43 protein-coding genes and 1 tRNA gene (1 of these 44 running past the window's edge) are annotated in these 57671 nt (G+C 37.2%); 26 read left to right on the top strand and 18 right to left on the bottom strand.

Annotation, left to right across the window (positions count from 1 at the left end; all coding sequences use genetic code 11):
- On the top strand, positions 1-3216 hold the 3' portion of the coding sequence (locus QM491_RS17850; protein WP_283328983.1) for an efflux RND transporter permease subunit. The gene continues 141 nt to the left of window position 1, outside the view; only the last 3216 of its 3357 coding nucleotides appear in the window; the start codon falls outside the window, past its left edge; it ends in the stop codon at positions 3214-3216.
- Between the two features lie 54 nt (positions 3217-3270).
- On the opposite strand, the gene QM491_RS17845 is transcribed toward QM491_RS17850, so the two are convergent.
- The gene (locus QM491_RS17845) at positions 3271-4374 is read right to left on the bottom strand and encodes a Fic family protein (protein ID WP_283328923.1); all 1104 of its coding nucleotides are present in this window, start codon (positions 4372-4374) and stop codon (positions 3271-3273) included.
- A 215-nt stretch (positions 4375-4589) separates the two neighbouring features.
- Complete coding sequence (locus QM491_RS17840) at positions 4590-6413, bottom strand: MutS-related protein (RefSeq protein ID WP_283328922.1); 1824 nt, start codon at positions 6411-6413, stop codon at positions 4590-4592.
- A gap of 406 nt (positions 6414-6819) precedes the next feature.
- Between QM491_RS17840 and QM491_RS17835 the strand changes: the two genes are divergently transcribed.
- Positions 6820-8880 carry a glycosyltransferase family protein gene (locus QM491_RS17835; RefSeq protein ID WP_283328921.1) on the top strand — a complete coding sequence of 687 codons (2061 nt, stop codon included), beginning with the start codon at positions 6820-6822 and terminating at the stop codon, positions 8878-8880.
- A 207-nt stretch (positions 8881-9087) separates the two neighbouring features.
- On the opposite strand, the gene QM491_RS17830 is transcribed toward QM491_RS17835, so the two are convergent.
- The 6 genes from QM491_RS17830 to QM491_RS17805 all read right to left on the bottom strand — a co-directional run bounded on the left by QM491_RS17830 (position 9088) and on the right by QM491_RS17805 (position 20295).
- On the bottom strand, positions 9088-12291 hold the full coding sequence (locus QM491_RS17830) for a S41 family peptidase (RefSeq protein WP_283328920.1): 3204 nt from the start codon (positions 12289-12291) through the stop codon (positions 9088-9090).
- Between the two features lie 231 nt (positions 12292-12522).
- Positions 12523-16131, bottom strand: a complete 3609-nt coding sequence (locus QM491_RS17825) for a M4 family metallopeptidase (protein ID WP_283328919.1) — start codon at positions 16129-16131, stop codon at positions 12523-12525.
- A gap of 157 nt (positions 16132-16288) precedes the next feature.
- Entirely contained in the window at positions 16289-17041 is a 753-nt protein-coding gene (locus QM491_RS17820; RefSeq protein ID WP_283328918.1) for a class I SAM-dependent methyltransferase, read from the bottom strand.
- Positions 17042-17084: 43 nt separating this feature from the next.
- Positions 17085-17486, bottom strand: coding sequence for a hypothetical protein (locus QM491_RS17815; protein ID WP_283328917.1), 402 nt, complete (start codon positions 17484-17486; stop codon positions 17085-17087).
- A 97-nt stretch (positions 17487-17583) separates the two neighbouring features.
- The gene (locus QM491_RS17810) at positions 17584-18768 is read right to left on the bottom strand and encodes a M20 metallopeptidase family protein (protein ID WP_166552613.1); all 1185 of its coding nucleotides are present in this window, start codon (positions 18766-18768) and stop codon (positions 17584-17586) included.
- A 75-nt stretch (positions 18769-18843) separates the two neighbouring features.
- On the bottom strand, positions 18844-20295 hold the full coding sequence (locus QM491_RS17805; protein WP_283328916.1) for a M61 family metallopeptidase: 1452 nt from the start codon (positions 20293-20295) through the stop codon (positions 18844-18846).
- Between the two features lie 272 nt (positions 20296-20567).
- On the opposite strand from QM491_RS17805, the gene rpmH reads away from it, so the two are divergent.
- From rpmH to QM491_RS17770, 7 genes are all read left to right on the top strand, one after another.
- Complete coding sequence (gene rpmH / locus QM491_RS17800; protein WP_095161102.1) at positions 20568-20723, top strand: 50S ribosomal protein L34; 156 nt, start codon at positions 20568-20570, stop codon at positions 20721-20723.
- 84 nt (positions 20724-20807) lie between these two features.
- Complete coding sequence (gene rnpA, locus QM491_RS17795) at positions 20808-21194, top strand: ribonuclease P protein component (RefSeq protein ID WP_283328915.1); 387 nt, start codon at positions 20808-20810, stop codon at positions 21192-21194.
- A gap of 134 nt (positions 21195-21328) precedes the next feature.
- Positions 21329-21919, top strand: a complete 591-nt coding sequence (gene darT / locus QM491_RS17790) for a type II toxin-antitoxin system toxin DNA ADP-ribosyl transferase DarT (protein ID WP_283328914.1) — start codon at positions 21329-21331, stop codon at positions 21917-21919.
- 2 nt (positions 21920-21921) lie between these two features.
- Complete coding sequence (gene darG, locus QM491_RS17785; RefSeq protein ID WP_283328913.1) at positions 21922-22956, top strand: type II toxin-antitoxin system antitoxin DNA ADP-ribosyl glycohydrolase DarG; 1035 nt, start codon at positions 21922-21924, stop codon at positions 22954-22956.
- Between the two features lie 143 nt (positions 22957-23099).
- On the top strand, positions 23100-24764 hold the full coding sequence (locus QM491_RS17780; protein ID WP_283328912.1) for a S41 family peptidase: 1665 nt from the start codon (positions 23100-23102) through the stop codon (positions 24762-24764).
- A gap of 149 nt (positions 24765-24913) precedes the next feature.
- Positions 24914-25609, top strand: a complete 696-nt coding sequence (tsaB, locus tag QM491_RS17775; RefSeq protein ID WP_283328911.1) for a tRNA (adenosine(37)-N6)-threonylcarbamoyltransferase complex dimerization subunit type 1 TsaB — start codon at positions 24914-24916, stop codon at positions 25607-25609.
- A gap of 33 nt (positions 25610-25642) precedes the next feature.
- Entirely contained in the window at positions 25643-26155 is a 513-nt protein-coding gene (locus tag QM491_RS17770; protein WP_283328910.1) for a DUF2480 family protein, read from the top strand.
- 162 nt (positions 26156-26317) lie between these two features.
- Here QM491_RS17770 and QM491_RS17765 read toward each other — a convergent pair whose 3' ends face one another.
- The gene (locus QM491_RS17765; RefSeq protein WP_283328909.1) at positions 26318-26833 is read right to left on the bottom strand and encodes an HNH endonuclease; all 516 of its coding nucleotides are present in this window, start codon (positions 26831-26833) and stop codon (positions 26318-26320) included.
- Between the two features lie 947 nt (positions 26834-27780).
- Between QM491_RS17765 and QM491_RS17755 the strand changes: the two genes are divergently transcribed.
- From QM491_RS17755 to QM491_RS17735, 5 genes are all read left to right on the top strand, one after another.
- Positions 27781-29142: a BatD family protein gene (locus QM491_RS17755; RefSeq protein ID WP_283328908.1), complete on the top strand. Its 1362-nt coding sequence runs from the start codon at positions 27781-27783 to the stop codon at positions 29140-29142.
- A gap of 56 nt (positions 29143-29198) precedes the next feature.
- On the top strand, positions 29199-30308 hold the full coding sequence (aroC, locus tag QM491_RS17750) for a chorismate synthase (RefSeq protein WP_283328907.1): 1110 nt from the start codon (positions 29199-29201) through the stop codon (positions 30306-30308).
- Positions 30308-30760: a nucleoside deaminase gene (locus QM491_RS17745; protein ID WP_283328906.1), complete on the top strand. Its 453-nt coding sequence runs from the start codon at positions 30308-30310 to the stop codon at positions 30758-30760. Before aroC ends, QM491_RS17745 begins: the two co-directional genes overlap by 1 nt.
- Before the next feature lie 231 nt (positions 30761-30991).
- On the top strand, positions 30992-31603 hold the full coding sequence (locus QM491_RS17740; protein ID WP_166552624.1) for a superoxide dismutase: 612 nt from the start codon (positions 30992-30994) through the stop codon (positions 31601-31603).
- 104 nt (positions 31604-31707) lie between these two features.
- Positions 31708-31784 (top strand) — tRNA-His (locus tag QM491_RS17735).
- Positions 31785-31825: 41 nt separating this feature from the next.
- Here QM491_RS17735 and QM491_RS17730 read toward each other — a convergent pair.
- Positions 31826-32752 (bottom strand): serine hydrolase, encoded by a 927-nt coding sequence (locus QM491_RS17730; protein WP_283328905.1) that lies wholly within the window; start codon positions 32750-32752, stop codon positions 31826-31828.
- Between the two features lie 97 nt (positions 32753-32849).
- On the opposite strand from QM491_RS17730, the gene QM491_RS17725 reads away from it, so the two are divergent.
- From QM491_RS17725 to QM491_RS17700, 6 genes are all read left to right on the top strand, one after another.
- The gene (locus QM491_RS17725) at positions 32850-33296 is read left to right on the top strand and encodes a DMT family transporter (protein ID WP_283328904.1); all 447 of its coding nucleotides are present in this window, start codon (positions 32850-32852) and stop codon (positions 33294-33296) included.
- Positions 33297-33304: 8 nt separating this feature from the next.
- Positions 33305-33835, top strand: coding sequence for an NUDIX hydrolase (locus QM491_RS17720; protein ID WP_283328903.1), 531 nt, complete (start codon positions 33305-33307; stop codon positions 33833-33835).
- 119 nt (positions 33836-33954) lie between these two features.
- On the top strand, positions 33955-34887 hold the full coding sequence (locus tag QM491_RS17715; RefSeq protein WP_283328902.1) for an SGNH/GDSL hydrolase family protein: 933 nt from the start codon (positions 33955-33957) through the stop codon (positions 34885-34887).
- A gap of 140 nt (positions 34888-35027) precedes the next feature.
- A complete protein-coding gene (locus QM491_RS17710; RefSeq protein WP_283328901.1) occupies positions 35028-35978 on the top strand; it encodes a sensor histidine kinase in 951 nt (316 codons plus the stop codon).
- Positions 35979-35980: 2 nt separating this feature from the next.
- Positions 35981-36766 (top strand): LytR/AlgR family response regulator transcription factor, encoded by a 786-nt coding sequence (locus QM491_RS17705; RefSeq protein WP_283328900.1) that lies wholly within the window; start codon positions 35981-35983, stop codon positions 36764-36766.
- A 167-nt stretch (positions 36767-36933) separates the two neighbouring features.
- Entirely contained in the window at positions 36934-38505 is a 1572-nt protein-coding gene (locus QM491_RS17700; RefSeq protein ID WP_283328899.1) for a Na+/H+ antiporter, read from the top strand.
- 58 nt (positions 38506-38563) lie between these two features.
- Here QM491_RS17700 and QM491_RS17695 read toward each other — a convergent pair whose 3' ends face one another.
- The 6 genes from QM491_RS17695 to QM491_RS17670 form a co-directional block, all read right to left on the bottom strand.
- Positions 38564-39742 (bottom strand): HupE/UreJ family protein, encoded by a 1179-nt coding sequence (locus QM491_RS17695; RefSeq protein ID WP_283328898.1) that lies wholly within the window; start codon positions 39740-39742, stop codon positions 38564-38566.
- 249 nt (positions 39743-39991) lie between these two features.
- Positions 39992-41398 (bottom strand): DUF3500 domain-containing protein, encoded by a 1407-nt coding sequence (locus QM491_RS17690; protein WP_283328897.1) that lies wholly within the window; start codon positions 41396-41398, stop codon positions 39992-39994.
- 240 nt (positions 41399-41638) lie between these two features.
- Positions 41639-42706 (bottom strand): fatty acid desaturase family protein, encoded by a 1068-nt coding sequence (locus QM491_RS17685; protein WP_283328896.1) that lies wholly within the window; start codon positions 42704-42706, stop codon positions 41639-41641.
- A 146-nt stretch (positions 42707-42852) separates the two neighbouring features.
- Positions 42853-43914 (bottom strand): dual-specificity RNA methyltransferase RlmN, encoded by a 1062-nt coding sequence (gene rlmN / locus QM491_RS17680; protein WP_283328982.1) that lies wholly within the window; start codon positions 43912-43914, stop codon positions 42853-42855.
- A gap of 331 nt (positions 43915-44245) precedes the next feature.
- Positions 44246-44770 (bottom strand): CvpA family protein, encoded by a 525-nt coding sequence (locus tag QM491_RS17675; RefSeq protein WP_166550875.1) that lies wholly within the window; start codon positions 44768-44770, stop codon positions 44246-44248.
- Positions 44771-44842: 72 nt separating this feature from the next.
- A complete protein-coding gene (locus QM491_RS17670; protein WP_166550876.1) occupies positions 44843-45292 on the bottom strand; it encodes a GatB/YqeY domain-containing protein in 450 nt (149 codons plus the stop codon).
- A 378-nt stretch (positions 45293-45670) separates the two neighbouring features.
- On the opposite strand from QM491_RS17670, the gene QM491_RS17665 reads away from it, so the two are divergent.
- Positions 45671-46396 (top strand): pyridoxine 5'-phosphate synthase, encoded by a 726-nt coding sequence (locus QM491_RS17665; RefSeq protein WP_283328895.1) that lies wholly within the window; start codon positions 45671-45673, stop codon positions 46394-46396.
- 284 nt (positions 46397-46680) lie between these two features.
- Here QM491_RS17665 and QM491_RS17660 read toward each other — a convergent pair whose 3' ends face one another.
- Positions 46681-47043: a hypothetical protein gene (locus QM491_RS17660; RefSeq protein WP_166550878.1), complete on the bottom strand. Its 363-nt coding sequence runs from the start codon at positions 47041-47043 to the stop codon at positions 46681-46683.
- 344 nt (positions 47044-47387) lie between these two features.
- On the opposite strand from QM491_RS17660, the gene QM491_RS17655 reads away from it, so the two are divergent.
- The 4 genes from QM491_RS17655 (at position 47388) to QM491_RS17640 (ending at position 52809) form a co-directional block, all read left to right on the top strand.
- A complete protein-coding gene (locus tag QM491_RS17655) occupies positions 47388-48593 on the top strand; it encodes an acetyl-CoA C-acetyltransferase (RefSeq protein WP_283328894.1) in 1206 nt (401 codons plus the stop codon).
- A 43-nt stretch (positions 48594-48636) separates the two neighbouring features.
- Positions 48637-50808: a 3-hydroxyacyl-CoA dehydrogenase NAD-binding domain-containing protein gene (locus tag QM491_RS17650; RefSeq protein ID WP_374761266.1), complete on the top strand. Its 2172-nt coding sequence runs from the start codon at positions 48637-48639 to the stop codon at positions 50806-50808.
- Between the two features lie 293 nt (positions 50809-51101).
- Positions 51102-51791 carry a carotenoid biosynthesis protein gene (locus tag QM491_RS17645; RefSeq protein WP_283328893.1) on the top strand — a complete coding sequence of 230 codons (690 nt, stop codon included), beginning with the start codon at positions 51102-51104 and terminating at the stop codon, positions 51789-51791.
- Positions 51792-51930: 139 nt separating this feature from the next.
- Complete coding sequence (locus tag QM491_RS17640) at positions 51931-52809, top strand: MerR family transcriptional regulator (protein ID WP_283328892.1); 879 nt, start codon at positions 51931-51933, stop codon at positions 52807-52809.
- Between the two features lie 371 nt (positions 52810-53180).
- Here the strand turns inward: QM491_RS17640 and QM491_RS17635 are convergent, their stop codons facing one another.
- Positions 53181-54206 carry a DUF3089 domain-containing protein gene (locus QM491_RS17635; RefSeq protein ID WP_283328891.1) on the bottom strand — a complete coding sequence of 342 codons (1026 nt, stop codon included), beginning with the start codon at positions 54204-54206 and terminating at the stop codon, positions 53181-53183.
- Between the two features lie 223 nt (positions 54207-54429).
- Between QM491_RS17635 and QM491_RS17630 the strand changes: the two genes are divergently transcribed.
- Entirely contained in the window at positions 54430-57525 is a 3096-nt protein-coding gene (locus tag QM491_RS17630) for a TonB-dependent receptor domain-containing protein (RefSeq protein WP_283328890.1), read from the top strand.
- The last annotated feature ends 146 nt before the right edge of the window (positions 57526-57671 follow it).

Here is a 57671-nt window from a genome sequence, read left to right as displayed (position 1 = left end):
GTCTACTTTGGTACAACTCCTGCGGATATTGAAAACGTAATCAACAAACCCATTGAAAAGCAATTAAAAACGATTCAAGGGGTAAAACGTATCAAATCTAACGCCTTGCAAGATGTCTCGGTTATTTTGATTGAATTTAACCCCAATGTAAAGGTTGAGGATGCGTTACAACGTGTGCGTGATGCGGTAGATAAATCGAAGAAAGATTTACCACAAAAGCTAGATTCGGGACCAACGGCACAAGATGTGAACTTCTCGGAATTCCCGATTATGAACATCAACTTGGCGGGTAATTACCCTTTAGGAAAGCTAAAAGATTATGCCGAAGAATTACAAGATTTGATTGAAGGTTTACCTGAAATTACCCGTGTCGATATCGTCGGTGCATTGAATCGTGAAATTCAAATCAACCTAGACTTATACAAAGCGCAGGCTTCAGGATTATCTTTTACAGATATTCAAATGGCTGTTCAAGGTGAAAACATCAACATTTCGGGTGGTGATCTTAATGTCGATGGCGTACGCCGTACACTTCGTGTAAAAGGAGAATTCAAAACGGTTGACCAAATCGCTAACATCATGTTGCGTTCGTCATCAGGTGCAATGATTCGCTTAGGTGACGTTGCAGAGGTAATAGACAGTCATGAGGAGCGTCAGGATTTTGCTCGCTTAGATAACCGTTCGGTTATTACCCTTAACGTTATTAAACGTAGTGGAGCCAACTTGATTTCGGCTTCAGAGCAAATTGAAAAGATTTTGGACAAATACGAGGAGACTCGTTTACCACAAGGTGTAAAAGTACAAATCACTGCCGATTCATCAGAACGTACAAAATCCGATATTGATGACTTAGTGAATACCGTAATTCTAGGCTTTCTATTTGTAGTATTCGTCCTAATGTTCTTTATGGGTGTTCGCGATGCCATCTTTGTAGGTCTGTCGGTACCATTATCAGCGTTGATTGCCTTTATTCCTTTGTATTTCTCAGGGTTCACGCTCAATACGATTGTATTGTTTGCTTTCTTACTAGGTTTGGGTATTGTGGTAGATGATGCCATTGTGGTAATCGAAAACTCACACCGTATTTTCAACCAATTCCGTAAGTTGAGCATTGTTGAAGCCGTAAAATTAGCTGCTTCAGAGGTATTCTTACCAGTATTGTCAGGTACGCTTACTACGATTGCGCCATTTGTACCATTGTTATTTTGGCCAGGTATTGTAGGTGAGTTTATGAAATTCTTACCTATTACCTTGATTTATACGTTGTTTGCCTCATTGTTGGTTGCTTACGTAATGAACCCTGTATTTGCAGTATCATTTATGAAGCGCCACGACGAAGAAACACACCATGTAGAAGGTATTAAGTCTTTGCAAAAGCCTTTGATTGTTATGGGATTGTTGGCGGTAGTGGGTTATTTCATCAACTTTGGACTTGGTAACTTGTTTGTATTTATTCTTGCATTATACCTTTTCAACCACTTTATCTTATCGCCCAAAATCATCGTGCCTTTCCAAGAAACAGCACTTCCTGCATTCAAAAATCGCTATCGTGCTGTTGTTGCGTGGGTAATTCATGGCAAACGTCCTATTGGTGTTGTAATTGCTACTTTTGGTTTGCTGATATTTACATTCATCATGATGGGAATTGTACAACCAAAAGTAATTTTCTTCCCTAGTGGCGACCCTGACTATGTCTATATCTACAACGTAATGCCTGTAGGTACCGATGCACGCAAAACTGACTCTGTCACGAAGATTATTGAGAAAAGAGTATTCAATATTATCAAGAAAAACAAAGCCGAAATAGCGGTTAACTCGGTAATCTCGAACGTAGGTAAAAACGCAGGTGATCCAACAAACCCAGATCGTTCGGCTACTCCACAAAAATCAAAAGTGACGGTAGCATTTGTAAAAAAGACAGAACGTGGAGAAATTTCGTCTGAAAGTATTTTACAAGAAATTCGTGATGAGCTCAAAAAATCACCTATTCCTGGCAGTGAGATTTCTGTAGAAAGAGAGCGTAATGGTCCTCCAACTGGTAAGCCAATTGCTATTGAAATCGCTGGAGATGACTTTACTGTTTTACAAAAACTTGAAAAAGACGTTAAGGAAAGAATCGAGAAGTCAGGTATCAAAGGTATTGATGAACTAAAAAGTGATTTGATTACCAACAAACCCGAAATTATCGTTGATGTTGATAAACAAAAAGCACAACGAGAGGGGATTTCGTCCTCACAAGTAGCCTTGGCGATTCGTACTGCTTTATTTGGTTCGGAGATTTCAAAATTCCGTGACGATAAAGACGAATATCCAATCCAGTTGCGCATCAAACAAAGTGATCGTAATCAAATCGAAAAACTATTGAGCATGAATATCACTTATCGTGATATGACCATGGGCGGTGTATTGCGCCAAGTGCCTTTGAACTCAATTGCAACGATTAGCTACTCGACCACATTTAGTCAAATCAACCGTAAGAATCAGCAACGTGTTGTAACGCTTGGTTCGGATGTAGTAGCGGGTTATAACGCAAACCAAATTGTAGCTCAAATCAATGATTTGATTAAAGATATAGAGATTCCGAGTGGTTATACTGTGAAAATGGGCGGAGAGCAAGAAGAACAAGCCGAAACTGCCAACTTCCTAGGAACGGCTTTTGGTGGTGCTATCTTATTGATTTTCTTGATATTGACTATTCAGTTTAACTCTATTTCAAAACCAATCATCATTTTTGGCACCATCTTGTTATCATTGATTGGTGTATTGTTAGGTTTTATGGTATTCGGAATGACATTCTCTGTAATCATGTCGGGCGTAGGTATTATTGCCTTAGCGGGTATTGTAGTGAAAAACGGTATCCTCCTCATAGAATTTACCGACGAGCTGCGAGGTCGTGGATATGAATTGAAAGAAGCCATTATCGAAGCTGGTAGCGTGCGTTTGACACCAGTATTGTTGACAGCCTCTGCTGCTATATTGGGTCTTGTACCGTTAGCTGTAGGTTTGAGTATCGACTTCGTAACAATGTTTACCGAATTCAATCCACATATTGCTTTTGGTGGTGACAGTGCGGTATTCTGGGGTATTTTGGCTTGGACTATTATCTTCGGTTTGAGCTTCTCGACAGTACTTACACTCGTAATCGTTCCTTGTATGTATTACATCAACGAACGAGTTCGTACTAAGTACTTCCGTAAGAAACCAGCAGTAGAGTAATAGAAAAAGGGTCTCAGAAACACATCTGAGACCCTTTTTATTTGTTATACTTTTCTAAATATCCAATTGCTTATTCAACCAATAACGAGTACTTTTCAATTCTCCAGTCTTTATTAGAATGCCAAGATTTACCAACTCTTGTAAATCACGAGTAACAGTTGCAGCCGATGTTTGAGAAATACTTTGATAGTTTTTAGCGCTCAAACCTCCTTTAAAGCCTTCCATTCCTGCTTCAAATACTCTCAATAATACTTTTATTTGCCGATCGTTTAGCTGAGTTTGAAATTGATTAAACAGTTTTACTTTCAATAATATAAAATGGATTAATTGAATCGTATATTCTTGTGATTCTAGAACAGTCTGTGCAAAATAGGCAAGATACTTATCTATCTGTAGTTGATGATTACAATTCTGGATAACCTCATAATAGGCTTTTTTCCTATTTTCAATAGCCTTTGCCATCGACATAAATATAGGTTTTCCCAAGCGTTGGGCTATTGCTTTTTCGATTAAAGCTCGCCCTATACGTCCGTTTCCATCTTCGAATGGATGTATCATTTCAAAATATAAGTGTGTAATACCAGCAAAAGCTAAAGTTGGAATATTCGTCATCAGCTGAGTTTTATACCAATTGATAAATTTATCCATTTCTGATAAAACTAAATGTGAAGGTGGAGCTTCATAAAAAACTCTGGGATTGGAAAGGTTACCAGAAACAATTTGCATAGGTTCATTATGTGAACGATAGCCTCCAATATTGTCAACATCACGTCTCCCATTCATGAGCATTTTATGCCATTCAAAAAGCATTTCGTGAGTGAGCTCTGTGTCATAGTTTTGAAATAAATCAACCATCATTTCGGCTATGCCAGCAACGTTTGGTTCGACACGACGGAAGTCGGTTTGAAGTCCTAAATATTTTCTTATAGAACTTTGAACAGAATCTCTATCCAAGATTTCCCCTTCAATACTTGAAGTAGAAAGGGCTTCCTGTGAAAGAATTTCTACTTTTAAAGTATTAAGCCCCTCTTGTTCCACTACTTGTATCAACCCTAAAATTCTACCTGCATTCAGTAAAAAATCAGATTCATATTGATGCAATTTTGTGCTATCATATTCAAAATTTGCCCAATCTTTATGTTGCCAAACCCATGCCATGATGAATATCTTTAAGATTTATCAATCAAAAATACGCAATATTATGATTGATAAAAGTTATTTTATTCCTCATTTCTCTAAAAAGGTACACTTTAGGCTGTAAGGTATTAGGAAAAAATGCTTAAATTCTTTCATAAAAAACTATTTAACTTTTAGCTTACAGCGTATAGCGTAATGCCTATTGCGAGTAAAATCAATTTAATTTTACCCTTTCCTTACATCTTTATCCCAATCTGAGCCATCAGCTGACTTGCGTTGAAACTTCTACAAATTCCTTGTTTTAGTGTATAATCAAAAACTAATTTACCATCTCTTACTTCTGACGAAAAACTATAGTTTTTGACAAAACCTTTTTCACTAAACTCATCTCCCAAATCAACATCGTGGGTCGAAATAAAACCTGAGGCTTGAGCTTGATGCAATTGGAGCATCAGGGCCTTTGCACCATCGTGACGGTCTTTGGAATTGGTTCCTTTTAAGATTTCGTCGAGGAAATAGAATGTTGGTAAGGATTGCTTTTCGTTTACCCAATCAATTAATTGCTTCAAGCGCTTGAGTTCTGCATAGAATGACGATGTATCTTCTTCCAAAGAATCTTGAGTACGCATACTAGTAAATACTTGCATCACTGAGCACTCAAACTGTTGGGCACATACCACACTTCCAGCCAATGCCAAAATCGTATTGAGAGCCACTGTTCGTTGGAAGGTACTCTTTCCAGACATATTTGAGCCTGTAATAATCACGCATTGTCCTAGCCCATTAATCTGAATATCGTTACAGATACGCTTCTCTGCCTTGATTAAAGGATGACCTAATTGTGTGGCATGAATGATAAAATCTTTATCTGAAATTTGGGGTAAAATATGGGACGGATTTGCAAAGCTATGTCCCGCCAAGCTACTGAGAGCTTCTACTTCGCTCACAATAGAAATCCAATAAGCTAGTTGATTCTGATGTTTAGCACGCCAATTTTCCAAGTGGATAAAATAACGTAAATCCCAAAGTGTCAGCATTCCGACAGATAGCGCAAAAATAGGATTTTGACGATTACCAATCCTTTCTAATAATACACTCAATTCTTGAATATGTGTGGTAGCTTGTTGTACTTCGGATTGAAGTTTCTGCAAATGTTGATTTTTAAAGTTGGGTTCAGCAATGCTTTTACACAGATTGGCATAGGCCTTGAGAACATTCGCAACAGACGAAGTTTTGTCAAGATACTGTCCCAATAACCCACTGACTTTTCGTAAGATAAATCCATGAATAATAAACACCGCCAAAATCCATTGTAGGGGCAAAACATCGATGATACATGCCAATACTACAGGAATACTGAGATATGGCAAGTAGAGTAAATATCGTAAATATTTTTGTTTCAAAATCTCAAATGAAGGTAATTGAAGCCATTCCAAGATAGGGGTAATAGGCTGATGGACATCTTCGATTTGCCAAGCATCTACTTCTAAACCCTGTCGCCAATCTATCAACTCTTTCAACTCAGCAGAAGCATCTTGGCGAGTCAAAATAGTATTTTTATCAGCTGAACATTGTAACCATTCTGCCAAAACCTCCGCTCCAGTATAGGTACGTGTACGATTAAGTAATTTAAAAATGGAGTGCTTTCCGAAGATATCTAAATCTGAAGCATAAAAATGTTGCGTTTGGGCATATATCTCACCTGTTTCTTGCCTAACAAATTGTCCTTGCAAACGTAAAGCTTCGTCTTCATTAAGATTGGCTAATAGCTGATAGCGCAGCTTTTGTGCCTTGATGGCCAAATGCTTATTAATCATCCAAAGAAATATCCCAAAACCAAGGAACAAAATCCCTAAAAACACCCAAGGAGATAATGCTTCGAATGCCCAATAAGAAAGCCCACACCATAATAAAAAATAAACAGCTCGGATAATTGCCCACTGATTATACTGCGCTTGAGTTTGCGCTTGAAGAGTTTCAAAATGCTTTTGTCTTTCTTGAAAAAAGTCAATTTGTGTAGTTGATTGATTTGATGACATACGATACGAATCTGTTATCATGCAAAATTAGATAAAATAAGTTTAGATAAAGGTTCTTGGCGACTGATTAGTATCAAAAGCTATTTCTAAATTTAGCATAAGCACCTTTAATAGGTGCTTCACCAACATTACAGAAAATTTATTAAAAAAAGCAAAATCAATGATACCTTATTTTACTTGATTACTTACTTATAATATTGATTCAATATAGATAGCTAACTTTATTAATTATATTTGTACAAAAGCATATTCCCTTATCATTAATTCCTTATAGCCCTTATTTATACACCAAGAGTATGTAAAATATAAGGCTTGCCCAAAATCTCTATTGTAAATGTATTACTTGTTTTTTCTAGTTAGCAGTATTATACTTCTGACATTTATTATTGTACCTAATAGGTCTGCACAAAAAACAATAACGTCTCTAATGCTAAGAGAGGCATGGCTAAAATCTATACTTATATCTACCGTAGGCGTGTTCATAAGTACTGAAGTATTTTCGGCATTTGATATACTCTCAGAAACAAACATTTGCCTTTTCTGGACAGGTACCTTTATCATTCTTGTAGGTTACTGTATTTGGAAAAGAGTACCAATTAGAATAAGTCCTCTGATAAACGTTCTCAAGAATATTCCTTTTTCATATAAGATATTACTGGGATTTGTGGGAGTTATATATATATTACCCCTCTTTTATCTTGCGATTACAGCATCTCCAAACAATATTGATTCTATCAATTATCATTTAACTAGAGTAATTAGTTGGCTACAGTTTCATAATCTTTATCATTATCCAACACTTCATATTCAGCAATTATATCATAACATTTTGGGTGAATATTGGCAGCTTCATTTACTTTCAGTAAGCCCGTCAGATTCGTTTATTAATCTTATCCAATTTACGGCTGTCATTAGTAGTACAATCATTGTAGGGCTTATTGTGCGATTTTTGGGCTATGATACTCTTACTCAAATTTTGAGTAGTGTATTATTGATTTCGTTGCCAATCGGTATTTTTGAAAGTACCAGTACTCAAATTGACTACTTAGCATGCTTTTATTTCTTAGCTTTTGTCTATTTTGGTTTACTGTATTCTCAAAAACTACAAACGAGTAACGCCATTTTTATGGCTCTTGCATTAGTATTTGGTTGTTTTACAAAATATACTATCTTTTTCTTCGCATTACCTTTCTGTATCTGGTTTGGCATTAAAATTCTCTTGAATCAACCTCTCGTAAAATCAGGTCTTATCTTGGCAATGATTGTTGTTTTTTATGGGATAGTCTTCACTCCATTTTTTAGCAGAAACTATCAGCTATTTGAGCACCCTATTCATCCTCCAAGTACTCATATTCTTAATGCAGAAAATCTAGCAACCGAAAAACATGGCGTAAAATTTACGTTAGGGAATACCCTCAAAAATCTTTCATTACATCTAGGTTTTCCAAATGAAAACTACAATAAACAGGTTGCTAATCTTGTACAAGATATCCATAGTTCTCTTGGTATAGATGTTAATGATATGCAATTATCGGCAGATAAATACCAAGTCCGATTTGTCGTAACTGAAGATACTGTAAGTAATCTTTATTTATTTCTTTTAATTATTGTTTCATTAATAAGCTTTTTTTGGGTCAAGCCTCAAATCAACGAAACACTATTACTTATCTGCATGATAAGTGGCTTTATTCTATTTTGTTCTTTTCTAAAATTTCAACTATGGAGTACGCGAACACACATTCCTTTCTTTGCGCTAGGTTGTGTAATTATTTCGGTCACTCTCTCCAAAATCTCATCTAAGTTTTTATATAATCTAACTTGGATTGGATTGATTACTTCTTTGCCTTTTATATTATTAAACCCTAACAAGCCTCTTGTCTCAATTAGAGGTATTGTCAAATATGCACTGGCATATCCTCCAAATTTTCTATGTATTGATAAAAGTCAAGTAGCTACTTATGAACGAGATCTATCTGGTTTGTATGATTTCAAAAATCCATTACCATGCTATAAACTCCAAAAACAACTAGGCTATTGGGACAGAATGAAACTTGTTTCGAAGCTGGACGATATGGGATATTATAATGAAGACAAACAAAGTATTTATAATATTTCAAAGGAGCAACAATACTTCAGAGTAACAGGAAATCAGACTTATAAAGATTTTATGGATATTTATCCACATATAAATAAACAGGACAAATCTATAGCCTACATGTCTCGTTTGGGGTATTTCCATTATTGGGCCGCTTACAAAACTCTAACCCAAAAGCCAATTGATTTTTATTATATTGGCTATGAAAAAGCGTTTCAAGTATTAAAAAATGAGCAGAGACCCTTTGTATATTCTTGTATATTAACAAATGATATGAATTGGGTGAAAAAGAATGTTCCCGCAGACTCGATTGAATCAATTATAGAAAGACCAACTATTTGCCTCATAAAACTGAAAAAGCCATCAACGAATAGATACATAAAGATGTATTAAGCGATTGTTTGATTTGTAGGAAAATAAACATGAGTCATCCCGAATTTTAAGATTGGGGTTATTCTCTAAGTTTTCATCAAAAAAGCGGTCGGAAAACTAATTTCGACCGCCTTTTTGGATACTACGTTTCAACATGACATCTCTTTGAGACGCTAAGCATTGATGTATTTTGGAAATTGTATCTAAGCATTCCAAAATACATGTCCACTATTTCAATGATTTCAAAATCTCTTCAATGGCTTTATCTAATTGAGGATCTTTGTTTTCAAGACGGTCAGTAAACGTTTGAGGAATCGAAATATCTGGGCTTACGCCTTCTTTTTCCAAATCTTTGCCATCTAAAGTATAGCATCCCCATGATGGTAAACGATAAAATGAACCATCTACCAAACCTTTACCTGAAGTAAAAATAATCCAACGATAGGTTTCTGTACCAATGATTTTGCCAAGCTTCAACTGCTTAAAGCCTTGTGCTGTCATTTCGGCATCACTCAGAGATTGTTCGTTGATTAACAAAACGATCGGTTTATCGGCAGGATTGAAATTTGGTTGGATAGTAAACTGCCCTTCGCGATATTTCCACTTCAAATAGGCACGTTGCGATAAGAAATTCAAGACCAAATCGTGTACATTTCCTCCTCTATTGTTACGAATATCAAAAATCAAACCTTCACGGTTATAGGCTTCTGAAGTAACATCTATCATAAACTTTTCAAACTCACCACGTCCCATGTCGCTCATGTGAACATAAGCAATGCGCTTATTCGATTTGCTGTCGACATACTCTTGATTTTGATCAATCCACTCGTCATACAAACCACGAATCTGGGCATAACTACGTTGTGGATGTACTTTGGTCGTAAATGTTTTTCCACTACGCTCAAATGTCAAACTAATTTCGTCATCCAAAGATGGTTTTGAGAAATAGAAATCACGATTAACACTGGCGTCAATGCTATCCGTATTTACTTTAACTAATTTATCGCCTGGACGAATATCTTTATCTGCTTTGTCCGAAATAGAGTTTTTGATTACGTATTTTACCACATAAGGGTTTTCGTTTTCGAAAACAATACCTACATTCTGAGAAACTGCTTTGTAGAAAGTGGCATCTTCGTCACCATCAGTCGAAAATCCTAGGTGTGAAGCATTTAGCTCACCTAACATATCCATCAACAAAGTACGCAAATCTGCTCTATTGTTGATAGTAGGTAAAAACTTTGCATATTTCTCTCTTGTTTTTACCCAATCTAAACCATTGAATTTTTCATCATAAAAATTCTCTTGTACACCCGCCCAAGCTTCATAGAACATTTGTTGAAACTCATTGGCTAAGTTTTTACGGAAAGTAAAATTCAAGTCAATTTTGTCAAGCTTGTTTCCATCGAGATTGAGTTTATAGATATTTCCACCAACCAATGCGAAGTATTTACCATCAGCCACAGCAACTTCATAATCGTAAACGGTAGCACCTTCTACTTTTTCAGTTTTGTTTTTGGCGAAAGGAGCTATAGTTGTTTTGTATAATGCGCCATTTCCTCCTTCATGATTTGAAACAAAAAGTACCGAAGTTTTATCATCTTTCTGGAAAACAACAGGGCTTTCGGCAGAACCAAAATCAGGACTAATTTGCTCGAATCGCTGCATTAATCCTTCCATATTAATCACAATAGGCACGATTTTAGGCGCTGGAGCTGGTTCTGTTTTTTTCTCTGGTTCTTTTTTGCCTTTAGCCTTTGCGTCTTTAGGTTCTTCTTTTTTCTCGTCCTTTTTCTCTTCTTTCTTTTCTTCCTTAAATAAGTCATTAAACTTATCAGATTTGAAAGGAGTATCTATTTTGCTCAAGGCAATACGATAAATACGCCCGTTGGTCAAGCCAAAAGGATAACTAGCTTTGGTACGGTCAGACTCGAAATAGATATATTTGCTATCGGGTGACCAATATGGATTGGTTTCGGTAATACCCGTGTTGGTGAGATTAATCAGCTTTTTATCGGCCAAATGATACAAGAAAATATCTTGTTCAAAATTGCGATAGGCCGAAAACATAACATATTCACCATTAGGCGAAAAATAGGGTTTAGGATTGTATAGCGCCCAAAGTTCTTCTTTAACGACCGTATTCGAGGCAAGTGTTTTGAGGTCTAGTACACGAATTTCATTTTTACCACTAATATATACAGCCTGAGTTTTCTCCTTATTGAAGGTGATATTACGGTTATTTTGCTCGTCAGAAGTTAGTTGTTTGGCCTTGCCTTTACCATCTGCTGCAATAGTGAAAAGGTTGTAGTAACCTTTTTCGGTAGTTTGTGAAAAAAGCAGGGTTTTATTGTCTGAAAGCCATTTTACTTCCACAACACGATTGCGAGTATCGGTTGGAATTTGGGCAATATATTTGCCTTCAACATCCGAAACAAATAAGGCTCCTCTTGATGAATAAGCTAACTTTTTGCCATCTGTCGACACATCAAACCCAGCGATATTACCACTTACCTTAAAGTCTTGTTCGTGTGGCAAAACATAGTTGCGTAGTGGATTAGGGTTAATTTTTTGAGAAGTCTTACTTGCAACGTCATACACATATAATTGGTATTCTTTTTCAAAAACGACCTTCTGTCCATTAGCACTCACTTGTGGGCGTTTTATCGCCTCTGGAAATTGCGTCAAAGCAACTTTTTGTCCATTCTGGAAAGTGTACAAATTGTATTGACCATTGGCTTCGTCCGAAGCGAAATAGACATTGCCACTACGGTCGATGCTTGCCCAAAGGTCTTTACCAATATAATTGGTATAGCGCTTATAGGCCTTAGTTTTGGGATTATATGATTGAATATCTGGGTTAAACGCCCCTTTATAGCTTTTACGAGAACTTTGGTTATCACTTTCCCAAGTATCATTGAAGAATATTTCACCCGTAGTTGGGTGTTCGGCTACGTTGTGGATACGATTGAAAAAGTGAGAAAATAAGCGTACAGGAGTACCTCCACTAAGATCGAGCTTATAGGCTGTTCCATCATTTTGTGCCCCCGAACTCAGATAAATACTTTTTGAATCCCACGACCAAGATTCCACGTAGTCTTGAGTATCATGAAAAGTTAACTGGCGAATAGCACCACCTTCGAGAGGCATTACATAAACATCTGGATTACCATACTGTGAGCCTGTAAAAGCCAACCATTTACCATCAGGAGAGATTTTTGGACGACTTTCTGTACCTCGCATAGCTGTGAGCCGAGTTGAGACTTTGGTATTGAGGTCAGCTTTCCAAATATCTCCTTCAAAACAATACACAAGAGTTTGAGCATCGGGGCTGATTGAAGGGAAAGATGCAAAATAGGTTTCACTATTTTGTGCTACAATCGCCTGAGATACTAATCCCGCTGCAAGCGAGAATAAAGTAGTTTTTAACATAATTTCAGGTTTGAAATAAGATGATGAAATGAGTTTTTGAGGGGTCAGGCATCAGGCAAGGAGGCAATAGTATGAATTACTACGAAAAACACTCTTGCCTTTTTGCCTGATGCCTGTTCCCTTTTTTGTAAAACTAACCTAGTACTTCTAAAAAACAAAAGGCGTTAGGATGAATGTATCCTAACGCCTTTGTACGGCAACGCTATTTAACAAAATAGAAGTGTTCTGTGACTACAATTTGATTACTTTTTGTCTTCCATTACCTTCTTTAGTTTTTATATCCAAGATATAATTACCTGCTGGAAGCGATTGAAGATTAATCAATTGTTCACTTTGTTTGTTGCCTTCTATCGTCTGTAAAATATTTCCCTCAACATTTATGACATGGATGGACTCAATTCTGTTTTGAGTGCCAACTTGCACTTTGGTCATATCTTGTATTGGATTCGGCGAAACAATAACGCCTTTGCTATCCAGTGGTTCAAAACCTAAAACTTTACCGATTGGAGCATCCTGACGAGCATCCGACATCACGCTTTTACAACCATCAGTTGTTACGACCTGTACCGTAAAACTAGAACCCGAAGTCACTGCAATTGAGCGAAGTCCTATTTGATCGCTCAAAACTGTGCCATTTCTGTACCATACGTTTCCAGTGGTAGCACTTGAGGTATATTCCCAATAATCACCGTTAGCATCAGTCTTTTTCACAACTGAAATGGTAGGTTTTGCAGGATTGACACAGAATGAGTCTATCTGGGAAACGGCATAATACTGCGTATTACCATCCTGATAAGCTCCATAGCGTACACGTCCTGCTGTTCCGTTTAACGTAATTCTATTACTAGAAATAGAAGCAGGTCCTCCTAGTACAGACGTTATCACACTTAATCCTGAATTTGAGCTTGCTGTAATAGTAAAGGCTGCGTCGCCAACCGTTTTATCTGGAACTTTGGTAATAGTTAAAGCCTGAGATTTCTTTTGAGGTAAAGTACGAGCCACATTTGTGTACCAAACGGCAAAAGAGGATTCTTGAGTTAAAGTCTTTTGCGTAGAAGCAATACCTACACGTTTATCGTTTTTGTCTAATTGAATAATATCCGTATTCTCTTGTCCCGTTTTAGCATCTAGGGCATTAAAAATCACATAATCATCGCTTCTTGAGAATTCTGGATAACCAATGGTATTATTGATGGCTGTAATTTGTAAATCAGAAGGACGAGATAAGTTGACTCCTAAAACGGCATAATCATCACTTTGACTATCTGAATAGAAATAATCAAAAGCTAACATATTGGTAGAGTTTTTAGAGAAAGCAGGACTACCAACGTTTTCTCCCTCGACCAAATCATTAATGAGTTTATTGACAATACCTGTCCCAAAAGTATTTTTTTGATTACTCCAAACATTGATAAAACCTACATCCCAATATTCAATTTTAGAATTAGTAGCAGTTTTGTACTGGTTAAAGGCGTCGTAAACTAAATTTTCGCCATCATAATCCCACTCAAATGAGTCTGCATAAAGTACTTGACCTGTTTTTACACCCGAATAGGTTGGATTATATAATCTGAACTTACGCCCAGGAATAGAGCTTCCTGAGGCACTTAGGTCATAAACATAAATACTGGTATCGACTTTGGTCGTGATAGCGGCTAAGCGCTTACCATCTTTCGAAACCGCCACATTATCCCAACCCGCAGCAGAAATAAGTTCTTGCTTGATAGTTGAGCTTTGGTCGTTAGGAGAAAATGTTTTTACCGTACTTAAATCAATGCGATAGATACCATTGTCTTGTTTTACGAAATAGGCATATTTGCCATCATCGGTAACACTTGGTTTGTTTTTTAGCTCAATATTTTTGGCAATCAAAACATACGTACTAGTATTTACAACCGTGTCCAAAACATACAATGATTTGTCTTTAGGGTCGTAACTCAAGATAAAGGACGAGCCCTTTTTAGTTGGAACATCATTGGATGGTGCTGGTACTGGTGTGGTAGTTCCTGTATTTGGCGTTGTATTTGGTGGATTCGAGTCGGTAATACCAACTGCATCGAAAGCACTTTTGGCAGCATTTGCTTCAGCACTATTTGTTCCATACAAATCTGTAGCCGACTGAATCACAGCACGACGCAAATCAAGGAACTTTGAGCTACTGGTCAAGTATTTCGTTAAGGTACGATAATACACTGCTTCAGCTTTTTCCTTAGAATTAATAGAAGTCGCAAAACGATAATACGCATAATTTACGATACCAGAGTTGATATGCACTCCATAATTATCTTCCGAACCTGTATAATATTGATTCATGCTAGCAGGCTGAAAACCATCATCTCGCAAGCTTGAACCTCCTTGATTAGGATTTGATAAATCTCTTAATGGCTTTGAGCCTTTTACTACATCTTCGCCCATAAACCAATCATCACGGTCAATCATGGCTCCAAAGATATCTGCCATCGATTCATTAATCGCACCTGATTGTCCACGATATACTAAGTTGGCTGTATTTTCAACTACCCCGTGAGTCATTTCATGTCCAGCTACGTCAAGTCCTCCTGCTAATGGTTTAAACATGGTGGCTCCTCTACCATAGCCCATAAATTCGCCATTCCAAAAAGCATTGTCCATGGCTTTTCCATCTTCATCAGTCAAGTTGATTAGGGAAATAATACTACCTCCTTTGCCATTTAAAGATTTTCTACCAAAGGTTTTTTCATAATAATCATACGCCAAGCTAGCATTATAATGTGCCGAAACGGACTCTGTATTTGTCCAAGTATTGTTGGTAGAAGATACCTGACGTACGGTTACATCATTTACAGATGAACCTGCGGCATTGAGCGTCCATAAAACACCTTGCGGATTTTCGACATTGATTGTTCCGCCTTTGTACATACTTTTTGAGGCATCGATCATATAGTAATTTGAACCAACCAAATAGGTATTGATGGAACGAGATTTACCATTCAAATCAACAGCATTGGCTTTTTGAGGGCCATCAAGTGTACAGGTATAGCTATACTTATCTAAAATTTCGCCCGAATTGGCATCTATCATATAAATCCATCTTTCCAAAAAGTTAGGACGAACCACTACTTCGTAAGTCAAGTGTTGGTCGTTTACTGATTCGTTTTTATGATAAACAAAAAGTTTTGACTGAGGCTTTTCATATTTCAGCAGAGCTTTTTCGGCAAAACTCAAAGTACGAAATTTGGTTTGTTGCTGAACATCCTGAATAGCCACCGACGCAATCTGCTCAGTTCCCATACTAGGTTCGGTCGAAGCCAAGCTCGGTGTAGGGAAAAGCTTACCATTCATCACCTCCACGGCATCGTCTTTGGTATGCAACATAATTTGAGCCCCATACACAGGAATGCCCTTGTACATCTGTTGCACATGGATATGAGTTTGATTAAGGTTATCATTCTCAATCTGATTAACATCAAACTCCTCTTCTACATTTTTGAAATGTAAATACTTCTGGACAGCCGACAAATAGCTGTAAGCCGCCGAAGCTTCAGAAGAACGTCCAGCTTTTGTAGTAGTATTAGAAGAAAGATTTTTGGGCTTACCCACGATAAACGATGGCATACCATTTTCATCTCTCGAAATACTCAAGCCATCTTTTTTAGCCATCAAATTTTCTCGAAAAACACTATTCGAATACTGAAAATTATAACGAGAAAAAGAAGAAGGTTCTACACTTTTCGAAAAATCTACCATGGGTAAACTTGGACTTGTACCTTGCCCTGATTTAGATTTTTGCTTGAAAGTTTTTTGCGCCTGTGCTGTAGATATACATCCTAGCAAGGCCATAAAAAGTAAAGTTTTTTTCATAATACCAAAGAATTAACGGACTTAATTTATAGTGCAGAATTATGAGTTATGAATTGTGAATACAAAAATTATTAATACGCAATAGGCTTACTATTTGGCGTCTAAGGCTGTATTTATAGATACACAGACAAACATATAAAAGCAAGCACTTTTTATGTTATCGCTCAATTTTCCCTGCTATCAAGAATATCGGAAAGCTTACTTGAAACGTCAAATTCTCCGTGTATTTCTCTCTGCATTGCTGTATAAACTCCGTAACAGGATTACTGCCATTTTGCTGTATGTATCTTTGGACGCTCGACCATGTGTTTAGATACCCTTCCAACTGGTCAAAATCCCAAAGATATTGCATCGAAAACTCAGGCGTAGGAATGGACTCAAAAGGAAAAGGAATTGTGCTGTACTTTTGATCAATATGACCACGTTCGCCATCCCAGTACGAACCTATTTGTTCTTGATAAAAATGTTGAAAATCTTGATTCAAAGTTGGGTTTTCTTCTATCAATAAAGTGCCATATCCCCAAAAAGCTAATAGCGCATTGGGCTTTGCAATTCGTTTGATTTCTTGGTAAAAAGCTTCAAAATTAAACCAGTGAATGGCTTGTCCGACTGTGATTAAATCAAAAGTTGCTTCTGTAAAAGGCGTTTTTTCAGCTTGTGAAATTTGATAATGAATATTGTCAGCCTGAAAAGCATTATCTAACTGCTTTTGACTAATATCTGTAGCCTCGACTTTCTGAAATTTTTGGGCTAGAACTCTTGCTACTTGACCATTACCTGTGGCACAATCCCAAGCATTTTCAAACTTATCCACATATTGAAAGATAAAATCATAAAGTTCCTGTGGATAAGTCGGGCGAAACTGGGCATATAAATTGGCTTGTGTTGAAAATCTGTCTTTGGGAAGCATAAATACGTTGAGATTGCTTAAATGTTTTTATCTATTTTCAATCCTAATTTTTGATTTTGTCCATCAGTGACTGATAAAATGTTTTGATAGAATCATTCACATTCTTGGGATTGGTCCATTGGGTTTTGTAAGAAAACTTTTTACCCTCCGAAAAAACGAGATAATGGTTCATATTACCCGTTTCATTCTGTGACAAGCTATCAAGACGAAGCCCTTTGATGGTACTAAATATTTTTTTAGTTTGGGCTTTTGTAAGCTTTTGAATAACCTTTACCGAGTCGCTTTTATTAGTTCGATAAAGAATTTCTCCAGAAGGTTTAATGGTATAAGACTGCCATAAATTAGCAAATCCACCTCCTGAACCAACGGTAATTTCTTGTTCTTTGGGAATACTTTTGCAGGCAAACACGCCAAAAATGAAGCTAAAGAGTATGAGTTTTTTCATAGAATCCATGTTTAGGTATCGGGTATCTAAAAAAATATCGGGTAAAGTTATGCACTCTACCCGATATTCATATAGTTCTGTTTCAGAAAATTAAAGCTTACAAAGTCTGTAACTCTTGAACAGTCAACCAGCTCATTAAACCAGCGCCAATTTCTAGCGCATTTTCATCGATATCAAATGTTGGCGTATGTACTCCCGAAATAATGCCTCTTTCTTCATTGCGAGTTCCTAAACGGTAGAAACATGCATCTACATGATGTGTATAGAAGGCAAAATCTTCAGCAGCCAACCAAATATCCAAATCAATCACATTTTCCTGTCCCATATAATCAATAGCAGCGCCTTTCATACGGCGTGTTAATTCTGGTTCGTTTTGCAAGAAAGGGTACCCTTTTTGGATAAATACCTCACACGTTCCACCCATAGCTTCGGCAGTTAGTTCGGCAATCTTTCTGATTTTTTCCAAGCCTTCAGCACGCCATTGCTCGTCCATCGCTCTAAAAGTACCTTCGATATACACCTCATTTGGAATAACGTTGGTTGCTCCGTTGGCAATTACTTTTCCAAAAGTCAAAACCGAAGGATAACGAGGATTACGGTTACGAGAAATGATTTGTTGCATCGACACAATGATATGCGAAGCAATCAAAACAGGGTCAATACAGTTTTCAGGCATAGCACCGTGCCCGCCTTTTCCTTTTACAGTCAAATATAATTCATCTGCCGAAGCCATATACATTCCTTCACGGAAACCGATTTTCCCAACAGGAATATTAGGCGCTACGTGCTGTCCTAACATTTTGTGAGGAGCAGGATTTTGTAAAGCACCTTGCTCAATCATAATGCTGGCACCACCTGGGGCTTTTTCTTCGGCAGGTTGAAATACCAATTTTACCGTTCCTTCAAAATCATTTTTGAGTTGACTCAAAATTCGTGAAGTCCCCAATAAAGAAGCCGTATGCACATCGTGCCCACAAGCGTGCATTACACCAGGGTTTTGTGATTTATAAGGTACATCATTGGCTTCAACAATCGGTAAAGCATCCATATCGGCACGCAAAGCCACCACTTTTTTATCAGGATTACGACCTTCGATGGTTGCCACCAAGCCTGTGTTAGCAATTTCGGTAGGAGTGATTCCCATCGATTTTAGCTGTTCGGCTACGTATTTTTGTGTATTAAATTCTTGGAACGAAAGCTCTGGGTTTGTGTGCAAATAACGACGATTGGCCACAAACTCACCCGCCATGGATGCAGCTAATTGTTTAATTTTATCTTTCATTTTTCTAAATATTTCGAGTAGCAATGGGTCTTTATTCGACCAAACTAGATAGCAAAGTTACATCACAACTAGCCTTTAGCCCAACCAATTACGTAAATTCTCATTATCATTATCTACTTGTCCCACCGTGAGGCGAAGATTTTCGTCAAAACTAGCCTCAATTCCATACCATGCCAAGCGTGCTTGTACTTGTTCTTGCAAAGGAATATTTCCAGTAATACATTCTGCAAAATAGGTATCCAAACTACCTCCAAATACTTGCTCAGCTAATTGTTTATAATCGAATAAAGAATACCCTAGTCCAGAATCTCCAAATTTTTCCCACATCAACCGCATTACATCATGGATAGATTTTTGATGCTGAGTTGCTTCACGAATCAAACCATCTAATAAAAAGGCAACAACCGCTCCCTTGTTATAAATCGATACACGACGATTAGGAATCGAAGCGCTATAACCATCAAGCCACAAGTCCATCGAAGCCTCAACCAATGACATTGGCGAACGTCCATCTTGTTCAAAATGGCGACGAATGGTCGTAGTAAACTCATTCAAATAGGCATCCAACGAAAATACACCTGACTGTTTTAAGAAAATATCACCCAAAAACGTGGTAACACCTTCTGCTACAAAACCAGTAGGAAAATAATTTTCTTTAGTAAAATCGTAAGGCATCATCTCCACGGGACGAATCTTACAAATATTCCAAGCATGATATAGCTCATGTGAACTTACTCCTAATAAATCTGTATAAAGACCGTCGCCCTCGGTATCTGGACCCAGTACAATCATGGTTGAATTACGATGCTCAACGCCATGATAGAAGGCTACAGGCAATATCCAGTTGATAAAATGGTAGTCTTTTTCAGGAAAATCTCCCATGATATCAATTTGTTTTTCAGAAAAACGAGCAAAATCTGAAAGAATTTTCTCCCAGTTTGGCTGATAATTTCCCAAAAACCAAACATAAAATTGAATACCCGCTGCCTTATACGTTTGACACTGTAAATATGGACTTGCCAATACTGGAGAGTCTACCAATTGATAGTAATCTTGCGCCAACAAAGTTTTCCCTTCTATTGGCATCCCACAAGCGATTTTATAATTATCGGGTATTCCAAGCTCGACAGTACAAGGCTCGTGCATGCGCCCACTTACGTAAGGCAAACAGTTTACGAAGTTGACATACATTGTATTTTCGTCGACATACGAGCTACCTGCATTGGCAAAAACGCCATTAGGATGCTGAATATAAGCGTAATAACGAAGTCTGATAGTTAGTTTTGAGATATTTTTGGTATAGACTTTCCAGCGGTCTTTGTTTACTTTATGAAACTCCACAGGGTTTTGCAATTCGTCAAAAATTTCGAATTGTTGAATATTTTTTGCAAAATTCTGTAGCTCATAACGTCCCGGACGCCAAGCGGGTAATTGAATTTTAATGCGGTCAGATGTAATATTCTCCACCTCCAATTCTACAGTCAAGAAATGGTTTTGTGGATTTTCTGCATAAATTTTGTATCTCATATTTTATTGATATAGCTAAAGTCGCAAGGTACTATTATTCATAAAGAAACCAAAGTAACTCATAATCAACCTCCAAGCATTTAGAATCTTTTGCAAAAGTAGTTTGCAATTAAAAAATAATTAAGTACCTTTGCACTCCTAATTTCGGGACAAAAGATTTTTGTATTTTGAAAATTTTCACTGATACTTCAGACATCCTTTGATAATTTTTCAAAATATCTCTGAAAATCAGTCAGTTTATATTGTAAAAGGCATTTCAATTTTCAATAGCAATGAAAAGAACGTTTCAACCATCGGTAAGAAAGAGAAAAAACAAGCACGGATTCCGTGAAAGAATGTCAACTGCAAATGGTCGCCGTGTATTGGCAGCTCGCCGTGCAAGAGGAAGACACAAATTGACAGTTTCAGACGAGAAGAGAGGTAAATAATACAAAGTTTCTGCGTTTCGTGTTTCAAGTATCGTGTGAACAGTTGCTCAACGCGATTCCAGAAACACTTACATGAGACTTTGCATGAAAGCAACTTTAAAGAAATCTGAACGACTTTCTAGTAAGAAGGTAATTGGTTCCCTCTTTGACAAGGGTAGTGAAAACACCAAATCGGTTTTTCTCTACCCTTTTCGTGTTTCTTATTTTCTACAAGAATTATCTAACGAAAATACAGAACTTACACCTCCTCAGATGCTTATCTCTGTATCTAAGCGTTATTTCAAACATGCCGTTGACCGTAACCTTGTCAAACGTCGCACCAGAGAGGCGTATCGTCTCAACAAATCTATCCTGCTTCAAAAAAAGGACAGCCCTCTACCAGCATCCATCGCTTTTGTGTATATTGGTAAAAAAATCGAAGACTTTGCTAAAATCGAAAAGTCGATGAAGAGTATTTTGCATAAAATGTAAATTTATCTTTTCGGAAAGAGACTCCTTTGTAATATTTGTTATATTAATCATAAAGCGTTAAGCAAAATCAATAATTCAACCTCAAAGGTCACTTTTATAGAATGCCCGATTTTAATAAGATTTACTTATTTAGAATGACCCATATTGATAATATACCTCATATTCTTCAAAATGGACTAACACATTCTTCTTCAGAAAATGCTAATACTAATTTTGTGGCGATTGGCGATAGTCAATTAATTTCTACGCGAAACAACTTTATATTAGACAATAACAGACGATTAGGGGATTATATTCCGTTCTATTTTGGGGCAAGAACACCTATGCTTTACGTAATTCAAAATGGCTTTAATATGGTAGCTCCAATATCTCCAGAAAAAATTATCTATTGTGTGAGTTCTATTCAAAAAATCCTAGATAAAAATTTAGAATTTGTATTTACTGACGGACATGCAGTAGATAGATTTAGTACCCAATATACCATCGCTGATATTCAAAATATTGACAATATATTAGATAGAAATGCCCTTAAAGCCAAATATTGGAAAGATGAAGATGATTTGGATAAAAAGCGAAGAAAAGAAGCAGAGTTCTTAGTTTTAGGTGATGTTCCTAATAATGCTATATTAGGGTATCTTACTTACAATGAAAATGCAAAAAACATATTAATTAACCTTGGTATCAATACAAACAAGGTTCATGTAAAAACTGAATACTATTTTTAGGGATGATACACTACAAAACTGGCAATTTATTAGAAAGTAAAGCAGACGCTTTAGTAAATACTGTTAACATCGTTGGTGTAATGGGTAAAGGTATCGCGTTACAATTTAAAAGTATGTTTCCTAGAAATTTTAAATTGTATGCCTCTGCTTGTAAAAATAAAGAAATACAAATTGGCCAGCTACTAGTTAACGAGGAAGAATCCTTATTAACAGGAAAAAAGATTATTATTAACTTTCCTACAAAAACTCATTGGCGACTCCCTTCAGAATACCAATATATTGAGACAGGATTAGTAGAATTGATAAAAGTTATAAAAGAAAATAATATCAAATCAATAGCAATTCCTCCTCTTGGTGCAGGTAATGGTGGATTAGATTGGAATAAGGTAAAACAGCTATTAGAAAAATATTTGAAAGATTTAGACTGCGATATAACCATTTATGAACCCAATAATGCTATTCAAGAAGTCCTGAGAAAAGAAAGAGTAAAGCTTACTCCCGCAAGAGCTATGTTGCTTTCTGTACTTTATGAACTAGTAAAAAATGGCGAATTTGTTTCAGAATTTTCATCCGAAAAAATAGCCTATTTCCTACAGCGATTTGGTGCGAAAGACATTTTTAAGTTAGACTTTCAACCTAATTTTTATGGCCCCTATTCTGGAAAAGTAAAACATGTTTTGTATTATCTGAATGGTAGCTATGTTATGGGCTATAGCTCTAAAGATAGAAAGCCTTTCGAAGAATTAGGTTTAATTCCTGATGCAGAAACTGACGTAAAGGAGTTTTTAAATAAACCAGAAAATATTACTTATAAAGCCATTGTCGAAAACACAAAATCATTTTTGAGTGGATTCTATTCTCAGTATGGGTTAGAATTGCTATCGACAATTGATTTTATTATTGTTGAGAAGAAAGTAAATACTCAAGAAATGATTATAAAAGAATTGGAAAATTGGAGTGATAGAAAAAAAACCTTATTTACAAATCCAAAATTTATTCAAATAGCATTGAAAAATTTACAATTACATCTACAGTAACTAAAACTGAAATGAGGTCTTTGTGAGAGCGCTAATAACTTTAAAATCTTTAATTAAGTAATAGCAATAAATAAATTTCATATCTCTTTATTATTGTACTTCGTTATATTCTCATTGGTGTAGAAAGCTGAATTAATCCTATTATGAAATTAAAACGACCTTACCGAGCCCTTTTGGCGACTTCTGCTCTTGTTGGAAGTTTATCTCTTGCTTCATTTACCGACCAAGGAGAGCGTTTTTTTGAAATTGCCAAAAACCTTGATATTTACGCTACGCTTTTCAAAGAGCTAAATCGCTATTACGTAGATGAAATAAATCCAAATCGTACCATTAAAATGTCTATCGACGCCATGTTGAAGTCATTTGACCCTTATACCGTATTCTATGCAGAAGACGATATTGAGGACTATATGACAATGACTACGGGCAAATACAATGGTATCGGCATTGTAACGGGCAATCGTTCGGGACGCATCACCGTAATGGCAATCGATGAAGGAACTCCAGCTGAAAAATCTGGGCTTCGTATTGGCGATGAAATCGTAAAAGTAGATGGTATTGAGCTAAATAAAAAAGGTATCGACCCCGGCAAACTCATCAAAGGTCAGACAGGGACTCTTGTAAAGCTTACAGTAAAACGCTACGGTAGCAACAAATTCGAAGATATTAGCGTAACACGCGATGTGGTAAAAATGAAGAACGTAACATACTACGGTATGATAAACGACGAAGTGGGCTATATCGACCTCAAGGATTTTAATACAACTGCCGCCAAAGAAGTTCGTCAGGCATTTGCTGAATTGAAAGAAAAAGGAATGAAAAAACTCATCCTTGACTTGAGAGAAAATCCAGGAGGACTCCTAAACATGGCGGTAGATATTTGTAATATTTTCTTACCAAAAGATTCAGAAATAGTTTCGACCAAAGGAAAAGTCGAAGAGTGGAACAAAACCTATTCGGGGGTAAAAGCTGCCGTAGATGTAGATATGCCTATATCGGTGTTGACCAACTCGAGAAGTGCTTCGGCTGCCGAAATCGTAGCAGGTGTTATCCAAGACTACGATCGTGGAGTGTTGGTTGGACAAAGAAGTTATGGAAAAGGTCTGGTTCAAATCACTCGTGATTTACCTTACAATACCAAACTCAAAGTAACTACTGCCAAATACTATATCCCGAGTGGTCGTTGTATTCAGGCTATTGACTATAGTCACCGCAACCCTGATGGTAGTGTAGGAAAATTGCCAGATTCGCTCATGACGGCTTTCAAAACCGTTCGTAGTGGTCGTACTGTTTATGATGGTGGTGGTATTTTGCCTGATGTTGAAGTCGAAAAACCAACTCCTGCGGTAGTAACCCAATCATTATCAGGAAGATTGATTTTGTTTGATTATGCTATCAAATACCATTTTGAGCATCCAACGATTAAGCCTGCTAAAGAATTTTCTTTGAGTGATGCCGAATATCAGGATTTTGTTAAATGGGCCGCTACACAAACTTTTGACTATACCACTCAGGCTGAAAAGGACTTGAACGAACTTGAAGCTTCAGCTAAAAAAGAAAGGTATTATGACGCTGTAGCCGACCAATTGAAGGTTTTACGTACAAAACTTTCACACAACAAAGAAGCTGATATGATGAAGTTTAAGGATGAAATCAAAACAGCTTTGGAGCAAGAAATTGTAGTGCACTACTACTTGCAGAAAGGTACTCGCGAACAATCTTTTGCTAAAGACCCAGAAATACAGGCCGCCCTCAAATTATTTGGCGACATGAACCGTTACAACAATATCTTGAAAGGAAAGAAATAGTATTCTGGCTATAAATATTTCGTAAATTTGTGTGCTTGGGGAGCAATTCTCAAGCACATTTTTGTTTAGATAGAGTGGGAGATTGAATTCATACAGTTTTTGACTTACTCCCAAGTAAAAACATTCGCAAAGCGAAATCTCAAATCATTATGTCTCTGATTGTTAGTATCGATACTTCGACCAAAGTTTGTTCCGTAGCATTACACAAAGAAGGCAAGCTTTTAGGTCTTTCAGAATTATTTACCGAAAAATCTCATTCAGGTATGTTGACTACATTGGTTGAAAATGTAGTTAAACAAGCTGGCTTTGAGCTTTCTCAACTCGATGCCATTGCAGTTGCCAAAGGTCCAGGTTCTTATACGGGCTTGCGTATTGGTGTTTCTACTGCCAAAGGCCTTTCTTTTGCTTTAGATAAGCCTTTACTTTCTGTAAATACCCTCGAAGCAATGGCCACACAACTCAAAGATTTGTATAGTGCAGATACTTTACTTTGTCCTATGATTGACGCTCGTAGAATGGAGGTGTATTGTGGTATTTGGAATACTGAAATGGAAACGATTAGTGAAATTGAGGCCAAAATTATTGACGAAACCGCTTTTATTGAGTTATTAGAAAAACAGCCTATTGTATTTTTTGGAGATGGCGCTACCAAGTGCAAAAGCCAAATTACACATTCTAATGCTCATTTTCCAAGTACAGAGCTATATCCGTCAGCTCGCACTGTAGGTGTGCTAGCTTACAAGGCTTTTCAAGAGCAAGCATTTGAAAATGTGGTGAGTTTTGAGCCTTTCTATTTAAAAGACTTTGTTGGAACAACTCCCAAAAATGCCCAAAATAAGGTCTAACATTTATTAAGCATTAATTTTAAGTTTTATTTTATGGAATTAGACGACCCAATTATCAATAAAGTAGCCAGCAGTGGGTTGGTTACACTCGACCTTGAGGATTATTATCATCAAGGCGAAAGAGTGATTTATGATCTGAAAGACAATTTATTTATGGGAATGATTTTGAAAGAAAAAGATTTCCGTGAATTTCTCAAAAATCATGATTGGTCTATCTATGAAGGTAAAAATGTAGCTATCATTTGCTCAGAAGATGCCATTGTTCCTACTTGGGCTTACATGCTCTTATCACTTAAATTAAGTCCTTATGCAAATACTGTAGTGTACGGTGATTTGAGACAACTCGAAGACAAGCTGTACTATGACGCTATTGCCAAAATTAATCCTTTGGATTATGCAGATGCAAGAGTAGTGGTAAAAGGTTGTTCAAAAGTACCTGTTCCTACATCAGCGTATGTAGAAATTACTCAAAAGCTCATGCCTCACGTCAAAAGCCTCATGTTTGGCGAGCCATGTAGTACCGTGCCTCTTTACAAGAAAAAATAAATCTGATTTGAAAATATGGAAATTTGAAGATTTGAAAATGATTTTATAAGACAACGCAACACTTTATGCGATTGCTACTTGTTTATGGGATTTTTGTACTTGTATTCAACTACAAATACTATTTTTCAAATCTTCAAATCATCACCTCTTCAAATTTTCAAATTAAAATACTGCCTTCTCTCTTTTTCCCAAAAACGGAATCCAGCTTGATTCTAGGTTTCCACCCAAATCACGCAGAAACATAATAAATGAAGGCTTAAATGGCTTGCTTCTGAGTGGCATATTAGCTTCTTCTGGTGTTAAATCTCCTTTTTTCGAATTACATCTTCGACAGGCTGTCGTAAGATTATCCCATGTAGTACGCCCCCCACGCGACTTTGGCATAACGTGGTCCAGAGTAAGGTCATCTTTGGAGCCACAATACTGACATACATTGTGGTCACGACGGAAGATATTTTGACGAGACAAAATAACACCTTTGTAAGGCATATAGATATACTTATGGAGGCGAATAACCGAAGGCATAGGAAAAGCCCGAGAAATACTATGTAATTGCTCGTTTTCGGATTCGGCCACCAAATCGGCCTTATTTAGGTACACTAACAAAAATGCTTTGGGAATAGAACAAACGGCTAATGCTGTGTAATCTTGATTTAATACTAAGACTTTCCGACCCATAACTAATTCAATTTTTAGTGAATAATATGGTCATCAGCCGAAGGTATTTTGTCAGTCACCTCTACTAATGACCTCAACGCTTGAGATGTTGGAATATATGATTGATATGAAACATGCTTGTTTTAGTAAAATTCAATTGCGCAAGGCTAACAGGATTATGTAAACAAAGTGGTAGTGGATATGCAGAAATGGGGCTTTTCTTAAACCATTGAGTTTTCCACATACTTGCAAATTAATGATAAATATCAATAATACAACTCGTATATTCAAAAAAAATTTCTCCATAACTATTTGTTAATGAATATATTATATACGTAATAAAAGAGGCCTGTACCAAAGTTTTTATACTTAGATACAGGCCTCTTTATTGTGCCATCAGATTATATCGAAACTACGTTAACCTTAGAGGGATTCTCCTCTTCAAACGATTAAAGCATTTAGTAATTAACTTTTCGTACGTCTTGCCATATCTTTCAAAACACCATTCATGCAAGAACTTAATTTCATCGATGGCTAAGTTTTTAATTGCCTTTCTTAGCTCTTTTTCAAATAACTTTGCGTCGAAACTTACTTTTTCAAGTATCATTTTGACATAGTCTAAAGCTGTCATAGTTTAAATTAGATTTAATAATCTTGGTTTTTAAGTTACTAGGTTAAACGGTTATTTAAGTTTGAATAGTGTCTTCTTGAGGTAAAAGTCGTAAATTGCTTAACAATTAACACTTCAGACACATAGGCATTTCTTCATCCCAAACTCAAAGTTTTCTTTTTAGTGTGTCATATTCGTCAACGAATAAATCTGGAATTGAAAACATTAAATCATTCAAAACTCATAAAATAGTATCTATTGACGAAAAACGGTGAAATTTACAAATAAATATATCAATATTCCAATATTATTTTGTTTTTTATTCAGCTACTCTCTTTTAGCTCAGGAAAACGCACCCATGCTTATTTTGGGTGAGAAGACCATCCCGATGGATGGATTTTTTACTATAACAACAGTCGTAAAAACAAGTCCTGACCAGCCTTTTCCTGAATGTAAATTTCCCGAGTTTACAGAGTTTACCAAACGTGGGTACTCGAAGTCCATTGCCCGTTCGGTCATCAATGGACAGCCCACAGTAACTTATAATATTACCCAAAACTATCAACCTAAAAAAGATGGTACTTTAAAAATAAAACCGTTTAGAGTGCTTGTTAATGGCGTAGAAATCAAAAACGAAGGAGTTATTGTGATTGTTAATAAAACTACAGCCAGCTCGAATTCTGAAACTGAGAACGAAGAAACATTAGAGTCAGTAGCTGAAGGCAATCAAAAAGACTTAGTAAATGTAAAAGAAAACGCTTTCTTGGCTATAAGTACCAACAAGTTAGCACCTTATGTGGGTGAAAATTTCACTTTAACACTGGCTTTTTATGTAGCCGAAAGCAATACCGCTGATATACAATTTGATAAAAACGATATTCAAATTCCTGAAATTATAAAAAAAATAAAACCTGAAAGTTGCTGGGAAGAAAGTTTTGGGCTTACCGAACCACAAACCTCGATAGTCAAACTAAATGGACGAACCTACACTCAATACAAGTTTTATCAAGCAACTTTTTATCCCCTCAACAGTAAAAAGATAAGCATACCAGTAGTAAATCTCCGACTGCTAAAAGACTTTGACGAAAAAGAATCTAAAAAGCGTAATTATGTAACCTTTTCGAGTAAAGCATTTACAATACAACCCAAAGATTTACCTACTCACCCTCTTAAGCAACTGGTCTCGGTTGGCAACTTTTCTCTAAAAGAAAATATCAGTAATAGTAAAGCACAAACAGGACAATCTATTGACTATCAAATTCAAATTATTGGAGATGGAAATATCTCAGTAATTCGTTTGCCTGAAGTAAAAAATGATAGTACATTCGACTTCTTTCAACCTGATATTAACTCGATTGTGTCGCCACAAGGCAGTAAAATTATTGGTACAAAATCTTTTACTTTTCATATTATTCCCAAACAGGCTGGTAACTTTGCAATGTCAAAGTATTTCAATTGGGTATTTTTCAATCCAACAACAGCTCAATATGATACGCTTAAGCCCAAGGTGGTTATCCATACTACAGGTCGAACCATAAGCACAGTAGATACTCCTAATGCTGAAAATTCGACAATTTATGATGGACTAGAGAATATCTCGACACCCGAAGGAACAAGTAATTTGATTAGACTTCTCAAAAACGAAGCAAATATCATCATTATCATTATGCTTGCAGGATTGATTTACCTGTTTTTACCAGGCAAAAGAACCAGACAATAACATCGACTCATTGGCGGTTTGAAGTACCCCTTGCCAAGAGTCAAATCATTCAAAAAATGAGCAGTACATACGGTAAATTATTTAAAATTAGCACTTTTGGTGAATCGCACGGACAAGCAGTTGGGGTAGTGGTAGATGGGTGTCCCGCAGGAATTCCTTTTGATGCTGAATTTATTCAAAGTGAGTTAGACCGCCGTAAGCCAGGGCAGTCACGTATTACAACGCAACGCCGCGAAGCAGACGAGTTTCAGGTAGTTTCGGGTGTATTTGAAGGAAAAACCACAGGTACACCAATAGCTATGTTGGTTTGGAATGGTGACCAACGTTCGAAAGACTATTCGCATATTGCACAACAATTTAGACCTTCGCATGCTGATTTTACTTATCAAGCAAAATATGGCGTCCGTGATTATCGCGGTGGAGGTCGTAGTTCTGCTCGTGAAACAGTGGCTCGTGTAGCAGCGGGAGCTTTGGCAAAGTTGGTATTAAAAAATATTGGTATCGATATCAAAGCTTACGTTTCGCAAGTAGGTAAGTTAAAATTAGAAAAATCTTATCAGGAGCTCAACTTGGCATTGGCAGAAGATAATGCTGTTCGTTGTCCAGACCCAGCCTTAGCGCAAGAAATGTTCGATTATATTGATGAAACTCGTAAAAAAGGAGATTCAATTGGAGGAATTGTTGACTGCGTGGTAACAGGCACACCTGTGGGCTTAGGCGAACCAGTATTTGATAAACTTCATGCCGAGCTTGGTAAAGCCATGTTAAGTATCAATGCTGTAAAAGGCTTTGAATATGGCAGTGGTTTTGCTGGCGTAGAAATGTACGGCTCTGAGCACAACGACGAGTTTTTTATCGAAGATGAACAAGTAAAAACCAAATCCAATCATTCTGGAGGTATCCAAGGTGGTATTTCAAATGGTGCTGATATTTACTTCAGAACAGCCTTCAAGCCAGTAGCAACCATTATGCAGGACCAAGCGAGCGTTGACCAAGAAGGTAATATCGTTACGGTTTCTGGCAAAGGACGCCACGACCCGTGTGTAGTACCTCGTGCAGTACCTATTGTAGAGGCAATGGCAGCATTAGTTTTGGTAGATTTTTACCTTCGTAACCGTGCCACACAAGGATTGGCGTATGAACAAGAAGAAAAATTAGAGTTTTAATGCAAAAGAATAATTCCCTTTTTTCGGATGAGTATTTTATGCAATTGGCACTTTACCAAGCAGAGATAGCCATGGAAAAAGGGGAAATTCCAGTAGGGGCAGTGGTCGTTTGTCAAAACACCATCATTGCTAAAGCACATAATCAGACCGAATTATTACAGGATGTGACCGCTCATGCTGAAATGTTAGCACTCACGGCAGCAGCCAATACACTCGGAGCAAAATACCTTCGAGATTGTACTTTGTATGTGACACTCGAACCTTGTATTATGTGTGGAGGAGCTTTGTATTGGTCTCAAATAGGAAAAATTGTCATTGGTGCTATGGACGATAAAAGAGGCTGTTCGAAAGTAAGTCCAAAAATTTATCATCCCAAAACACAAATTATCACTGGCGTGTTACAAGAGGTATGTGAGAGTATGCTCAAAAGCTTTTTCAAAAAACTACGGTAGTATATTCTTCTTACCATTGGCTCATTCAGTTCTTAGATTTTCCTTAATAAACAACCCTTAGAGGAACTTATAGCCGCTGAAGGCAGTTTTTTAGATAAAGACTCATAGTCAAAAACAAAGGCGACTTAGTAATAGATTGTAGTACCTATATAAGTTTTTAATTAGGCAATCTATTTCAGAAGTACTTGACAGATATATTTTAAACTCAATTAACTTAATTAACTTAAAAAAATGGCATTCGTATTAGACCCACTACCATACGCTAACGATGCGTTGGAGCCGCATTTTGATGCTTTGACAATGGAAATTCACCATGACCGTCACCACAATGCTTACGTAACAAACTTGAACGCTGCTGTAGCAGGTACAGAATTAGAAGGTAAGTCTTTGGAAGAACTTTTGGCTTCTATCAGCACGCTTTCGCCAGCAGTTCGTAACAACGGCGGTGGTCACTTCAACCACAACTTGTTCTGGAACATTCTTTCTCCAAACGGTGGTGGTGCTCCAGTAGGTGCATTGGCTGAAGCTATCAATGCTAAATTTGGTTCTTTCGATGAGTTCAAAGCTGAATTCAAAAAAGCGGCTATCAGTCGTTTTGGTTCAGGTTGGGCTTGGTTAGTAGCTCAAAAAGATGGTTCTATCGCTATCTCTTCTACGCCAAACCAAGACAACCCATTGATGGACGTAGCTGATGTTAAGGGTTTTCCTGTAATCGGCTTAGACGTTTGGGAACACGCATACTACTTGAAGTTCCAAAACAAACGCCCAGATTATATCGACGCATTCTGGAATGTAATTGACTGGAATATTGCTGAAGCTAGATACCAATCAGCTAAAGCATAGATAATCAAAAACTTAGGCAATACTTTGATTTTTTTTAATAAAAAAAGCTTCAAAGTATTGCCTAATATTGATAAAATACCTAATTTTGCATCACCAAAAAAACGGAGAGTGTAGCTCAGTCGGTTAGAGCATCGGTTTGTGGTACCGAGGGTCGTGGGTTCGAGCCCCATCATTCTCCCCAAAAGGTTATCTTTTCAGATAACCTTTTTTATTTTACCCCAATCAGTACCATTTTTCTATTTCTGCTGGTGCTGTCCATTGGAATTTAGGCTCATAATGCTCCCAAACTATTTTAGAAACGTTTCTTAATAATTGATACCCTTCATTATTTCTCGTCCATGATTCGTCCTTTTGATTTTTAGTGGTAACACAAACTACATAGTCACCAGAAGGAGCATTTACTAAAAACACCTCAGACCTTGACTGATTTACTGCACCTTGTTTAGATGCCACCTGAATCGTTGGAGGAATTTGGCTTAGGGCTTCGCCATCCCAATAAATCCTCACCATATTGCGGTAAATACGCTCGCTAGCAGCAGGGCTTATTACTTCTCCTTTTCTAATTTTTACTAATAATTCAGCCATTTCTCTAGGGGTAGTTTGTCCCCAGCCATAGATTTTTCGATACGCTTCACGACCAGCAGTACGCGAGTTGACCCTAGTATTTTCAAAACCATTAGCAGCTAGCCATTCGTTGATAGCTGTGCCAGTAGCCATAGCCTGACACCAAAGACTGGCGGTGTTGTCAGAAGTAGTAATCATCAGCATAGCAACTTTACTCAAAGCGATTTTTTCACCATCCTTAAACGATCCTAAAATATCTTCTCCCGCATACAAAAGGGAGTCTTTGTAAGTAAGAATCGCATGATAATCCAATTCGCCCTTTTCGATTTTGTTGAACAAACCAATGGTTATAGGTACTTTAATCATACTTGCTGTTGGAAAAACGGTATCTGCTTGAATAGCAACGCCCGTATTTTTTTTCAGATGTTTCACATAAATGCCTGCTACACCCTGAAAGTCTTTTACGAGAACTTGAAGCTTTTTCTCCAGTGCTTTATCCGTTTTGAAAGAATTCGTGGGAGCTTGGGCAAAGAGTTGAGAAGAAAATAAAATGAACAGAATCTTGAGGTAAAATGTTTTTCTCATAGTTTTTGATGAAATTGGTGAAAGTTTACAAAAGGCAAACGCCTTTCAACCAATTTACTATTTATCGAGCAATTACAATCTCTCTTGTACCTATAAAATGCAACAATTCATTTTTATTTTCTTAGCTTTTCTTTGTGGGGCTGTATTTCCTACGCAGGCTGCATTTAATGGTAAAATGGCCGCAATTGTAGGTCATCCGATTTTGGCGGCTATCCTCTCATTTATCACAGGACTCATTGCTTTGGTTGTCTATGCAGTTGTCACCCAGATCCCTATGCAACAATTTACGGCATTCCGTACAGCACCTTGGTATGTTTGGTTAGCGGGTATCTTAGGGGCTTTTTATGTAAGCACGATTGTGGTATTAATGCCTCGATTAGGAGTAGCCCTAACTTTTGGTTTGGTGATAGCTGGGCAAATGACCATTTCGATACTAATGGACCATTTGGGTTTATTTAATCTCCCTGTACGTGAAATATCGGCAGGACGCCTCTTGGGGGCACTTTTATTATTAGCAGGTGTTGTACTTATTCGTAAATTCTGATGACAAAGATGAAATTTTGTCCACAATGTGGAAAAGAACTCGTGTATAAAATCAAAGATGGCAGAGATAGACATTTTTGTCCCGACGAAAGTGAATGTGGATATGTCCACTGGAACAATCCTATTCCTGTAGTAGCTGCCATAGTAGAACATGAAGGAGAAATTATTTTGGCACGCAATGCCGCTTGGCCAGCCACATGGTATGCCCTCATTACAGGGTTTTTAGAGTCTGGAGAGACGCCAGAAGAGGGAATTATTCGTGAAGTAAAAGAAGAACTAAATCTTGACGGCGAAATCGTAGAATTGGTAGGCCTATATGAATTTCATCGAATGAACCAGTTGATTATTGCCTATCACATCAAAGCTACGGGCAATATCGAACTTTCGGAAGAATTGGTGGATTACAAACGTCTAAAACCTGAAGAAATCAAGCCTTGGCCAGCAGGTACTGGACAAGCTGTACAAGATTGGCAAGCTAAAAGAGGTATTTTCAACGAAATGTTTGATTTTACAAAAAGCTCATCAGCTACAGATGAATAAACTCAACTGCTAAGTAGAATCGCTAGCCAAAGACGAGACATATTGTTAACTTTAATACTAATCTCTTCAAAAAATAAAGCTTAAACAGCTTCAATTATATGTATTCTCCTCGCACAACTATGAAAAAGATCTCTCTTTGCTTTCTTGGGGTTGCACTAATGCTTCTATGTCAACATAGCTTTAGCCAAAAGTTTTTTGATCCTTCGGTCAAAAAAGTATTATTTCTCGGAAATAGTATTACCTATTCGGGTGAATATATACAGCTATTCGAAACGATTTATCGTTTACAAAATCCAGAAAGTAAGGTAGAGTTTTATAATTGTGGACTTCCGAGCGAGACAGTTTCGGGGCTTTCTGAAGAAGGGCACGCCAATGGTCGATTCCCTCGCCCAGTATTATTTGAGCGTCTTGATAGGGTTTTGAAAATGATTCATCCAGATGTTGTTATTGCTACTTATGGCATCAACGATGGTATTTATCAGCCTTTTTCAGAAGAACGTTTTTTGAAGTTTCAGGAAGGTATCCAAAAACTTCATCAGCAAGTAGAAGCCATGGGGGCAAAAATTATCCATGTGACACCTTCGGTTTATGAAGAAAAGAAAAACGACGCGACATTCAACTACGCTGAGGTCATGGATCGCTATGCACAATGGCTTATTGCTCAAAAAAAATGGGAGGTTATTGACACCCATTTTCCTATGAAAAAGGCTTTGGAAGAAGCGAAAAAGAAAAACCCAGATGCTACACTCGCCTCCGATGGTGTGCATCCCAACTCACAAGGACACTGGGTAATCTGTAGAAATATTTTGACCTATTTTGGCTTGAAAAAAGCCAAAAATGCAGAGGTTTGGACAGAATTATATCCTAATCGCTCGGTAAGTAATCTGTTATTACTTTTCCAAAAAATCCAAGCAAGACATAATATCCTCAAAAACGCTTGGCTTCGAGCTACCCAGCACACACGCCCAGAAATGCCTGAGGGTTTACCAATGGATGAAGCACTCACAAAAGCAAAAGCCCTTCAAATTGAAATAGATAGTCTTTTGAAATAAACAAAAACCCTTTTCACCGACAAGCTTTTCCTATTCACCGAGAAAGTGAATTTAACTACCTGTTTTTTTTGTAGATTTGATTGGTTTACGCTCAAATTTTCATGCTCAACAACTTCATATATAAGCGGGTAATAGGAGGGATGGCACTATTAGCTGCCCTTCTGGTCAATTTACCGATTATTATTCTCAACTTAGAACATTTACACAATTGGCAAATTGCCTTAATTGATGTAACAGTACAGGTATTTTGTTGCTTTGTGCTTGGGATAAGCGTGGTAGGTGTTTTGATGGAGAAAACGCCCTATATCTGGATAAATCGCTTCAAAATGCTTGTGATTTTTGGTTTATTGATAGGTTATTGCTTTATGTTGGCAGGACTCAACAGTCTATTTCTTCCTGTGCGAATGGGCATGATTTCATCGATTATCATGCGTGGAGCGGTAGTGATAGTCATGATGTACCTATGGAGCAAAAATCTTATTGAGGCTGAAAGAAAAAATGCACTTTTACTCGAAAACCAGCAATTGAAACATGACAACGTGCTTTTTCAATTAAATGCGCTCAAAAATCAACTCAATCCTCATTTTTTATTCAATTCACTCAATACCCTCAGTTGGTTAATTAACCAAGATACCGCCAAAAGTCAGGAATATTTACAAAAACTTTCGCAGGTATTGCGCTATTCGTTGAGTATGCAGGAACAACAGTTAGTGAGTTTAAAAGATGAATTGATATTGGTAGAAAACTATGTTTTTTTGTTACAAATGCGTTTTGGTAATAATTTACACATTAATATTAGTCCAATAGAGCCCACACCTTATCAGATTTTACCTCTTTCGATTCAGTTATTGATAGAAAATGCTATCAAACACAATGTGGTGTCATCGAGTAAGCCATTGCAAGTTGATATTTCATTTGAAGAAGAACATATCCTTGTTTCGAATAAAATTTCACCCAAACTTCATGCTGAAGGTACAGGCATTGGGTTAGCAAATTTAGACAATCGATATAAACTTATGACAGGCAAAAGTATTTCGATTCAAAAAGGTACATTATTTACCGTTAGATTACCCTTGATTAAGCAATCATAAAAATGAATCATCCACTAAAAATAGTCATTGTAGAAGACGAGCCCGCAGCCGCAAGCCAATTGCAATTTTTGTTGGGACAGATAGATACTCCTGTAGAAATTATTCACATCATTGAAGGCGTTGAAGAAGGTTTGGCTTGGTTTCAACAAAATACAATGCCCGATTTGATTTTATCGGATATACAGTTATCAGATGGCGTTTCTTTTGAGATATATGAACAAATTTCTTTAGAAACACCCATTATTTTTACCACTGCTTTTGACGAATATGCTATTCGTGCTTTCAAACTTAATAGTATTGATTATCTATTAAAACCTATCGATCAAGAAGCGCTTACGGCTGCGATTCAAAAGTTTAAGAACCAACAACTTTATCATTATTCACAATTACAATCGCTTCTTGCACAACAGGCATTTATGGCAAAGAATTATCGACAAAGTTTTTTAGTCAAATTTAGAGACAAGCTTATTCCTATTAAAACTGAAGATTTTGCTTTTTTTTATATTGATCAAGGTATTGTTTATGGACAATTATTAGATGGGAAAAAATACAGCTTAGAGTTCAAATTAGAAGATTTAGAGCAACAGCTCGACCCAGCCTATTTTGTGAGAGCCAATAGGCAGTTTATACTCAGCAGAGAATGTGTTGTCACCATCGAGAGTTATCCACATAGTCGAGTGAATATCCAAACTCAGCCCAAAGCACCTTCAGACATCATTATTAGCAAAGAAAAAGTGACATGGTTTAAGAAATGGTTGGCGAATGAAATAACAGCAATAAAGGCGTAAGGAGAACATTTCCCTACGCCTTTATTGCTGTTATTATAAGCATTCTCATGAGTTTTTTGTAGATTAGAAAGAGATTTGAGACATAAAAGCTCAAAAACAATGTAAATACACACCCTAGTACCTTTTCTCTAATATCCAAACCTAAAAGTAAATCAAGCCCTACAAGCATGTTACATCATTTTCCTTTTTATTTATCCTTAATTTTACTCATTATCATTCTGATTATTGTCGCCGACCGAATCAGAGTGGCGTATCCTATTTTATTGGTATTAGGCGGACTTGGTTTAAGTTTTATTCCAAGTGTTCCTGACATCGAAATTGACCCTGAATTAATCTTTATCATCTTTTTGCCACCGCTATTATCCGAAGCAGCATGGTCTATTTCGTGGAAAGAACTTTGGAAATGGAGGCGGATTATTACCAGTTTTGCCTTTCTAATTGTATTTCTCACAGCCTTTGTCGTGGCGCTTGTTGCCAATAGCTATATCCCAGGTTTTTCTTTGGCATTGGGTTTCTTGTTAGGAGGTATTGTGTCGCCACCCGACGCTGTAAGTGCAGGCGCTATTATGAAGTTTGTACACGTTCCAAGTCGTTATCAATCAATTATTGAGGGTGAAAGTTTATTAAACGACGCCTCAAGTTTGATTGTATTCCGTTTCGCTTTAATTGCTGTAGGCACAGGGCAGTTTATTTGGCATGACGCTATTTTGAGTTTTGGCTGGATGGTATTTGGAGGTATTGGAATTGGTTTGGCAGTAGCTTATGGCTTTTTTAAAGCACACCGTTTATTACCAACCGATGTCAATATGGATATTGTATTGACGCTTGTGGCTCCTTATATGATGTATATCGCGGCTGAAACGGTACATAGTTCAGGAGTTATGGCTGTGGTAAGTGGAGGCTTATTTTTGGCACAGCGAAAGCACCTTTTCTTAAATAGTAGCGGGCGTATCAAAGGTTTTTCGGTATGGGAAAGTCTTTGTTTTGTACTTAATGGTTTAGTATTTATGATTATTGGTCTTGCACTTCCCACCATTACAAAGGGACTAGGAAACGTAAGTGTAAATGAAGCGATAGGTTATGGCGTATTAATTACCGTGGTGTTGATGGTAAGTAGAATTTTATCGGCGTATGGTGCAGTAGTCACTACGCTCATAGCTCGAAATTTTATTACCGTAGCCGAAAAAAGAAATCCTGGGTATAAAGCGCCATTAGTCATTGGTTGGGCAGGGATGCGGGGTGTGGTATCTTTGGCGGCAGCACTTTCGATTCCTGAAACGCTGGAAAATGGGGCACCTTTTCCACAACGCAATTTGATTTTGTTTATCACTTTTATCGTGATTTTGCTAACGTTATTGCTTCAAGGATTGACTTTACCTATTTTGATAAAGAAAATCAATCTTTTGCGAGACAACGAGGTTTTGCCTGGCGAATCTCATTATCAGGATATGTATCGTAGATTAACCAACCAAAGTCTTGATTATTTACATGCTAATTATGAAGAGCAAATTACAAGACAACCTATTCTGAAAAAGATTGTGGAAAAATGGGAAGAAGAAGGCAAAGAATTTGATAATATTCGCCTCGACCAAGAATGTAAACTGGTATATGTAGATATGATCAATCACCAGCGAGAGTGGCTTCGAGAGTGGAACAAAGACCATGAAGTAGACGAAGGTATCGTTCGTCGTCATTTATATCGTTTGGACTTAGAAGAAGAGAAATTGAAGTATAGATAATAATTTTAGTTGAGCGTTTTGTTTTTATTCTATTAAAAACAAAACGCTCAACTATCGCCTACTCAATTATTCTTTCAACCATCCAGCTTATTGCCATTACAATCATTATCACTGCCCCAATTTGACGAAAAATGGTATAGTATCGAGTTTGAGAAAGTAAGAGTAATAGAGGAAATATTACTAAAATAATACATAACTGCATCAGTTCGATTCCTATATTAAAGCCCAAAATACTTAATACCATTTGTTTGACTGAAAGCTCCAAATTAGTCAAAGTTTCGGCAAAAGCCATCCCATGAATTAGCCCAAAACTTCCTGCAATTAAGATTTCTCTTTTAGGGTAAAGAGGTCTGAACGCATGTATTGCAGAAATCAAAATCGTAATAGCAATACAGACTTCAATAGGTTTTACGGGTAAATTTAACCATTGCGAAGCACCCAATAGCAGGGTTAATGAATGCCCAATGGTAAAGGCTGTGACTATTTTAAGTAATGTCAATGTGCTTGGTTTGAACCCTTTATAAGCGCCCCATTTTTTATCTTCAACCATAAGCATCGCTGGCAATAACAAGGTCAAAATAAACAAAATATGATCTGTGCCCTCTGCAATATGGTCAATACCCAGCACTATCATATTCTTGAAGCCTTGCCAAGTACTACCTTGTTGTAAGCTTACTTGAAAAACAGGTATCTTACCACTTGGAACGTCCAGAGCTATTATGCCAATTTGTTGTAAAGTTGAATCTTCCGAAACCAAACCTTGTTGCCAATCTTCTTTAATATTTACTAAAATCTGGTGACTCGCTACTTGATGCAAAATCACATCATAGTCAAAGTAGAAATTTCGTAAATCATAATGCTCAGGAGGCACCATCGAAAACATCACAATCAACTCTCTATAATCGCCCGTTGCTCGATTGGCTTTCTCCTCAGTTACCCACATTTTCCCTAAGGTTACAGTCCAAGCTTTTCCATCAAAGCTTCTTGGACGAATATGTGCCATTAAATAATGACGAAGTGTATCACCAAGGCGTTCTACCAAGTGCTCCGAATGGTCGTCAACTCCCATACCAATAGCTGATTGGAGCTCGCCTAAGGGTAATTGTATTTCTCCAGAAATACTTTTTTCATGCACCTTGAGTACCACCATCGAGCTTGGCATAGGATGCCCCAAAAGCTGGATGCTCGTAAGAAATGCTATGAAAAGGTATATATATTTAAGATTAACGGACGACATAAGTAAAAGTGGCGAGTTTAGGAATATTAAGTTTAAGTTAGTGGGCAAAATAAAATTTAAGATTATGCTTGGGGCTTTCAGGTAACGGCTTTCGGCGGTGGATTTTGGAAAAAGCATGGCTGTGGGTAATAAAAAACATTTTAACACTCTGTGCCTTGTGCCTGTTGCCTAGTGCCTAAACACATAACTTAAATCTTATTCTGCACGATTACTTAAGTATTAATGCAATTTTACATTCAGCACTAATACTTAGTTGCTACCATAATCAGCTTTTCTATCTCTCCAAACTGAGTGAGGGTGATTCGCAGTTTTGACGATTATACCGCCTTGCATCGAAAACTCAATCCATACATTCGGGCCATCAATTAATACATAATCACCTTTGGTGGTCAAGTCTGTTGTACCATAATACGAAATATAGGTATCAGCAATATCCGCTTTGTATTTAGCATAAATGGCAGCTGAGGCTTTATCATCCAAATCATCTGTATATGTTTTGATAGCAGCCAACACCAAGTCCTGTTGTGCCGAAGTCAAGTTTCCAGCTTTTACGCCTGTTTTGGTCGTTGGAAATTTATCATCCTGAGCTGGTCCTAAAATCAAATCATTTTGTGCTGCAGAACGTTTTGCTGTGGTCAATTCAGTCGAACTTAATCCTTTTAACATATTTGATAAAGTTGTTAATTCTTGTTGAATAGGATTGTAAGTCACGGTTTTCCAAGTATAGGTAGGAAATGGCTCAGTAGAACGGAAAGAAGGTGTACCTCCTGTCATTTTTCCACCATTGTAAGTATAAATGATCGTACCGTGGTGCCCACCTATCTGCAAGCACCAAAGTCCTGTAGTACTAGGTGTGCCTATAAAGGCAACATAATAATTGCCCGAACCATAGTCAGAGCCTCCTCCAATAGAATTTAAGTAATCGTCTGCCGCCAAAATACCTAAATACTCCGCATTGCCTTCACTAGTTACAGAACTGGTTGCCACTTTAAGAAGGTTGTAAAAAGCTGTCCATTGAGCAGTACTAAATGTACCCGACTGTAATCCTGAACGACCACGATACAACCCTTCAGGTAGATTTGACCATTTTTGGGCATGAGCTTTGTTGTAGGTATCTTGTAATGAGGTGATTTGAGTAGAAGAAAGTGTAGCCTTGAATGCCTCTGCCATAGCTACAATATTAGTAATATCGGTATCTACAGACCATACTGTCCCTGTACCGTTTGATCCTGAAGATGAACCTGAGCTAGTAGTATTAACTGTTAAGGAAAAAGTACAGGATTGACCCGCCACTGTAATAGCAAAACTCGCGGTGCCACTTGTAGCTGGTGTTCCTGTAATGGCAAAAGTCACAGAACCTGCACCCGAAGCTAATGTTCCTGCTGTGAGGGTAGCAGTCAAACCCGTTACTCCCGTCGATGCAACAGCCGTACCAGTAGCATAAGCTCCTCCATTACCGCCAGTATATGGTACGGTGGCAGTTCCTGTAAAAGCTGTTCCTGCTACAGGCGTTGCCGAAAATGTTGTAGACGAGCAGTTTAAAGTAGAGATAGAAGCTGTAGCTGAAGACGAAACTACGGATTCGTCTTGTTTGCAGCTTATGGCTATCAATGTGGTAAATAAAATTGCACTGGCAATCGTGATTTTGAATTTCATATCCTTGATGGGTTTTGATTGATTACAATACTTGTGACTTGCGGATATGAGGATTCGTTATTGAAAAATAAGTGATTAAATGTGAAAAGGAAAATTCTGTAGGTGAATCGCCCAAAAGAAGATTTTGTACGACAAACTATCTATTTTAATAGACCATTATAAAAGTAAAAGTCCATTGCATCAAAATTGATACAATGGACTTTCTATAATCAAATTGAGTTATCAATAACTCGCTATTACTTATGCAACACCTACTTGTTTCAAATAAGTTACATGAGATCTCAATGCACTCAAAACACTTGGATACTCAAGGTATTCTATACCAAATTGTTGACAAGTTTCTCTTACCAATTCATTGATTTTGGGATAGTGAATATGGCTAATTTTAGGAAAAAGGTGGTGTTCTACCTGAAAATTAAGACCTCCAGTAAACCATGAAACAATTTTGCTACGAGTAGCAAAGTTAGCTGTAGTTTGAATTTGGTGAATCGCCCATTCTACATTAATCTTAGACGTTTCTTCATCTGGCATAGGAAAGCTTGTATGCTCTACAACGTGTGCCAACTGGAATACTACCGCACTAACAAATCCACAAACAAAGGCAATAACAAAATAGCCAATCATTGCATCTACAATTCCCAAACGGTAAATAGGTAATACTACAAAAACTGCCACATAGGCGATTTTTGTAATCCAGAAAATAAGATGTTCTTTGGTATCCATCTTTCTGAATTTTGTTTCGCCTACTTTTCCTGTAAAATATTTTTGAAAATCTTGCCAATAAATCCAAAGCAAATACGTCCAACCATACAAAAACACCCAATAAATATATTGGAAACGGTGAAACCAATATTTTTCCTGAGTTGAGCTTACACGAATCCAAGGCTTAATATCAATATCATCATCCATACCATCAATATTAGTAAATGAATGATGATTGAAATTGTGTTTAAATTTCCACAGATACACACTTCCGCCAATCATATTCAGCGAATACCCCATCAATTCATTTACCCATTTGCGCTCCGAAAAGCTTCCATGAGCACCATCGTGCATGATGTTAAATCCAATCGCAGCCATATTAAACCCTAATAAAGCCGAAAGCAAAATAGACAACCAAGCAGTTGGCGTAAAAAACACCAAAATCAAATACAACGCAACTGCACTCGCAAGTAGGGTTGTTGATTTGAAATACAACTTGTAATTACCTGTTGGCTTAATCTGGTTTGTTTGAAAATAATCGTTTACTTTTTTGCGTAACGCATTAAAAAACACACTGTTTTTGTTGTTGAAACTTACTTTTTCCATTGAGATGGTTTTCTTGTATAATCGATTCTAAATCCCTCATAAGGGGTATTATCTTCAAAGATTATAGGGTTAGTGTTGAATATTAACTAGTTGTTGATTTTTTTTGTTCAAAAAATTTGTACTAAATATGTGGTACTACAAATGTATTAATTTTCAGTCTTTTTTTTACCTGCTAATTGCCCACATGCTGCATCAATATCTTTTCCTCTCGAGCGACGCACATTTACAACCATTCCTTTTTCTTCTAAAAACTTCGCAAATTTTTCTAAAGTCAATGGATCGGTATTGGTATAGTTTGCTTCTGCGATAGGGTTATATTCAATAATATTGATTTTACATGGAAATTGCTTAGCAAATTGCCAAAGCTCTCTAGCATCTTCCAAGGTATCGTTGAAGCGATAAAACACAATATATTCGAGTGTAATTCTACTTCCTGTTTTCTTATAAAAATACTGCAATGCTTCTTTGAGTGCTTCTAAAGTATTACTCTCATTGATAGGCATGATTTGATTTCTCTTCGCATCATTAGCAGCATGTAAAGACAAAGCCAAGTTGAATTTTACTTCATCATCGCCGAGTTTTTTAATCATTTTAGCAATACCTGCTGTAGACACAGTTATACGCTTTGGCGACATACCCAAGCCTTCTGGCGAAGTAATATGTTCGATTGACTGCAATACATTGGTATAATTCAACAAAGGCTCACCCATACCCATGTACACGATATTGGTCAATGGGGTTTGATAATGCCCTTCTGCTTGGTCACGGATACGCACCACTTGGTCATAAATTTCGGCAGGGTCAAGGTTTCGCTTACGATCCATATAGCCCGTAGCACAAAACTTACAAGTTAAAGAACAACCAACCTGTGAAGACACACAAGCTGTCATACGGTCATCTGCTGGAATAAGTACGCCTTCTACCAGATTTTGGTCAAATAACTGAAACGAAGATTTAATCGTTTTGTCAGATGACACTTGTTTTTCAGCTACTGTAACCGCACGAATTTCAAAGTTTTCGTCCAATGTCTCTCTCATCTTTTTAGAGAGGTTTGTCATTTCATCAAAACTTTGTACAGATTTTTTCCAAAGCCACTCATATATTTGCTTGGCTCTAAATCCTTGCTCACCTTTTTCTACCAAAAACTCTTTAATTTGGCTAAGGCTCAGTTTTCTAATATCTTTTTTGTTAGCTACTACAACTTCCATAATAAACTTTATACTTAAATCGATATGAGTAAATATTAGCGCTATCATTTTGTGCCCACTTTCGACGGCACTCCACATTTCTAATTCAATGCGCTACTCATGTCTTTTGTGGCTACAACTACCCTAGGATAGTCTAGTTTTAATAAACAAGTGATTGATTTTGCAAAGGTACGACTAATTTTTATGGGATTGATATTCAGAGAGGTAGTTAAATATAATGATTTATCGCATTTTATGGATTCATTGTATTTTTTTAAAAACTTATAAACAATTGCTATACAGTTTTTTACAATTTAATAACATTCTATTAGTTTGTTGTGGGAAAACAATCTTAGGATTTATGTGGCTCACTAAACCTCTTGATTTGTGTAGGGACTTTATCCACAGCTTTTTCTATAATTGAAGGAGCAAATGGTTTTACAATGGGTAATAAATAGTAAGGACCTTTCTCATTTTTGGGAGGAATCTGCATACCTATTGCTGAGCCAAGCCATAGGATAATACTAATACCAAAAGCCCAAGTCATGCCACCAACCAACGCACCTACCAAGGAATCAAACTGCCCCAATACCGTTGCTTTGATAGATTTGCGAAGTACCCAACCTAATTTGTTGATAAGATACACAATCGGAAAGAAGACCGCTCCAAAACCAACATAGGGCAAAACTCTATCTGTTACCTTGCTAGTCATATAGGGCGATAACCAGTCCGAAGCTACACCTAGCGTTTTGAAGCCAATAATGACAGAAATAATAAAAGCCAAAATAGAAATTACTTCAATAATAATACCTCGTTGGTAGCCAATAAAAGCTCCCCAAAGGATTGGAAGAAGTATAAAAATATCAATGACTTTCACGAAATAAAAGGTTGAAAAACTGTTGATTTTGAGTAAATGTATCAAAATCAACAGTCGAAAATTTAAGAAAAACTATCCTAAAAGCGCTTTTACTGTAGCAGAAATAACTTTTCCATCTGCCAAACCTGCCAATTCTTTGGTAGCAACGCCCATTACTTTACCCATGTCTGAAGGTGCAGAAGCACCTACACGAGCAATAATCTCAGACAATTTTGCTTTTAATTCTTCTTCTGTTAATTGTTTTGGCAAAAATTCTTCAATTACAGTCAACTCTGCTTGTTCTTTTTCAGCCAAATCGTTGCGACCTTGCGCCACGAATACTTCCATTGAATCTTTACGTTGTTTGGCTGCTTTTGTCAAAATTTTCATTTCAGCATCTGTAGTCAATTCGCCTGTACTGTTGCCTGATGTTTCTTCTAATAAAATCAAAGATTTGATGGCACGAAGCGCTCTCAAACGATCTTGATCTTTGGCACGCATGGCATCTTTGATACCACTTTCGATATTTGTTTTTAGTGACATGGTTCTATTTGATAAATAATTGTTTTAAAATTAAGGGGTATTAGCTGTAAGCATTAGGCTATAGGCTAACTAATGGTTTAGTATTAATGCAAAATAAAATTGCCTTAATACGCATTAAGCTGTAAGTCGTAGGTATTAGCCAAAGGCATATCATCAACTCTCTCTTATTGACCCGAAAACCGATAGCTGAAACCCAATACCCAAAATACTGTTTCTTACTTTTGAACAAAAATCATCCGCAAAACATTTCCATAACAGGAGCTATGCTATAACTTCACAGAAATTTTGTACAGTTTTTACAAAAATACAAAACTATTCAATCATTCACCATTACTCTCGACATTCAAGCACTTTTGTCGAGCATTGCTTTTGAATACTATGACTAAACTTAGTGTAAATATCAACAAGATAGCTACCATTCGCAACTCCAGAGGTGGCAACAATCCTAATGTAGTTAAAGTAGCTATGGACTGCGAACGATTTGGTGCAGAAGGCATTACCGTACACCCTCGTCCCGACGAGCGCCATATTCGTTATCAGGATGTGTATGATTTAAAAGAAATCATCACAACAGAATTCAATATCGAAGGTAACCCTACCGAAGGTAAGTTTGTAGAGTTAGTGTTGGCAACCAAACCTACTCAAGTAACGCTCGTACCTGATGCACTTGGTGCTATTACTTCCAATGCAGGCTGGGATACAATTACGCACAAAAGTCGCTTACAAGATTTAATTGCGATGTTTAAAGAAGCTGGAATTCGTACATCAATTTTTGTGGATGCTGACGAGCGCATGGTTGAAGGAGCTAAAGAGACGGGCACTGACCGTATTGAGCTTTATACTGAGCCTTATGCTGAGCATTATATACAAAACCGTGAAGCAGCTATTAAAGATTTTGTAAGTGCTGCCCAAGTTGCCAATCAACTAGGTTTGGGTATCAATGCTGGACATGATTTGAGTTTGGAAAATCTTCGTTACTTCCAACAAAATATTCCTAACCTGTTAGAGGTATCTATTGGTCACGCTTTAGTGTGCGATGCACTCTATTATGGACTCGAAAATACGGTGCAATTGTATCTAAGAGAGACAAAGGCAATAGATTAAAGAAAAGGTGTCGAGGCTTTACTTGACACCTTTTCCATTTAACATCAATTTTCAGCAACTATAAAATAAATTAATAATTCAACCATTGACTTTTGTCAATATATGTTGCGACAAATAAATTTGTATTTACTAAATAACTAATCACAAAATTGTTGAACCAACTTGCTTAGTGGCGGCTGAGTAAAGGGTTAATTAAAATTGATACAACTTCTGACAAACTAAACAAACTTATTGTACAAAGTGGCGGCTTTGGATAATTGTGTTCTGTCTTGTCAGAAGTTTTTTTATATCTCCTTATCGCCAAGCATTTCTTGTCCTTGTACGACTACTTTAATGCCAACCACATTTCCATCTTTTCTGATAAAAAATACAGCAGCGCCATAATTAGCTTCTTCAAATTCGTCATCTTGTTTTTTACTCAATTTGGTTTCAGGATAATCCCCTGCCAAAGCCACCAATGAGCCATTTTTATAATAAATCTTAATTTTAGGAATCTGGTCGTTGGCTTGCATTTTATAACTCCCAAAATAGTCTTTGAAACTCAATGAATCAGCTTGTACTGAAATAGTCTGAGAAATCGTCATGTCAGACAACTGAGCTGTAGGCTGTCCTACCGAAAGCAGTGAAGCGATAAGTAAATGATGCATGGTTAAAATGTTTGAGTTGATTAAGAAATTTGGGAAAGAAATCCTATACTATCAATTCATTTTCAAAGATTTAACAAGAACATAAATTATACTTTTTTCAACAGAATGATTCTTGGTATAAGAAGCAAGAATCATTTATCCACAAAAATTATACTCTTTGTTAAGCTCTTCTATACATAAATATCTAAAGAAGATTTTTCACCAACAAGATACCAAATTCTCTACAAAACTAAATTTATTATTAAAAAAATTACATAAAATTATTATGCAAGCATACCTATTTACTTTAACTTAGCATTGTTATTCTTCTCTGGTATTCAAATCATCAAAAACTAGCTTTAACTATGAACGAAGCTTATATCTATGATGCCGTTCGCACACCTCGTGGTAGAGGTAAGTCTGATGGCTCACTTCACGATATTCAACCTGTACAATTAGCGCAACAAGTATTAGAACAACTCCGCGACCGCAACCAACTTGATACTTCCTTGGTCGATGATGTGATTATGGGCTGTGTAACGCCTATTGGCGAACAAGGTGCTGATATAGCTCGGACAGCTGTTTTGGCTGCGGGTTATCCACAATCAGTCGCAGGGGTACAAATCAACCGTTTTTGTTCGTCAGGTTTGGAAGCTGTCAATATGGCTGCGGCTTATATCATGTCTGGTCAGCAAGAATTGATGATTGCAGGAGGTATCGAGTCAATGTCACGTGTGGCGATGGGTGCCGATGGTGGTGCAATGATGATGAATCCACAACTTATTGCAACCCACAAATTTGTTCCTCAAGGTATCTCAGCAGATTTGATTGCCACCAAATATGGTTACTCACGTCAAGCTGTTGACCAATTTGCGGTTATATCACAACAACGTGCAGCAATAGCTCATGCAGATGGACGCTTCAACCATTCAATGTTTGGGGTAAAAGATGAAATAGGAATTGAGGTGCTCAACTATGATGAAGGTATGCGACCAGATACCACAGTAGATGGTTTGGCAAAACTTCGCCCTTCTTTTGAAATGATGGGACAAATGGGACTCGACCAGTTGGCGCTGATGAAATATCCAGAACTTAATGAAATCAATCACGTACATCACGCAGGAAATTCCTCACAAATTGTAGATGGTTCAGCTGGAATATTGATAGGAAATAAAGCTATTGGCGAAAAATTGGGGTTGAAACCAAGAGCTAAAATTTCTGCCTTTGGGGTTTGTGGTTCTGAGCCTACAATCATGTTAACAGGTCCAATTCCTGCTACACAGAAAGTGCTCAAACGCAACGGGATGAACATTCAGGATATAGACTTATTTGAGATAAATGAGGCATTTGCAGCTATTCCCATGCTATTTATGGACGTTTTGGGAGTTGATCACAGCAAAGTTAACGTAAACGGAGGGGCTATTGCTTTGGGGCATCCACTTGGTGCTACAGGGGCAATCATTTTGATGACATTACTTGATGAATTGGAGCGTACGGGCAAAGGAACTGGACTTGCCAGCTTATGTATTGGAGGAGGTATGGGAATCGCCACCGTTATTGAGCGTATTTAGAGTTTGCTCTACAATACTTAAATGATGATTCAATTTCTATTTAATGACGACACAAATGATTACTATCAATATCCAAAACAATATCGCTGTCCTAGGCATTAATATTGCCAATCAGCCTATGAATGTGCTCAACAATGAATCTATTCCTGCATTGTCCGAAGCACTTGAAAAAGTGTATACCAATTCTGATGTTAAAGGAATTATTCTGACCTCTGAACGACCTGAGTTTATTGCAGGGGCAGATTTGAAAATGATTCTTCAAAATAATGGACGAGCACCAGAAGAACTTTTTAAACTTTCTATGAGTCTGAATACCATTTTCCGAAAAATGGAAACTAATGGAAAGCCTATAGTAGCGGCTATGAATGGTACGGCCTTGGGTGGAGGATACGAGGTTTGTCTTGCTTGCCATCATCGGGTTGCACTCAATAATCCAAAATCCATTATTGGATTGCCAGAAGTAACTATTGGCTTGTTGCCAGGTGGAGGCGGTACACAACGTTTACCCCGTATGATTGGAATGGAGGCGGCCGCGCCGCTATTGCTCGAAGGGAAAAGAGTTTCGCCTAAAGATGCTTTGGCTCTGGGAATGGTTGACCAATTAGCTGACTCACCCGAAGAAATGTTACAAAAAGCCGTAGAATGGATAGAAACTCATCCTATTGCTGTACAGCCTTGGGACGAAGTGGATAGAAAAACGGGTAAAATTAAAGCACGAGAAAACTTCAAAGTACCAGGAGGAAATGTCTTAACGCCTAAAGGTGTTCAGTTGATGATGGGCGGTACTGCCATGACTCTTGCCAAAAACCAAGGGAATTATCCTGCACCTATCGAAATTATGTCATGTGTGTACGAGGGTTTACTCGTCAATATTGACCGAGGCATTGTCATCGAAGCTCGTCATTTCGTAAAAGTAGCCAACTCGACAGTTGCTAAAAATCTTATCAGAACGACCTTTTTTGGACTCAACGAAGTCAATAAAGGAGCAGGAAGACCCAAAAATGTCCCACCAACGCAAATCAACAGTATCGGAATTTTAGGTGCTGGCATGATGGGCGCTGGTATTGCTTATGTATCGGCGTTGGCAGGTTTGAAAGTGGTATTAAAAGATACTTCACTTGAAAATGCGGAAAAGGGCAAGGATTACTCTCGTAAACTACTACAAAAAGGTATTGAGCGTGGTAAAATGACTGCCGAAAAAGCAGAGCAAATTTTAACGCTTATTCACACTACAGATACCTATGAATTACTTCAAGGTGTAGATTTGATTATTGAGGCGGTGTTTGAAAATCCCAACCTTAAGGCTAGTGTTACACAAGAGGCAGAAAAATTCTTACGAGAAGATGGCGTATTTGCTTCAAATACTTCCACTCTTCCTATTACAGAACTGGCAAAAGCTACCCAAAAGCAAGAGAACTTTATAGGTATTCACTTCTTTTCACCTGTAGATAAAATGCAATTGGTGGAGATTATCGTTGGTAAACAAACCAGTGAATATGCTCTCGCCATGGCAATGGATTATGTCAAGAAAATCCGCAAGACGCCAATTGTCGTAAATGACTCGAGAGGTTTTTATACTTCGAGAGTATTTAGCACTTATACTTCTGAAGGATTAGAGTTGTTAAAAGATGGCGTAAATCCTGTGGTAATTGAAAATGTGGCTAAGCAAATGGGCTTTCCTGTTGGACCATTGGCAGTTTCAGATGAGGTTGCGTTAGATTTGGCTTACAAAATTTCGCACGAGTCTGTACAAGCTGGCGTACTGTCGCCAGACGATACGGCGTATCAAATCAGTAAGCAGTTTACAGAAATGGGACGTTTAGGTAAAAAAGCCAAAGCAGGCTTTTATGAATACCCTGACCCATCTACAGGAAAGAAAAAGTATCTTTGGGAAGGATTATCTCAATTATTTCCCTTAAATTCAGTACAACCTTCAGCAGACGAAATCAAACAGCGACTTTTTTATCGTCAAGTACTCGAAACGGTAAAGTGTTTTGAAGAAGGCGTTCTAAGAACCCCACTCGATGCCGATTTGGGATCTATTTTTGCTTGGGGATTTCCTGCTTATTTGGGAGGAACACTTTCTTTTGTGGATACAGTGGGAATTGTGAATTTTGTAAATGAATGTGATAGGTTGGCAGATACCTACGGGGAGCGTTTTAGACCAACAACCCAACTTCGTGAAATGGCTAAAGCGAACAAAGGATTTTATTGATTTCTGATTAGAGATTTTTGAATGCAAATTTTCTTTATCAAAAAGTCATTTCTTCATTTCTCTATTTTTGATACACTTTTTTACCTTGACTAAATTTAAAATGCTAGGCTTTGGGATTTTCTCGAAGCCTACTTTTTTTATATACACCCAAATCGAGGAATATCGATGCGTTTTTTAAACCTTTCGCTGTAAGATATGTTAATCTAATAAAGGTAAGATCATATATTGATGTGAAACTTTTGTTCAACAACAATAATAAAAGTCTCGACTAGGCTTTTTGATTAAAAACATTTATGACGATAAGTTCAATACGACAATTACTCACTGAAAAATATACTAAAACGACCCAATTCATTTTAACACTCATGTACACAGTGGGATTAATTGGGTTACAGGTTCCAGTATTAAAGCCTATTTTCCAAGAACTATCGGCTTTTAACTTGTGGGTTTCGGCTGGATTATTATTAATTTTCCACCAAGATTTTCGTAAAAACTTTATCATTTTAGGTATCATTTGTTATTTGGTAGGCTATTGGATTGAAGTAGTTGGAGTACACACGGGTATTATTTTTGGTGTATATCAATATGGTACTGGCTTAGGGACAAAACTATTTAAAGTTCCGCTTGTTATTGGAACCAATTGGTTCATATTAGTGTATTGTAGCGGTATTTTCTGGGAAAAAATCAGAGAACATTTTAAGTTTTCTTGGCATCCCATTGTGCAAGGAATATTAATTGGGACTCTAATGACTAGCTTAGATTACCTCATAGAGCCTGTAGCAATAGCCTTGGATTTTTGGCAATGGGACAATAATATTATTCCTATTCGCAACTATATAGCATGGTGGATTATTTCTTCCATCTTAGGCTATTACTTTAGCACTAGCCAATTTCTTAAGCACAACCCACTAGCTATTTTGTTACTTGTCCTACAATGTTTGTTCTTTGCAGGACATACAATTTTATTTATGTTGAATAATTGAATTAATTTTGTTGAAAAGTAAAACCTTTTAATTGAACAAAGGTTTTACCTCTTACCGTTTGGATAAATATCTCAAGCAAAACTAGAATTCCTCTTTTTTTAGTTAAGGTGCTAGGGCAAAAAGACCAACAATACCAACCATGAGCAATTATTCTATCAAAGATCTCGAACAATTATCTGGCATAAAAGCACATACTCTCAGAATTTGGGAGCAACGATATGAGATTCTCAAGCCTACACGTACCGATACCAATATCAGGACTTATGATGACGTAGACTTGAAGCTCGTATTGAATATTGCCTTGCTAAAAGAACACGGATACAAAATTTCGGAAATAGCACAAATGAGTCCCGACTCTATGGCTCGTGAGGTGATGGTTATTTCGGATAAACAGATGAATTATCCTGACCAAATTCATGCCCTTACCATTTCGATGTTAGATTTGGATGAAGATCGTTTTGAAAAAATTATTAGTACTAATACCCTACAGTTTGGCTTTGAAAATATGATGGTAAACATCATTTATCCTTTCTTGAGCCGTATTGGTACTCTATGGATGACAGGCTCAATAGGTCCAGCACAAGAGCATTTTATCTCAAATTTGATTCGTCAGAAGATTATCGTAGCTATAGATGGACAATTACCATCATTGAAAATTGGGGCAAAAAAATATCTTTTATTTTTACCTGAAGGAGAATTACATGAAACAAGCTTACTATTTGCTAACTATTTAGTACGTGCACGACAAAACAAAGTGGTGTATCTTGGTCAAAGTCTTCCTTTCGAAGAACTCGTATTTGCCTACAATGTACACAAGCCCGATTATTTGTTTACTGTAATTACAAGCGTACCTGCACAAGATGAAATTCAAAAGTACGTCTATAAATTAGCACACACTTTTCCTAATACTAAAATCTTGATTACGGGCTATCAAGTTATCGGTCAAGACTTAGATTGCCCCGACAATGTTGAGATTCTGACACAGGTGAAACATCTTATTTCTTTTGCAGAAGAGTAGATTTTTAGTTTAACCATTAGGAATTAGCTCATGGTTTTTAAATAATAAATCAAAAAAGGCACAAAGCGAATAATCACTTTGTGCCTTTTTTGATTCATACCTAAGTATTAATGCAAAATAAAATTGCATTAATATGCTCTAAGCTATAAGCCGCAAGCATTAGGCAAAAAAGTTTCTATTACTTCCTGAGAAATACTATTTAACTTTTAGCCTAGAGCTTAATGCGGGTAAAATTTATTTTAATTTTGCCTACTAACTTAAGTAGTCGTGCAAAATTAAATTCAAGAAATTGATGAGATAAAATATTAGTAATCATAAAATTACACTCAAAACTCATCACTCACAATTCAGCACTCATACTTACTTATCAATTACTTTTCTCGCCAATAGTTTTCCACTCTATTTTCCACGTTTTCCCTGATATTTCCATAGAATAAATTGTAGTCAGCTCGATGCCAAATTTTGGTATTTAGCAAAAATCTACCTTTTACATAAGGCTTATTAATCCATAACATTCCTGCATGATTTTGAGCATCTACAGCTTTGGGTACAAAAGTAAATTTTAGCCCAACACCACCTTTACTCAAAGAACGAGGTGTAAACTCCTCATCAAGTTTCCATGTCAAGGGGTTGGTACTTACAGAAGTATTGAGTCCTTCGTTGTACCATGACGGATAATAATCTCTGGCATAGGTATTCCATGAAACAAAACAGCCTGTTTGGTCTCCATTCTCACATGCTTTGATTGACTCAAAAGTATTAGGCTGTGTAGCAATACCCACCAAATACGCTACTACAAATTGTTTCTGCAAAGGTTTTTTATCAAAAAACTCTTTTATCAATCTTTTGGCATGAACAGTACCTTGGCTATGAGAGGCAATTACAATGGGTCGTCCTTGATTGTAATGTTGAAGGTAATACTCAAAAGAAGCCTTTACGTCCGAATACGCCAAGTCCAATGATTTTACTTTATCATTCAAATTGTCAGTAACAAACGCATGATAATGTGCCTGACGATAACGAGGAGCATATACACGACCTGCCCCATTAAATACCGATGCCTGATTGAGTATGGTAGATTCATCTACTTTTTGATTCATATCAGCATCATTTACATCGGCATTCCATTCGGAAACACCTTGAGGCTTTTGAGTATAAATAGTAGGGTGAATAAAGAAAATATCCACCTTAGCTTGTGCCTGATTATCAGCAAAATCTGACTTCAGCGGCACTCGGTCGGCAGGATCATTTTTGTCAGGCAATGATGCCCAATGCTCCTTCAAGGCATAATTTGGCTTGGGAGGATTCGTATTTTCATTATAATGGCTCTGTATTTGATAAGGAACTCTTTGACAAGAAAGAATAAGCCATGCAAAAATCAGGAGGTAAAAACGCATAAGTTATCTTATTGTATGATTTTTTGAAAAATTTGTAAAAAAACCATTTTCATATTAACTAAATTCTCTAAACATTAGTTAGATTTACGAATCAAACAACTGTTTAGCTGAGAAGAGTTTAAAATCGTTTTGAAACACAAACGGCATAATTTTTAAACAATTGTAAATCTACAATTCTTTTTGAAGCAACCAGTTTTCGTAATCTTAATTCACTAAAAAACGTATGAACAAACTATCTACTACAATAAGACTGCTTACCAGTGTCTTATTTCTATTCTGTGCATTCACAAGCTTTTCGCAGACCATCATTACAGGTAAGGTTTTTGATTCTGCTACCAAAGAAAAGCTCATTGGGGTTAGTATTGCGGTAAAAGGAAAAGTGATTGGTACAATTACAGATGCCAAAGGTAATTTCTCTTTAAAAACGAATACTCCTGTTCCTTTTACAATTGCGGTATCAAGTGTGGGCTATGCCACGCAGGAGCTTAAAGTAACTGATAAAACTTCGGATTTTTCTGTTGCCTTAGAAGAACAAAACGTGATGGGACAAGAAGTGGTAGTTGCGGCTTCCAGAGTAGAAGAAAGTGTCATGAAATCGCCTGTTTCAGTAGAAAAAATGGACTTGAAAGCTATCCAGCAAACAGCTTCAAACAACTTTTATGATGGCTTAGCCAACTTGAAAGGCGTTGATATGGCTACACAAGGGCTGTTATTCAAATCTATCAATATGCGTGGGTTTGGCTCGACAGGTAACCCTCGTATTGTTCAGATGATTGATGGAATGGATAACTCTGCTCCAGGTTTGAATTTTGCAGTAGATAACATTATCGGTATGCCAGAGCTAGACGTTGAAAATGTAGAGGTATTGCCTGGTGCAGCATCGGCACTTTATGGCCCTAATGCTATCAACGGTTTGATTTTGATGAATAGTAAAAGCCCATTCTTATATCAAGGTTTGAGCGCAAACGTAAAATCGGGCGTTATGCACGCTAGCAACCGTAGCACAGCAACAACTCCTTTTACAGATATGTCAGTTCGCTTTGCGAAAGCTTTCAATAACAAAATTGCCTTCAAACTAAACTTCTCGTATATCCGTGCGAAAGACTGGGAAGCTACCAATTATGCCAACCTTAACTTAGGTGGCAATGCTGACCCTAGTCGTGGGGCTGGTACAAAAACTGATTATGATGGTATGAACGTATATGGCGATGAAATTCAAACAAACTTGAATTCATTGAATGCAGCATTGCCAAATGCAAACGTAAGCCGTACAGGTTATCTGGAAAAGGACTTAGTGGATAACAATACTAAATCTTTGAAATTTAATGGTGCTGTACATTATCGTTTAACAGAAAAAGTAGAAGCTATCGCTCAATTAAACTATGGCGAAGGTACTACGCTCTATACAGGTACAGGTCGTTATTCTTTGCGTGACTTTAATATTACACAAGCGAAATTAGAATTGCGTGGTGATAACTTTAACCTACGTGCCTATACTACTCAGGAGCGTTCAGGCGGTTCTTATACTGCTGGTTTGGCGGCTGTAGGTATGCTCAACGAAATCAAATCAAATACTACTTGGTACACCGAATATGCAGGTGCATTCTTACAAGCTCGTCAGGCTGGTGCGGCAGAAGATGTAGCTCACTTAGCAGCTCGTCAATTTGCAGATCGTAATATGCCAGCTCCTGGTTCGGCAGCGTTTAATACGTTGTTAGAAAAATACCGTAACCTTCCTATTACACAAGGTGGTGGTGCTTTTGCAGACAAGAGTAATATGTATCATGTAGAAGGTTTTTACAACTTTAAAAATGAAATCAAATTTTTAGATTTAACAGTTGGAGCCAACTTCCGTAGCTATGAATTGCGTTCGGCAGGCACTTTGTTTTCAGATATGAAAGAGGGAAGAAATGGCTCAATTTCTATTAATGAATATGGCGGTTTTATCCAAGCATCAAAAAATCTATTAAACGACCACTTAAAATTGACAGGCTCGTTGAGATATGACAAAAACCAAAATTTTGAAGGTCAATATACCCCACGTTTCTCTGCGGTATTATCACCTAGCCAAGACCATAACTTCCGTTTGTCATACCAAACAGGTTTCCGTATTCCTACGACTCAAAACCAATATATTGACTTAGCTACTCCAGCAGGAACATTGATTGGTGGGTTACCAGAATTTGATGCTCGTTATAAGTTAGCAACAGGTGTAACTCGTGAAACCCTAACTGCATTTGCTACAGATCTTGCAAAGAATGGTGCCAATTCAAAATACCTTACAGATGCAGTTAAAGCTGCCGCTGTACAATATGCAACAGCAGCAGTAACAGCTCAACTAGCAACGATTCAACAAGCAGTAATCGCAGCAGTTCAAGCGCAAGTAACAGCAGCCGTAACGGCTCAGGTACAGGCGGCAGTAGCCGCAGGGCAACTTCCAGCAGCTAATGCACCAGCAGCAATCCAAGCAGGAGTAACTCAACAAATGACTTCGGCTCCAGTACAAACTTTGATTCAGACAAATGTTCAAAATACAGTTAAGCAAAAAGTTACAGAAGTAGCTACTCAAGTTACACCTGCTTATGCTTTGGCGGCGCTACCTAAATACAAATCAAAACCATTGACGACTGAAAAAATTCAGTCGTATGAAATTGGTTACAAAGGCTTAATCGCAAAACGTTTGTTTGTTGACGCATCATATTATTACAGCGTGTACAAAAACTTTATTGGCGGTGCAACTATTGTAGTTCCTACAGCAGCGGCTGGCCCTGGCTTACCAATTGAATCAGGTTTGGGTAGTGGAAGTACTCGTGCTGGTTATTCAAGAGCAGCAAACTCTGATGAGGATATTACCATTTCAGGATGGTCAGCGGGCTTAAACTACTCATTGGATAAAGGTTATTCGGTAGGTGCGAATATCTCACACAACCAAATGAATAATTTCGTAGCTTCTACAGAAGTACCTTATGCAGGTTTTAACACACCATCATACAGTATGAAGTTTAATTTTGGGAAACGTATTACAAGTGGTAGCAAATGGGGATATAATGTTTCATTCCGCCACCAAGATGCATTTACTTGGGAGTCGAGCTTCCCGTTGCCTACAACAACTGATGTACCTATTTTCACAAATACTGTTGTTCCTGCTATTAATAACTTGGATGCACAATTTAGCTATAAAGTAGCGCCAATTAAGTCGATTATCAAAGTGGGTGCAACTAACCTATTTGGTAATCCATATTTCCAAGCGTATGGTAGTGCTTCGGTAGGTTCAACTTACTATATTGGTATTACTTTCGATGAATTATTGAACAAATAATATTTTGGTGAATATGAGTCATCTCATATTTAGTGATGAACTGTATTAAAAATCAAACTTTCAGGCAAATATTATTTTGTGAGCGCAATTTTATTTGCCTGAAAATCATTCTGAAACACAGTATTGTTTTTGACGATAGCGAAAGC

The sequence above is a fragment of the Flectobacillus longus genome (genome assembly GCF_030056705.1).
GTDB lineage: Bacteria > Bacteroidota > Bacteroidia > Cytophagales > Spirosomataceae > Flectobacillus > Flectobacillus longus.
This window is presented reverse-complemented; position numbering and strand designations above follow the sequence as displayed.

Bases quoted from the DNA above. Each gene is read 5' to 3' on its own strand.
- QM491_RS17845 (WP_283328923.1), bottom strand. From the start codon at position 4,374: ATGGCATGGGTTTGGCAACATAAAGATTGGGCAAATTTTGAATATGAT.
- QM491_RS17840 (WP_283328922.1), bottom strand. From the start codon at position 6,413: ATGATAACAGATTCGTATCGTATGTCATCAAATCAATCAACTACACAA.
- QM491_RS17835 (WP_283328921.1), top strand. From the start codon at position 6,820: ATGCTAAGAGAGGCATGGCTAAAATCTATACTTATATCTACCGTAGGC.
- QM491_RS17830 (WP_283328920.1), bottom strand. From the start codon at position 12,291: ATGTTAAAAACTACTTTATTCTCGCTTGCAGCGGGATTAGTATCTCAG.
- QM491_RS17825 (WP_283328919.1), bottom strand. From the start codon at position 16,131: ATGAAAAAAACTTTACTTTTTATGGCCTTGCTAGGATGTATATCTACA.
- QM491_RS17820 (WP_283328918.1), bottom strand. From the start codon at position 17,041: ATGCTTCCCAAAGACAGATTTTCAACACAAGCCAATTTATATGCCCAG.
- QM491_RS17815 (WP_283328917.1), bottom strand. From the start codon at position 17,486: ATGAAAAAACTCATACTCTTTAGCTTCATTTTTGGCGTGTTTGCCTGC.
- QM491_RS17810 (WP_166552613.1), bottom strand. From the start codon at position 18,768: ATGAAAGATAAAATTAAACAATTAGCTGCATCCATGGCGGGTGAGTTT.
- QM491_RS17805 (WP_283328916.1), bottom strand. From the start codon at position 20,295: ATGAGATACAAAATTTATGCAGAAAATCCACAAAACCATTTCTTGACT.
- rpmH (WP_095161102.1), top strand. From the start codon at position 20,568: ATGAAAAGAACGTTTCAACCATCGGTAAGAAAGAGAAAAAACAAGCAC.
- rnpA (WP_283328915.1), top strand. From the start codon at position 20,808: ATGAAAGCAACTTTAAAGAAATCTGAACGACTTTCTAGTAAGAAGGTA.
- darT (WP_283328914.1), top strand. From the start codon at position 21,329: ATGACCCATATTGATAATATACCTCATATTCTTCAAAATGGACTAACA.
- darG (WP_283328913.1), top strand. From the start codon at position 21,922: ATGATACACTACAAAACTGGCAATTTATTAGAAAGTAAAGCAGACGCT.
- QM491_RS17780 (WP_283328912.1), top strand. From the start codon at position 23,100: ATGAAATTAAAACGACCTTACCGAGCCCTTTTGGCGACTTCTGCTCTT.
- tsaB (WP_283328911.1), top strand. From the start codon at position 24,914: ATGTCTCTGATTGTTAGTATCGATACTTCGACCAAAGTTTGTTCCGTA.
- QM491_RS17770 (WP_283328910.1), top strand. From the start codon at position 25,643: ATGGAATTAGACGACCCAATTATCAATAAAGTAGCCAGCAGTGGGTTG.
- QM491_RS17765 (WP_283328909.1), bottom strand. From the start codon at position 26,833: ATGGGTCGGAAAGTCTTAGTATTAAATCAAGATTACACAGCATTAGCC.
- QM491_RS17755 (WP_283328908.1), top strand. From the start codon at position 27,781: ATGCTTATTTTGGGTGAGAAGACCATCCCGATGGATGGATTTTTTACT.
- aroC (WP_283328907.1), top strand. From the start codon at position 29,199: ATGAGCAGTACATACGGTAAATTATTTAAAATTAGCACTTTTGGTGAA.
- QM491_RS17745 (WP_283328906.1), top strand. From the start codon at position 30,308: ATGCAAAAGAATAATTCCCTTTTTTCGGATGAGTATTTTATGCAATTG.
- QM491_RS17740 (WP_166552624.1), top strand. From the start codon at position 30,992: ATGGCATTCGTATTAGACCCACTACCATACGCTAACGATGCGTTGGAG.
- QM491_RS17730 (WP_283328905.1), bottom strand. From the start codon at position 32,752: ATGAGAAAAACATTTTACCTCAAGATTCTGTTCATTTTATTTTCTTCT.
- QM491_RS17725 (WP_283328904.1), top strand. From the start codon at position 32,850: ATGCAACAATTCATTTTTATTTTCTTAGCTTTTCTTTGTGGGGCTGTA.
- QM491_RS17720 (WP_283328903.1), top strand. From the start codon at position 33,305: ATGAAATTTTGTCCACAATGTGGAAAAGAACTCGTGTATAAAATCAAA.
- QM491_RS17715 (WP_283328902.1), top strand. From the start codon at position 33,955: ATGAAAAAGATCTCTCTTTGCTTTCTTGGGGTTGCACTAATGCTTCTA.
- QM491_RS17710 (WP_283328901.1), top strand. From the start codon at position 35,028: ATGGCACTATTAGCTGCCCTTCTGGTCAATTTACCGATTATTATTCTC.
- QM491_RS17705 (WP_283328900.1), top strand. From the start codon at position 35,981: ATGAATCATCCACTAAAAATAGTCATTGTAGAAGACGAGCCCGCAGCC.
- QM491_RS17700 (WP_283328899.1), top strand. From the start codon at position 36,934: ATGTTACATCATTTTCCTTTTTATTTATCCTTAATTTTACTCATTATC.
- QM491_RS17695 (WP_283328898.1), bottom strand. From the start codon at position 39,742: ATGTCGTCCGTTAATCTTAAATATATATACCTTTTCATAGCATTTCTT.
- QM491_RS17690 (WP_283328897.1), bottom strand. From the start codon at position 41,398: ATGAAATTCAAAATCACGATTGCCAGTGCAATTTTATTTACCACATTG.
- QM491_RS17685 (WP_283328896.1), bottom strand. From the start codon at position 42,706: ATGGAAAAAGTAAGTTTCAACAACAAAAACAGTGTGTTTTTTAATGCG.
- rlmN (WP_283328982.1), bottom strand. From the start codon at position 43,914: ATGGAAGTTGTAGTAGCTAACAAAAAAGATATTAGAAAACTGAGCCTT.
- QM491_RS17670 (WP_166550876.1), bottom strand. From the start codon at position 45,292: ATGTCACTAAAAACAAATATCGAAAGTGGTATCAAAGATGCCATGCGT.
- QM491_RS17665 (WP_283328895.1), top strand. From the start codon at position 45,671: ATGACTAAACTTAGTGTAAATATCAACAAGATAGCTACCATTCGCAAC.
- QM491_RS17660 (WP_166550878.1), bottom strand. From the start codon at position 47,043: ATGCATCATTTACTTATCGCTTCACTGCTTTCGGTAGGACAGCCTACA.
- QM491_RS17655 (WP_283328894.1), top strand. From the start codon at position 47,388: ATGAACGAAGCTTATATCTATGATGCCGTTCGCACACCTCGTGGTAGA.
- QM491_RS17650 (WP_374761266.1), top strand. From the start codon at position 48,637: ATGACGACACAAATGATTACTATCAATATCCAAAACAATATCGCTGTC.
- QM491_RS17645 (WP_283328893.1), top strand. From the start codon at position 51,102: ATGACGATAAGTTCAATACGACAATTACTCACTGAAAAATATACTAAA.
- QM491_RS17640 (WP_283328892.1), top strand. From the start codon at position 51,931: ATGAGCAATTATTCTATCAAAGATCTCGAACAATTATCTGGCATAAAA.
- QM491_RS17635 (WP_283328891.1), bottom strand. From the start codon at position 54,206: ATGCGTTTTTACCTCCTGATTTTTGCATGGCTTATTCTTTCTTGTCAA.
- QM491_RS17630 (WP_283328890.1), top strand. From the start codon at position 54,430: ATGAACAAACTATCTACTACAATAAGACTGCTTACCAGTGTCTTATTT.